This is a genomic window from Phormidium tenue FACHB-1052, from assembly GCF_014696675.1.
Lineage (GTDB): Bacteria > Cyanobacteriota > Cyanobacteriia > Phormidesmidales > Phormidesmidaceae > Nodosilinea > Nodosilinea tenuis_A.
The window spans coordinates 57,305-113,704 of sequence record NZ_JACJQN010000013.1 but is presented as its reverse complement, the minus strand read 5'-3'; the positions used below and the strand labels follow the sequence as shown (position 1 = coordinate 113,704).

At 56.4% G+C, this 56,400-nt stretch carries 58 protein-coding genes and 1 tRNA gene (2 of these 59 only partly in view); 26 read left to right on the top strand and 33 right to left on the bottom strand.

Translation table 11 applies throughout. The features are described 5' to 3' along the window. Positions 1–148, bottom strand: the 5' portion of a protein-coding gene (locus tag H6G07_RS17770) for a sensor histidine kinase (protein WP_073609297.1). 1,844 nt of this gene lie to the left of the window's left edge; only the first 148 of its 1,992 coding nucleotides appear in the window; its start codon is at positions 146–148; the stop codon falls past the left edge of the window. Positions 149–340: 192 nt separating this feature from the next. Here H6G07_RS17770 and H6G07_RS17765 point away from each other — a divergent pair, with 192 nt between their 5' ends. The 3 genes from H6G07_RS17765 (at position 341) to kaiC (ending at position 3,383) form a co-directional block, all read left to right on the top strand. Next, positions 341–1,222, top strand: a complete 882-nt coding sequence (locus H6G07_RS17765) for a circadian clock protein KaiA (RefSeq protein WP_073609296.1) — start codon at positions 341–343, stop codon at positions 1,220–1,222. A 71-nt stretch (positions 1,223–1,293) separates the two neighbouring features. Further along, positions 1,294–1,608, top strand: coding sequence for a circadian clock protein KaiB (gene kaiB / locus H6G07_RS17760; protein WP_073609295.1), 315 nt, complete (start codon positions 1,294–1,296; stop codon positions 1,606–1,608). Positions 1,609–1,826: 218 nt separating this feature from the next. After that, positions 1,827–3,383, top strand: a complete 1,557-nt coding sequence (gene kaiC / locus H6G07_RS17755) for a circadian clock protein KaiC (RefSeq protein WP_073609294.1) — start codon at positions 1,827–1,829, stop codon at positions 3,381–3,383. On the opposite strand, the gene guaD is transcribed toward kaiC, so the two are convergent. From guaD to H6G07_RS17735, 4 genes are all read right to left on the bottom strand, one after another. Beyond that, positions 3,353–4,717: a guanine deaminase gene (gene guaD / locus H6G07_RS17750; RefSeq protein WP_073609293.1), complete on the bottom strand. Its 1,365-nt coding sequence runs from the start codon at positions 4,715–4,717 to the stop codon at positions 3,353–3,355. The two genes, kaiC and guaD, sit on opposite strands and share 31 nt — an antisense overlap. Before the next feature lie 96 nt (positions 4,718–4,813). Further along, positions 4,814–5,656: a tetratricopeptide repeat protein gene (locus H6G07_RS17745; RefSeq protein ID WP_084173263.1), complete on the bottom strand. Its 843-nt coding sequence runs from the start codon at positions 5,654–5,656 to the stop codon at positions 4,814–4,816. Between the two features lie 166 nt (positions 5,657–5,822). After that, a complete protein-coding gene (gene glgA / locus H6G07_RS17740; protein ID WP_073609292.1) occupies positions 5,823–7,298 on the bottom strand; it encodes a glycogen synthase GlgA in 1,476 nt (491 codons plus the stop codon). 223 nt (positions 7,299–7,521) lie between these two features. Beyond that, complete coding sequence (locus H6G07_RS17735) at positions 7,522–7,992, bottom strand: HmpF-related protein (RefSeq protein ID WP_073609291.1); 471 nt, start codon at positions 7,990–7,992, stop codon at positions 7,522–7,524. Positions 7,993–8,293: 301 nt separating this feature from the next. On the opposite strand from H6G07_RS17735, the gene H6G07_RS17730 reads away from it, so the two are divergent. Then, positions 8,294–8,470 (top strand): hypothetical protein, encoded by a 177-nt coding sequence (locus tag H6G07_RS17730; protein ID WP_171973039.1) that lies wholly within the window; start codon positions 8,294–8,296, stop codon positions 8,468–8,470. Positions 8,471–8,670: 200 nt separating this feature from the next. After that, a complete protein-coding gene (locus tag H6G07_RS17725; RefSeq protein ID WP_073609290.1) occupies positions 8,671–9,057 on the top strand; it encodes a hypothetical protein in 387 nt (128 codons plus the stop codon). Between the two features lie 35 nt (positions 9,058–9,092). Here H6G07_RS17725 and sipA read toward each other — a convergent pair whose 3' ends face one another. Together sipA and H6G07_RS17715 are read right to left on the bottom strand one after the other, a co-directional pair. After that, positions 9,093–9,323, bottom strand: a complete 231-nt coding sequence (gene sipA, locus H6G07_RS17720) for a regulatory protein SipA (protein WP_073609289.1) — start codon at positions 9,321–9,323, stop codon at positions 9,093–9,095. Positions 9,324–9,438: 115 nt separating this feature from the next. Continuing rightward, positions 9,439–13,194 (bottom strand): WD40 domain-containing protein, encoded by a 3,756-nt coding sequence (locus tag H6G07_RS17715; RefSeq protein ID WP_073609288.1) that lies wholly within the window; start codon positions 13,192–13,194, stop codon positions 9,439–9,441. A 268-nt stretch (positions 13,195–13,462) separates the two neighbouring features. Here H6G07_RS17715 and H6G07_RS17710 point away from each other — a divergent pair, with 268 nt between their 5' ends. The 10 genes from H6G07_RS17710 (at position 13,463) to H6G07_RS17665 (ending at position 23,008) form a co-directional block, all read left to right on the top strand. Then, positions 13,463–14,623 (top strand): BMP family ABC transporter substrate-binding protein, encoded by a 1,161-nt coding sequence (locus tag H6G07_RS17710; protein ID WP_073609287.1) that lies wholly within the window; start codon positions 13,463–13,465, stop codon positions 14,621–14,623. Between the two features lie 110 nt (positions 14,624–14,733). After that, positions 14,734–15,831: an ABC transporter permease gene (locus tag H6G07_RS17705; protein WP_139297084.1), complete on the top strand. Its 1,098-nt coding sequence runs from the start codon at positions 14,734–14,736 to the stop codon at positions 15,829–15,831. 147 nt (positions 15,832–15,978) lie between these two features. After that, positions 15,979–16,908, top strand: a complete 930-nt coding sequence (locus tag H6G07_RS17700; protein WP_073609285.1) for an ABC transporter permease — start codon at positions 15,979–15,981, stop codon at positions 16,906–16,908. 156 nt (positions 16,909–17,064) lie between these two features. After that, positions 17,065–17,823, top strand: coding sequence for a biuret amidohydrolase (biuH, locus tag H6G07_RS17695; RefSeq protein ID WP_199312202.1), 759 nt, complete (start codon positions 17,065–17,067; stop codon positions 17,821–17,823). 39 nt (positions 17,824–17,862) lie between these two features. After that, the gene (locus H6G07_RS17690) at positions 17,863–19,407 is read left to right on the top strand and encodes an ABC transporter ATP-binding protein (RefSeq protein WP_073609284.1); all 1,545 of its coding nucleotides are present in this window, start codon (positions 17,863–17,865) and stop codon (positions 19,405–19,407) included. Positions 19,408–19,448: 41 nt separating this feature from the next. Next, complete coding sequence (locus H6G07_RS17685) at positions 19,449–19,796, top strand: cupin domain-containing protein (RefSeq protein ID WP_073609361.1); 348 nt, start codon at positions 19,449–19,451, stop codon at positions 19,794–19,796. A gap of 69 nt (positions 19,797–19,865) precedes the next feature. Further along, a complete protein-coding gene (locus H6G07_RS17680; RefSeq protein WP_073609283.1) occupies positions 19,866–20,552 on the top strand; it encodes a cysteine hydrolase family protein in 687 nt (228 codons plus the stop codon). A 453-nt stretch (positions 20,553–21,005) separates the two neighbouring features. After that, the gene (locus tag H6G07_RS17675) at positions 21,006–21,974 is read left to right on the top strand and encodes a sodium-dependent bicarbonate transport family permease (RefSeq protein ID WP_073609282.1); all 969 of its coding nucleotides are present in this window, start codon (positions 21,006–21,008) and stop codon (positions 21,972–21,974) included. Between the two features lie 3 nt (positions 21,975–21,977). Then, entirely contained in the window at positions 21,978–22,289 is a 312-nt protein-coding gene (locus H6G07_RS17670) for a P-II family nitrogen regulator (protein WP_073609281.1), read from the top strand. Between the two features lie 11 nt (positions 22,290–22,300). Next, positions 22,301–23,008 (top strand): carbonic anhydrase, encoded by a 708-nt coding sequence (locus tag H6G07_RS17665; protein WP_073609280.1) that lies wholly within the window; start codon positions 22,301–22,303, stop codon positions 23,006–23,008. 5 nt (positions 23,009–23,013) lie between these two features. Here H6G07_RS17665 and H6G07_RS17660 read toward each other — a convergent pair whose 3' ends face one another. From H6G07_RS17660 to H6G07_RS17610, 11 genes are all read right to left on the bottom strand, one after another. Further along, positions 23,014–24,525 (bottom strand): GMC oxidoreductase, encoded by a 1,512-nt coding sequence (locus H6G07_RS17660; protein ID WP_073609279.1) that lies wholly within the window; start codon positions 24,523–24,525, stop codon positions 23,014–23,016. Between the two features lie 82 nt (positions 24,526–24,607). Next, on the bottom strand, positions 24,608–24,943 hold the full coding sequence (locus tag H6G07_RS17655) for a XisI protein (protein WP_073609278.1): 336 nt from the start codon (positions 24,941–24,943) through the stop codon (positions 24,608–24,610). Continuing rightward, on the bottom strand, positions 24,931–25,347 hold the full coding sequence (locus H6G07_RS17650; protein ID WP_073609277.1) for a XisH family protein: 417 nt from the start codon (positions 25,345–25,347) through the stop codon (positions 24,931–24,933). Before H6G07_RS17650 ends, H6G07_RS17655 begins: the two co-directional genes overlap by 13 nt. A gap of 108 nt (positions 25,348–25,455) precedes the next feature. Continuing rightward, positions 25,456–26,058: a cytochrome c oxidase subunit 3 gene (locus H6G07_RS17645; RefSeq protein WP_073609276.1), complete on the bottom strand. Its 603-nt coding sequence runs from the start codon at positions 26,056–26,058 to the stop codon at positions 25,456–25,458. Beyond that, positions 26,045–27,730, bottom strand: coding sequence for a cytochrome c oxidase subunit I (ctaD, locus tag H6G07_RS17640; protein WP_073609275.1), 1,686 nt, complete (start codon positions 27,728–27,730; stop codon positions 26,045–26,047). Before ctaD ends, H6G07_RS17645 begins: the two co-directional genes overlap by 14 nt. Beyond that, positions 27,723–28,685, bottom strand: coding sequence for a cytochrome c oxidase subunit II (locus H6G07_RS17635; protein ID WP_073609274.1), 963 nt, complete (start codon positions 28,683–28,685; stop codon positions 27,723–27,725). Before H6G07_RS17635 ends, ctaD begins: the two co-directional genes overlap by 8 nt. 15 nt (positions 28,686–28,700) lie before the next feature. Then, complete coding sequence (locus H6G07_RS17630; protein ID WP_073609273.1) at positions 28,701–29,291, bottom strand: DUF2231 domain-containing protein; 591 nt, start codon at positions 29,289–29,291, stop codon at positions 28,701–28,703. Then, the gene (locus tag H6G07_RS17625) at positions 29,288–29,785 is read right to left on the bottom strand and encodes a DUF2231 domain-containing protein (protein ID WP_073609272.1); all 498 of its coding nucleotides are present in this window, start codon (positions 29,783–29,785) and stop codon (positions 29,288–29,290) included. Before H6G07_RS17625 ends, H6G07_RS17630 begins: the two co-directional genes overlap by 4 nt. 212 nt (positions 29,786–29,997) lie before the next feature. Further along, positions 29,998–30,264, bottom strand: coding sequence for a hypothetical protein (locus H6G07_RS17620; protein ID WP_139297083.1), 267 nt, complete (start codon positions 30,262–30,264; stop codon positions 29,998–30,000). 120 nt (positions 30,265–30,384) lie between these two features. Beyond that, complete coding sequence (locus H6G07_RS17615) at positions 30,385–31,770, bottom strand: proton extrusion protein PcxA (RefSeq protein WP_073609271.1); 1,386 nt, start codon at positions 31,768–31,770, stop codon at positions 30,385–30,387. Positions 31,771–32,038: 268 nt separating this feature from the next. Beyond that, a complete protein-coding gene (locus H6G07_RS17610) occupies positions 32,039–33,100 on the bottom strand; it encodes a glycoside hydrolase family protein (protein WP_199312198.1) in 1,062 nt (353 codons plus the stop codon). A 132-nt stretch (positions 33,101–33,232) separates the two neighbouring features. Here H6G07_RS17610 and H6G07_RS17605 point away from each other — a divergent pair, with 132 nt between their 5' ends. Then, complete coding sequence (locus tag H6G07_RS17605) at positions 33,233–33,589, top strand: hypothetical protein (RefSeq protein ID WP_073609269.1); 357 nt, start codon at positions 33,233–33,235, stop codon at positions 33,587–33,589. Between the two features lie 97 nt (positions 33,590–33,686). Here the strand turns inward: H6G07_RS17605 and H6G07_RS17600 are convergent, their stop codons facing one another. Continuing rightward, complete coding sequence (locus tag H6G07_RS17600) at positions 33,687–34,589, bottom strand: ADP-ribosylglycohydrolase family protein (protein WP_073609360.1); 903 nt, start codon at positions 34,587–34,589, stop codon at positions 33,687–33,689. Between the two features lie 28 nt (positions 34,590–34,617). After that, positions 34,618–35,217, bottom strand: a complete 600-nt coding sequence (gene cbiT, locus H6G07_RS17595) for a precorrin-6Y C5,15-methyltransferase subunit CbiT (protein WP_073609268.1) — start codon at positions 35,215–35,217, stop codon at positions 34,618–34,620. 119 nt (positions 35,218–35,336) lie between these two features. Between cbiT and H6G07_RS17590 the strand changes: the two genes are divergently transcribed. Beyond that, on the top strand, positions 35,337–35,759 hold the full coding sequence (locus H6G07_RS17590; protein WP_073609267.1) for an acyl-CoA thioesterase: 423 nt from the start codon (positions 35,337–35,339) through the stop codon (positions 35,757–35,759). A gap of 17 nt (positions 35,760–35,776) precedes the next feature. Here H6G07_RS17590 and H6G07_RS17585 read toward each other — a convergent pair whose 3' ends face one another. Next, positions 35,777–36,868 carry an ATP-binding protein gene (locus tag H6G07_RS17585; protein WP_073609266.1) on the bottom strand — a complete coding sequence of 364 codons (1,092 nt, stop codon included), beginning with the start codon at positions 36,866–36,868 and terminating at the stop codon, positions 35,777–35,779. Between the two features lie 94 nt (positions 36,869–36,962). On the opposite strand from H6G07_RS17585, the gene H6G07_RS17580 reads away from it, so the two are divergent. After that, the gene (locus H6G07_RS17580; RefSeq protein WP_084173259.1) at positions 36,963–39,806 is read left to right on the top strand and encodes a cation-translocating P-type ATPase; all 2,844 of its coding nucleotides are present in this window, start codon (positions 36,963–36,965) and stop codon (positions 39,804–39,806) included. 23 nt (positions 39,807–39,829) lie between these two features. Beyond that, positions 39,830–40,453, top strand: coding sequence for an exopolysaccharide biosynthesis protein (locus tag H6G07_RS17575; RefSeq protein ID WP_073609264.1), 624 nt, complete (start codon positions 39,830–39,832; stop codon positions 40,451–40,453). Between the two features lie 77 nt (positions 40,454–40,530). Here the strand turns inward: H6G07_RS17575 and H6G07_RS17570 are convergent, their stop codons facing one another. The 8 genes from H6G07_RS17570 to rpmI form a co-directional block, all read right to left on the bottom strand. Further along, positions 40,531–41,475 (bottom strand): DUF1517 domain-containing protein, encoded by a 945-nt coding sequence (locus H6G07_RS17570; RefSeq protein ID WP_073609263.1) that lies wholly within the window; start codon positions 41,473–41,475, stop codon positions 40,531–40,533. Positions 41,476–41,578: 103 nt separating this feature from the next. Then, complete coding sequence (gene thiS, locus H6G07_RS17565; protein ID WP_073609359.1) at positions 41,579–41,803, bottom strand: sulfur carrier protein ThiS; 225 nt, start codon at positions 41,801–41,803, stop codon at positions 41,579–41,581. A 125-nt stretch (positions 41,804–41,928) separates the two neighbouring features. After that, positions 41,929–43,014 carry a thiamine phosphate synthase gene (locus H6G07_RS17560; protein WP_073609262.1) on the bottom strand — a complete coding sequence of 362 codons (1,086 nt, stop codon included), beginning with the start codon at positions 43,012–43,014 and terminating at the stop codon, positions 41,929–41,931. Between the two features lie 59 nt (positions 43,015–43,073). Continuing rightward, positions 43,074–43,235 (bottom strand): hypothetical protein, encoded by a 162-nt coding sequence (locus H6G07_RS17555; RefSeq protein ID WP_171973038.1) that lies wholly within the window; start codon positions 43,233–43,235, stop codon positions 43,074–43,076. 161 nt (positions 43,236–43,396) lie between these two features. Next, positions 43,397–43,936 carry a tetratricopeptide repeat protein gene (locus H6G07_RS17550; RefSeq protein ID WP_073609261.1) on the bottom strand — a complete coding sequence of 180 codons (540 nt, stop codon included), beginning with the start codon at positions 43,934–43,936 and terminating at the stop codon, positions 43,397–43,399. 43 nt (positions 43,937–43,979) lie between these two features. Beyond that, positions 43,980–44,747, bottom strand: coding sequence for a transporter substrate-binding domain-containing protein (locus H6G07_RS17545; RefSeq protein WP_073609260.1), 768 nt, complete (start codon positions 44,745–44,747; stop codon positions 43,980–43,982). Positions 44,748–44,796: 49 nt separating this feature from the next. Then, positions 44,797–45,147 (bottom strand): 50S ribosomal protein L20, encoded by a 351-nt coding sequence (rplT, locus tag H6G07_RS17540; protein WP_073609259.1) that lies wholly within the window; start codon positions 45,145–45,147, stop codon positions 44,797–44,799. A 61-nt stretch (positions 45,148–45,208) separates the two neighbouring features. Further along, positions 45,209–45,406 (bottom strand): 50S ribosomal protein L35, encoded by a 198-nt coding sequence (gene rpmI, locus H6G07_RS17535; RefSeq protein ID WP_073609358.1) that lies wholly within the window; start codon positions 45,404–45,406, stop codon positions 45,209–45,211. Between the two features lie 210 nt (positions 45,407–45,616). Between rpmI and H6G07_RS17530 the strand changes: the two genes are divergently transcribed. Continuing rightward, positions 45,617–45,688: transfer RNA gene (locus H6G07_RS17530), tRNA-Asn, on the top strand. A gap of 298 nt (positions 45,689–45,986) precedes the next feature. Continuing rightward, positions 45,987–46,700: a two component system response regulator RpaA gene (gene rpaA / locus H6G07_RS17525; RefSeq protein ID WP_073609258.1), complete on the top strand. Its 714-nt coding sequence runs from the start codon at positions 45,987–45,989 to the stop codon at positions 46,698–46,700. 153 nt (positions 46,701–46,853) lie between these two features. On the opposite strand, the gene H6G07_RS17520 is transcribed toward rpaA, so the two are convergent. From H6G07_RS17520 to H6G07_RS17505, 4 genes are all read right to left on the bottom strand, one after another. Further along, the gene (locus H6G07_RS17520) at positions 46,854–47,639 is read right to left on the bottom strand and encodes an META domain-containing protein (RefSeq protein WP_139297082.1); all 786 of its coding nucleotides are present in this window, start codon (positions 47,637–47,639) and stop codon (positions 46,854–46,856) included. 706 nt (positions 47,640–48,345) lie between these two features. Continuing rightward, complete coding sequence (locus tag H6G07_RS17515) at positions 48,346–48,864, bottom strand: hypothetical protein (protein ID WP_073609256.1); 519 nt, start codon at positions 48,862–48,864, stop codon at positions 48,346–48,348. 180 nt (positions 48,865–49,044) lie between these two features. After that, positions 49,045–49,470, bottom strand: a complete 426-nt coding sequence (locus H6G07_RS17510; RefSeq protein WP_073609255.1) for a hypothetical protein — start codon at positions 49,468–49,470, stop codon at positions 49,045–49,047. A gap of 95 nt (positions 49,471–49,565) precedes the next feature. Then, a complete protein-coding gene (locus H6G07_RS17505) occupies positions 49,566–50,315 on the bottom strand; it encodes a general stress protein (protein WP_190740746.1) in 750 nt (249 codons plus the stop codon). Positions 50,316–50,685: 370 nt separating this feature from the next. On the opposite strand from H6G07_RS17505, the gene H6G07_RS17500 reads away from it, so the two are divergent. The 5 genes from H6G07_RS17500 to H6G07_RS17480 form a co-directional block, all read left to right on the top strand. Continuing rightward, positions 50,686–50,823, top strand: coding sequence for a hypothetical protein (locus H6G07_RS17500; RefSeq protein ID WP_171973037.1), 138 nt, complete (start codon positions 50,686–50,688; stop codon positions 50,821–50,823). Positions 50,824–51,251: 428 nt separating this feature from the next. After that, the gene (locus tag H6G07_RS17495; protein WP_073609254.1) at positions 51,252–52,895 is read left to right on the top strand and encodes an alpha-amylase family glycosyl hydrolase; all 1,644 of its coding nucleotides are present in this window, start codon (positions 51,252–51,254) and stop codon (positions 52,893–52,895) included. 648 nt (positions 52,896–53,543) lie between these two features. Then, the gene (locus H6G07_RS17490; protein WP_073609253.1) at positions 53,544–54,104 is read left to right on the top strand and encodes a DUF2231 domain-containing protein; all 561 of its coding nucleotides are present in this window, start codon (positions 53,544–53,546) and stop codon (positions 54,102–54,104) included. A 315-nt stretch (positions 54,105–54,419) separates the two neighbouring features. Beyond that, a complete protein-coding gene (locus H6G07_RS17485) occupies positions 54,420–55,370 on the top strand; it encodes an SDR family oxidoreductase (RefSeq protein ID WP_073609252.1) in 951 nt (316 codons plus the stop codon). A 206-nt stretch (positions 55,371–55,576) separates the two neighbouring features. Continuing rightward, positions 55,577–56,400, top strand: the 5' portion of a protein-coding gene (locus H6G07_RS17480) for an aldo/keto reductase family protein (RefSeq protein WP_073609251.1). The gene runs 136 nt beyond the window's last position; only the first 824 of its 960 coding nucleotides appear in the window; its start codon is at positions 55,577–55,579; the stop codon falls past the right edge of the window.

The following is a 56,400-nucleotide window of genomic DNA, read 5'->3' as shown; positions in this document are numbered from 1 at the left end:
GGGGCTGCTGCTCGTCGTTGACCACCACAATGTGGCTGGGGAGATCACCCCCTAACTGCCCCAGGGCATAGGCAATTTTGCCCAGGGGAGTCGTCCAACCGTAGGCCGGAACAGGGCTCAAAACATGGTCGAGGGGCGGCAGCGCCATGGGCTTATTCCCCAAGGGGTTTGCTTCCAGGTTTAAGGGGCAGACCGTATTCTGGCAACCACCCTTTACAATTGACAATATCCTGATATCTCCTAGGCCGGTGTCATCCGTTCTGGCCCAGATAGCCTCTGGCTGTTGTGCCCTGAACGTTGTCCAAGGCCTCATTCATATTCCGCTTACCCCTGTCGCCCCTTGGTTGCTCCTCTTCAAATTTGTATCCTGACCCACGGTGATCAGGTCAAGCAAAATCCCGAGTTAGATCTGGATCCTAGCCGCTACGCAGTGCATCAAACGGCTGTGCTTGGCGATGCCCTTGACTGGCTCCAGAGTCGCCCCGATCTACCCGATTGCTTGGTAGTCGATGACGAGGTTTGGCGACAGGCTCTGCGTCCCGCCTTGATGCAGCTCGGACTGATGCTGCCGGTGGTGGTGCTAATCGACCTGCCAAACTCTACCACTGACCCATCGCTTGAGACTAACGCGGTACCCATTATTGGGCCTGAACCCTACCCCGGAGCCCTAGTGCACCGCGCTGTCGATGCCTTGCCCCAGCTTGACCAAGTCATTCAAAACGCTATCGAGGGATTTTTACGGCTGCCAAATCCTAAGGCTTCATCCCCAACTGCCGCCGCCAATGCTGACAGTCTCTCTAACAGTCTCAGCGCCCAGCAACGTCGCCTGACAGAAAAACTTAAAGCTCGATTAGGCTACCTAGGCGTCTATTACAAACGCAGCTCCAGCTCTTTTTTGCGCCACATGAGCCCCGATGACCGTGCGGCGTTTTTGGGTCAGCTCAAGACCGACTATCGCACGATTGTCTTGGGCTATTTTGCCAAGGATGCAAAAATCAACCTCAATCAGCTAATCGACGACTTTGTCGATCAGGCGTTCATGGCCGATATTTCTGTGGCTCAGATTGTTGAAATTCATATGGAGCTAATGGATCACTTCTCAAAACAGCTCAAACTAGAGGGGCGCAGTGAGGAGATCTTGCTGGACTATCGCCTCACCCTGATCGACGTCATTGCCCACCTGTGCGAAATGTACCGGCGATCGATCCCCCGTGAACCCTAGGGCGATCGCCGTCCTTGCCCCAAAATCTCTCGATACAATCATGCTTGTTCCTGCTTAGCCCAGAGGGTTCTATGAGCTCCATCAAAAAGACCTACATCCTTAAGCTTTACGTCGCGGGCAATACCCCCAACTCCATTCGCGCCCTCAAAACCCTCAACAATATCCTGGAAGAAGAATTTCAGGGCGTCTATGCCCTCAAGGTGATCGACGTGCTGAAAAATCCTCAGCTAGCCGAGGAAGACAAAATCTTGGCCACCCCTACCCTGGCCAAGATTCTGCCGCCGCCCGTGCGCAAAATTATTGGCGACCTGTCGGATCGCGAGCGCGTGCTGATTGGCCTCGACCTGCTCTACGATGAGCTGCGCGAAGACGACATCTATGGCTAGCACCACACCTCGACCGATGGCTCTAGCCTTTGTCAGCAGTTGGGAGACATCACTATCTGTGCTCCGCCCCCGGCGACCCGTGAGGTAATTCTAAATTTTTGGTGCCCAACTCGCTTAAATCCGGTAGGGCAACTGGTTCGGGGTATGCTTAATCCTCAGTAAGATGTCCTGCTAATTTATTAAGGGCAGTTTTTTGCCCATGACGTTATCGATCTCCCATGACAGATTCTGACCAAACTGATTTGCAGCCCTCCGCCCACCCGGCTGGGGTACGAAAAATTCGTACTCTGATTGAAGGTTTCGATGACATCAGTCACGGGGGCATGCCGGCGGGGCGCTCGACCCTGGTAAGTGGCACCTCGGGTACCGGCAAGACCCTGTTTGCGGTGCAGTTTATCTACAACGGCATCACCGAGTTTGACGAGCCGGGGGTATTTGTCACCTTCGAAGAATCGCCCGAAGACATCATTCAAAACGCCTACAGCTTTGGCTGGGACTTGCAGCGCCTCGTGGACGACGGCAAGCTGTTTATTCTTGACGCCTCCCCCGACCCCGAAGGCCAGGACGTGGTGGGCAACTTTGACCTGTCGGCGCTGATTGAGCGCATTCAGTACGCCATCCGTAAATACAAGGCGCGGCGGGTCTCGATCGACTCGGTGACGGCGGTGTTTCAGCAGTATGATGCGGCCTCGGTGGTGCGGCGGGAAATCTTCCGCCTGGTGGCCCGTCTGAAGCTGATGGGCGTGACTACGGTGATGACCACCGAGCGTCTGGATGAGTATGGCCCGGTGGCCCGCTTTGGCGTTGAGGAGTTTGTCTCAGACAATGTGGTGATTGTGCGCAACGCCCTGGAGGGGGAGCGCCGCCGCCGCACCATGGAGATTCTCAAGCTGCGGGGCACTACCCACATGAAGGGGGAGTACCCGTTTACCATCACCAACGGCGGCATCAATATCTTCCCGCTGGGGGCGATGCAGCTGACCCAGCGATCGTCTAACACGCGGGTGTCGTCGGGGGTGCCGACGCTAGACGAAATGTGCGGCGGCGGCTTCTTCAAAGATTCGATTATTCTCGCCACCGGAGCCACGGGTACGGGCAAGACCCTGCTGGTCAGCAAGTTTTTGGTGGACGGCTGCAAGAGCGGCGAACGAGCGATTTTGTTTGCCTACGAAGAGTCGCGCGCCCAGCTCTCCCGCAACGCCTACTCCTGGGGGGTCGATTTTGAGGCGATGGAGGAGCAGGGGCTCTTGAAGATCATCTGCGCCTACCCCGAGTCGGCGGGCTTAGAAGACCATCTGCAAATTATCAAAACCGAGATTTCGCAGTTTAAGCCGTCTCGGGTGGCGATCGACTCGCTCTCGGCCCTCGATCGCGGCGTCAGCAACAACTCCTTCCGGCAGTTTGTAATTGGCGTAACCGGCTTTGCCAAGCAGGAGGAGATCACGGGCTTTTTCACCAACACCACCGAGCAGTTTATGGGGCTGCACTCGATTACCGAGTCGCACATTTCGACCATTACCGACACGATTTTGATGCTGCAATATGTGGAGGTGCGGGGCGAGCTGTCGCGGGCGATCAACGTGTTTAAGATGCGTGGCTCGTGGCACGACAAGGGCATTCGCGAGTACACGATCAACAGCCAGGGGCCAGATATTAAAGACTCCTTCCGCAACCTGGAGCGGATCATCAGTGGTTCGCCCACCCGGATTGCGGTGGATGAAAAGAGCGAGCTATCGCGGATTATTCAAGGAGTGCAGGGGGATTCTGAGCTGTAGGCTAGCTCTCCCATGATGTAAGTGGCGGTGACGGCGCGATCGCCCCCCATAATTACCAGCGAAAACAGCACATCCGCCAGTTCCTCCAGGGTGGTAGGAATTCCTGTTGGATTGCGCAGCGCCAGCAGCGGCGTCGCCTGGGGGTCGAGCACTACAAAGTCGGCCTCCTTGCCGGGGTCAAAGCTGCCCAGCTTGTCTTCCAGGCACAGCGCTCTAGCTCCGCCTAGAGTGGCGAGAAACAGTGCCTTAAAGGCCGAAAGCTTTTGCCCCCGAAGCTGGGCCACCTTGTAGGCCTCGTTGGTGGTTTGCAGCATCGAAAAGCTGGTGCCTGCCCCCACATCGGTGCCTAAGCCCACTTTGACCGGATATGCAGGGTTCTTGGCCTGCTCAATGCGAAACAGGCCGCTGCCAAGAAACAGGTTAGAGGTGGGGCAGAAGGAAATTGCCGCCTTGGCCTCAGAGAGCCGCTGAAATTCGGCATCGGTGAGCTGCACGCCGTGGGCAAACAGCGATCGCGCCCTTACCAGCCCCGTTTGGTCATACACATCCAAGTAGCCCGAATACTGGGGAAACATCTCCTGGATCCAGGCCACCTCACTAATATTTTCTGACAGGTGGGTGTGCAGGTAAACATCGGGAAACTCATCCAGCAGCTGGGCCGCCAGCTTTAGCTGGGCTTCGCTAGAGGTGCCCGCAAACCGTGGGGTGACGGCGTAGAGCAGTCGCCCCCGCCCATGCCATTTCTCAATCAGCGCCTTCGACTCATCGTAGGAGGACTGAGCCGTATCGCAAAGATAGTCAGGGGCGTTGCGATCCATCATCACCTTGCCGCTGATCATGCGCAGGTTTCGGTCTTCGGCAACTTCAAAAAATGCATCCACCGAGGCCGGAAACACCGCCGCAAACACCAGAGCCGTGGTGGTGCCATTTTTTAACAGCTCCTCTAGAAACAGCTCGGCCACCGTGCGAGCATAGGCCGCATCCGCAAACTTGCCCTCGATCGGGAAGGTGTAGCGATTTAGCCACTCCAACAGCTGCTCGCCGTAGGCGGCCATCATGCCCGTTTGGGGGTAATGGATGTGGGTGTCGATAAAGCCGGGGGTAATTAGCTTGCCGGTGTAGTTGCTGATGGGGATGTCGCCTAGAGTCGGGGATATCTCCTCGTAGGGGCCTAGGGCTGCAATGTGACCATCCTGCACCACTAGCAGCCCATCGGGGATATACCGCATAGCCTGAGCTTCAGGGACGTAAAAGGGATCGGCTATGCAGTCTAACAGCGCTCCACGAATGGCCACCGTGCCGCCAGTGGCTGGTGTTGCCGGTGTTTGTCCCATCGCCTTGTCTGTCCTGTAGTTATTCGCAGGTCACTATATCACCCCGTTCTAGGGCGCTAAGCGTACAGGATTACGCCACTGCTGACTATTCTGGGCCTACTGGGCTCCATCCACGAGCTGTTTAAAGCGAGGGTGGTGGCGCATGGTGTCGAAATGGGCGTCAATTTGCACCATTACCCGATACATGTAGGGGCTGAGGACAAAGGTGCGGTAGAGGTTTTTGAGGGTTTGCTCTAGGTCACCGGCCATGGCATAGGCGCGGGCCTTGCCATACCAGGCGTTGGGGTTGTGGGTCTGGTGACTGAGGGAAATATCAAAACTCTGAATGGCCTCGCTATAGCGCCCCATTTGAATCAGCACCGTACCCTGCTGGTTCCAAATGTAGTGGGCATCGGGCTTTTGGCCTAGGGCCTGGTGCAGCGCTTGAAGGGCCTCTTCGTAGCGGTGCAGGCCGCAGAGAGCAACTCCCTGGTTATAGCGAGCCCGGTGGTCTTGGGGGCTGAGTTTGAGGCTGTGCCCAAAGCTGACGACGGCATCGCAGTAGCGACGCAGCTGGTTTTGGGCAGTACCGAGGTTATACCAGGCTTTGTTGTCGCTGGGGCTAAGCTTGACCGCTCGCTCTAAGTGGGTAACGGCTTCTTCAAAGTGGCTGAGTCTAGCCAGGGCGTGCCCCTTGCCGTGCCAGGCCAAGCCGTAGTCGGGATTGTGGGCGATCGCCTGGTTAAAGCTTTCGATTGAGGCCTCAAACTGCTTCAGGGCAGCCAGGCAAAAGCCGTGCAGCGTCCACACCTCGTAGTCGGTGTCGTCAAGGGTGAGCACGGCCTGAAACCGCGACAGAGCCTCGCTGTGACGACCAATGGCATAGAGGGCGTCCCCCTGACCTCGGAGGAGCTTGGCGCGAGTGAGCTTAGGTAGGGTGGCGTCAGATCCGGCAGACATTCATTTAACAGACACCGTTTAGGGTGCTGGATGGTAGGCCTATCCCCAAGCTTGCCCATTTCATGGGGGCGATCGCTAAGGTCAGCAGGGTAGCCCCACATCAGCTTTACATCCATCAAGCAACCGTCAAACCAGCGCTGCTCGCAGGGATGCTTTGTATCTTACGCTACTTGTGGCGCACATACTCGTACAGGTCGACGTAGGCCTGAGCCGGATGATTCCAGGAAAAGTCGTAGGCCATCCCCTGCCGAGCAATTTGCTTGAAGATCTCAGGCTCCTGGTTCCAAATGTCAAAGGCGCGGTTCATCGCCGACTCAAGGGCCACCGTGTCATTTTGGAAGAAGACAAAGCCGTTGCGCTCCTCCGGCCCATGCAGGGTGTCATAGTCCCAGTCAAAGACGGTATTCACCAGGCCGCCCACGCCGCGCACAATGGGCACAGTGCCGTACCGCAGACCGATCATCTGAGTGAGGCCGCAGGGCTCAAAGTTGCTGGGCACCACAATCATGTCGGCCCCAGCGTAGATCAGGTGGGCCAGCTCTTCGTTAAAGCTCAGCTCCAGGTGCACGTCGGGGTTGTCGTTGAGGAAGAGTTTTTCGTGCCAGAACCAGTCGTTGATGCTCTTCTCGGTAGCCGAGCCCAGCAGCACAAACTGCGCCCCCCGCTCTAGGGCGTAGTACATGGCGTGGTGGACGAGATGGACGCCCTTTTGATCGTCCAAACGGCCAATGAAGGCTACCAGGGGTTTGTCGCTCTGGCTCAGGAGTAGGCGATCGCGCAGTTCCTTCTTATTTAGCGCCTTGTCTTCGAAGGTGGCCAGCCCGTAGTGGTGGGGAATGTAGCGATCGCTCTCCGGATTCCAGACCTCTGGGTCAATGCCGTTGAGAATGCCTGAGAACTTGTGCTGATTGGTGTGTAGCGTGTGCCCCAGACCAAAGCCTTGGTCAGTGTGCTGGGCCTCCCAGGCGTGGTAGGGCGACACCGTGTTGACGTGGTTGGCGTAGGTGATACCCCCCTTCATAAAGTTGATCGCAAAGGGGTTAAAGTCGTCGCGCAGTCGGTAAGGCTGAAAGTAGTACTCGGGCCGATTGAGGCCCGTCGCCGCCAAAATCTCGTTGCCGCCAAAACCCTGGTGCTTGAAGTTGTGGATGGTGTACAGCGTGCGCTGAAACTCCATGCCGTTGTACTTATAAATCTCAAACAGCATCACCGGAATCAGCCCGGTCTGCCAGTCGTGGCAGTGAATCACATCGGGGCGCTTGTTGCTGCGCAGCAAAAACTCCATCGCCGCCTTGCTAAAGAAGGCAAAGCGCATGGGGTCGTCATCACAGCCGTAGTAGCAGCCCCGGTTAAAGAACATCTCCCACGACTTGGGCTCGATAAAGAAACAGAGCCTACCGTGCACCCAGCCGCACAGCACATCGCAGCGAATGTCAGTACCAAACCAGGGCACCACCAGATCGCTGTAGGCCTCGTGCAGCCCCCAGATGTGGTCGTACCGCATGCAGTCGTACTTAGGCAGAATGATCTCGACGCAGTGGCCTCGGTTTTCTAGCTCACGGCTAAGGCCGTAAACCACGTCGCCCAGCCCCCCGGCTTTAATAACTGGGGCACATTCCGAAGCAATCTGCACGATATACATAGGGCCTTCCCGTCATAAAACTTCATTTTTAATGCCCCTATTCAATCAGGATGTTGGGGCATAGGCAAGCGTCTGAGGGTAGGGAGTAGGGGGTTAGGCGAGTAAGGAGTAGGGGGTAGGGAGTGGGGAGTAGGGAGTGGGGAACTTGCACTTGGGCGATAAACAATTCATTCGCCCATCTACCCATCCACTCCCCACCCATCCACCCCTCACCCCTCACCCCTCACTCCTCACCCCCCTCCCCCTGCATCTGCTGCAACGCCTGCCAGCGAGTTTCTAATTCCTCGCGTTCCTGCTTCAGGCTGCGCTCTAGCTCCTGAATTTCGTCGCGGCGGGCAGCGGTTTCGAGGGCGCGGCGATCGACCTCTTGGCTCTTGAGGGTTAGCGACTGCCGCCACCGTTCGGCCCGCTCAATTTCTTGCTCTAGGGCTTCGGGGGTGACCCCATAGGCCAGATAGTGCTCGACTAAGCCGAGCACCCAGGGGGTAGCATCTTGCACCGCTACAATCTGATTCAGGTTGTCGAGGTCTACCAGCACCAGATTGCCTTCTTGAAAGGCGAGGAGGCGGGTGGTTTCGACGATGCGTTCTGAGGGCAGCAGCGCCCAGGTCGATTCAGAGGTCTGTTCGGCCAGCAGCAGCAGTTCTGCACCACCCAAAAATGCTTTTTTTTGAACCTTCGCCAGGTATTGCATTAGCTGTTGACTCTATACCCCTATGGCACGAGTATACCCGGTGAACTCTTGATTTCAGAGCAGTGCTGTGGCGGAGCCCGTTCAGCGATCGCCAGGCTCCGACCGTGAGAATACGGACATGTACTCTCCCAGGTGCACAACTCTTGATGAAGAAACTAGGTTATCCCGCCGATGCCGCCCCTCTGGTCACTCAGTAAAATCGAGGTACTATACAAAGCGTTATAGTTTTCGGGGGTAACACTCAGGTTGTGTTATGCATTCCCCGGAATAGCCACGGTTCGACCAATCAGAGTGCGTTACCATGTCAAACCTTGAGCAGACCATCGAACAAATGTTTGCCGCCCGTCGCCTAACCCGAAACGACCAACAGCAATTGATGGCCATGTTTTCTCAGCGTGACCTAAGCCCCAAGGATGCCGCCTTGATCAATCGGGTTTATGAAGCGCTTAGCCAGGGGAGACTGCGGGTCGTCGATTGACTTTTCAGCCAGGCCTTAGCAATTTTGCCTTAGCCCCTCAGGAAGCCAGCCATCAGGCCTTGGGCGGCCTCAGTTTATAAAAGGGGGCTTTTTTGTGGGCGATGGAATTATCAGACAGTGCCGCTGCTGTCTGATAGATCGAGATTGGGCCAGAGCCAGATTCGGGGTAAGATCTCCACGACGTTAACTACTGTAAAGTCATGTCAGACACGCCGGATGCTTCCCCTGAGAAGCCCAAGAAAAAAATTATTACCGTGGGAGTGAAACAAGACGGCGGCGGCGGCGGGGGCGAGGAGCGCCCTAGGAGTCAGGGTAAGCGCTCGGGTGGCGGCGGTGGTCGAGGCCGCGATCGCGACGATCGCGATCGCAAGCCCTCAGTCCCTCCCGCTCTCATGCGCGGTCCTAAACCCAAGCCCAAGGTTGAGGCGGTCGAGGAGCCTGAAGCAGCGCCGGAAGAGACGGTAGCAGATGACGTTGCAGCAGACACCGTCGCCGCTGCTGAAGGTGACGCTACGGAAGGCGATGCTGCTGAAACTACGGCAGATAGCCCCGCTGCTGAGGCCGATACTGAAGTCTCGCCAGCTTAGTTGGTAACAAGGGATGACTTGCAGGCCCCGGTAGTTTAGTCTGCCGGGGTTTCTGCTAGCTCTAAAAACTGGCTATCGACGAGAAAAGACCCTTTATCAAATTTGATGCCCCAATAGCCGCCGGGGCGACGGTTGAGAATTACCCCTTCGGCCCCCAACGGAATCGTATCGGCGGGACGCAGCATGGGCATGGGGTCGGCGGTTTTGAAATAGGGGGGCAGGGCGGCGAGGCGGACGCGATCGCCGACGGCAAATTCAGATGTCATGGCCACCTCTGGGTCAACATAAGGTTAACTGCTCCAAACCTAGGGCTGGGGTGCTCTGGCATGGGCCAAGAGCCAGCGGTTAGGGGCAGTTGTGATACCTGGAGTGTAGTCTACTCTACGGGGAATACAGAGGCGCGATCGAGGGCGTGGGGCTGAGGGCCGGGGTTTCGCTGGCCCCCAGGGCGACTAGGGCCGCTTTTTGAGCGTCGGTGAGGCCGGTTACCCCAGCGATCGCCATGCCTTCGTAGGGACGGGGCACGCGCAGCGTTTGGGCGTGACAGTAGATAAAGCCGTCGGGGGTCGGCAGTTTTTGCCAGACCTGAATGGTTTCGTCTTGGCTACAGCTAATGAGGCGATCGCCGTCGGCGCTAAAGGTCACGTATCGCACCCACTTGTTGTGGCCGCAAAGGGTTTGGTGACACTGGGGCTGTTGGGGATGGCGAGTGCGCAGGTTCCACAGCCTGATGGTGGCATCGCCGCCGCAGCTAGCCAGCCATTGGCCATCGGGGCTAAAGGCCACGGCCAGCACCAGGCTGGGGTGGGTGCCGATGACGGTGCGGTGGCCCAGCTTCAAATCCCACAGCATGACATAGCCGTTAGACCCGCCGCTGGAGAGGAATCGACCATCGGGGCTGAAGGCTAGTCCCCGCACCCAGCTGCCTTCGCAGGGTAGGGTTTGCAGACAAGTCTGGGACTCAAGATCCCACAGGCGCACGGTTTGATCTTGGCTGCCGCTGGCCAGGCGGCGACCGTCGGGGCTGATGGCCAGTGTCCAAACGCCGCTAGTGTGGCCAGTGAGAATGCCACAGTTCATCTGGCGATCGATATCCCAGAGGCGAATGGTGCTGTCGAGGCTGCCGCTAGCCAGGCGATCGCCCCCGATCGCACCCCGAGGACAAAAAGCCAGAGCCCAGACCTCGTGGCTATGGTCGGCCCAGGTGGCGCGACAGTTCCCAGTTTCGCTATCCCACAGGCGCACGGTGCGATCTTCGCCACCACTGGCAATCCAGCGGCCATCGGGGCTAACCGCTACAGCAAAGACCCAGCCATCGTGCCCGGTAAACCCTCGGGGAGGAGCCTGGGTGGTCAGCGGCCACAGGCGTACCTGGCGATCTTGGCCACCGCTGACCAAGTAGTCACCCTGCGGGTGCAGCGCTACTGACCACACACCGCTGTTGTGACCGCGCAGCACTCGCAGGGGTTGGTGTTTCTGGCTATCCCATAGGCGCACAGACTGATCTTCGCTGGCGCTGGCTAAGACATAGCCGTTCTCTTCGGTGGATGTTCCCCCCACGGGGCTAAAGGCGACGTTTGAGATCCAGCTGCTGTGGCCCTTGACCGCCCAATCAATCTGCCCAGTTTGCCAGTTCCACAGGCGCAGAATCTGGTCATCGCCGCCGCTGGCCAGGGTGCGTCCGTTGGGGCTAAAGGCCACAGAGCGCACCGCCTGTTGCCCTTGAATTGCAAGTTCCGTTGGATCGGGCTGAGGCGATCGCACCCTGGTTTGGGTGACGACATCCCAAATGCCAATGCTGCCGTTGTGGTGGCCACTGGCTAGGGTCTGGCCGTCAGGGCTAAAGGCGATCGACCACACAGGTGACCCGGCTGCCATGACAATACTGTCGCCGCTGGCCAAGTCCCACAGGCGCAAGGTACCGTCGTAGCTGCCACTGGCCAAGGAATGACTGGCCGAGCGATTTTGAAACGAACCATTACGCGAATTGCTCAGACTCAGACCGCCGCGCAGGTAGCCCTGGGGCGAAAACGCCACCGATCGCACTTCGTCGGTATGGCCCACCAAACTGTGAACTAGGGTCTGGGTTCGCACATCCCACACGCGGATCTGGTGGTCTTCGCAGCCGCTGGCCAGAAAGCGCCCGTCGGGGCTGAAGGCGAGGGAAAAAACTCGGCTGGAGGAGTCTTTGAGCTGACCGTAGCGATCGCCGGTTTTGAGATCCCACAGGTCGATGGTGCCGTTGGCGCTGCTGGCCAGGGTTTGGTTGTTGGGGCTAAAGGCCACCGCCCAGCACCAGCCGTCTTGGGCGTGCAGGGTGAGCATTGGCTGGGCATCGCTGACCCGCCACAGGTGAATTTCGTAGCTGACATCACTGGCGGCGAGCAGCTGGCCATCGGGGCTAAAGGCGATCGCCAGCACCTGGCTAAAGGTGTCTCTAAACACCGATCGCGACAGGTTGGCCTGGGCAAAGTTGGCGTTGTGCAGGGTGCTGTCTTGTAGGTTGGCCTGCCAGATCGTCTGAGCAGAAAAATCCCAGCCTGTTAGGGAAACGTCAGCCTGCTGGAGCAGATTGAGCAGGTTGCCACAGGCGTAGCTCGGCAAACTCTGCCCGCGCCAGGTGTCGAGGTGGTGGCGCAGGCGCTGGGCCAAACTGTCAGGGCGCAGTCGCAGCCGTTCCAGTACGGGTTGCAGAATTAGCCGGGTTTGGCTGTCGCGAATGTAGTCTTTAGCCTGGGCCAAAACCAGGGCGTGGGTGTGCAGCGGGCCGGGGTCAATGGTCGGCGGAGCCAAAATGGCCTGGCTGATCTGCTCCACCAGCCAGTCGGTCATGTATTCCATCACCACGGGCTGGAGGGTGAAGCGCGTGCTGCGAGCATTGGCCCGTGGGGTATCGCGCTCGATTAGCGATCGCCGCTCTAAGCTGGTGAGGGCTTCGATTAGCTCGCCTAGGGCCAGGGGAGCTACCAGGTAAGCGCGCACCTGCGCTAGGGTAACGGGCTCGCGATGAATGGCGAGCCAAGCCATCACCTGCTGCTCGACGGTTGTAAGGCGATCGAGCTGGCGGGTCAGCAGATCGCGAATGTCGCCAAATACCGAGTCCCCCTGGGCCAAAATCTGCACAAATGGCCCTAGCTGCCCATCAAAAAAGTCTTGCACCACGGCAGCCACCATCTTGAGGGCCAAAGGGTTGCCTGCGTAGTGGTTGACCAGATGCTGCCAGTCGGTGGGGGTACCTATAAACTGGCCTCGAGTCTGGAAAATTGACTGGCCGACTGGGGGCGGCAGCCCCCCTAGACGCAGGGAGCGAACTGGTAGGGTCGCCCCTTCCTGCTGGGCAATCTCCTTGAGTTTTTCGCGGCTGGTGAGCACGATGGTGCTGGAGTGGTCAACATTGCCCAGGCTGTAGAAGAGCTGGGCGTAGTTTTCGTAGCCCGGCTGATAGGTGCCGGTGCGATCGCGCGGCTGCAAAATCGTTTCGCCGTTGTCGAGCACGATCAGAGCGCGGTGCTGGCGCAGCTGATCGAGCAGCGATCGCAACAGACTATCAAACTCAGCGGCGGTGTTGGCTCCCGGCAATAGCACCCCCAGCAAGTCTTTGAGCAGGTCGTTGACCGATGGAGCATGGCGCAGCGATCGCCAGATCACCACCTCAAAGCGGTCTTGCACCTGCTGGGCCAGCTTTACCGCCAGGGTGGTTTTGCCGATGCCCCCCATGCCAAACAGCCCCACCAGCCGACAGCGATCGCCGAGCACCCAGTCTTGTAGCTGGGCCAGCTCGTCGGTGCGTCCGTAGAATACCGTGGCGGTAGCGGCATCGCCCCAGTCGTGGCGACGCCGAAAAGGCGCTGCACTGGGGCTGCTGGCTGCGAGGTCAGGGGTCTTGAGCTGGCGAGCCAGCACCGCCCGCAGATTGCGCTTGGTGACTTTTTCTCCGAGGTGTTCAGAGAGGCACTGCCACAGGTCAGACCCCATTTGCTTGATGTAGCCCACCTCATAGTCCAGGGCCAGGGCCATGTCTTGGTAGGTGCGATCGCCCCAGGCCTGCTGAAATAACGTCGCCTGAAGCTGGCTGAGCGCCACCCCACGCTCGGCGAGAACCCGCTCAACCAGTCCTAACGCATCGTCATCGGTCATGGTGGTGTATCCAAGGCTACTCGCTGTACTAAAACCGAAGCGGCATGGGGCCTAGGGGGAGTTCTATGGGGCTGATCCTAGCCAAGCGCTACCCCCAACTTTGTACCTTGGGTAACAGTTTGCCGAGCCGACCGCGCTCTATCCGATTAGAAACGTACTTTTGGCGAACTTTCCTCGCACCTCCCAGCCCAGCCTGTGTTGGTAATCTCTCCTTACATTCAGCGCCTCAGCTTGGACTATCTTTCACCCTCACTAAGGAGAATCCCCCATGCGGAAACCCACGTTTCAGGTGACCCGTCGCCAGGCAATTCGGGGATTGCTGGCCACCGGTGCCTTTGGCCTGACGGTAAAACTCAGCGGTTGCAGCACCTCCCCCACAGCAGCGGGGGGCAGCGACACCCTCACCGCGGGGTTTATCTACGTCGGCCCCAAAGATGACTATGGCTATAACCAGGCCCACGCCGAGGGCCGCGCCAGCCTCGACGCCCTCGACGGCGTTAAAACCTCTGAGGAGGCCAGCGTGCCCGAAACCAACGCGGTGCAGGAAACCATCCGCAGCATGATCGACCTGGACGGAGCCACGGCAATTTTTGCCACCTCCTTTGGCTACTTCGACCCCCACGTGCTGGCCCTGGCCAAAGACTTTCCCGAGGTGCAGTTTTTCCACTGCGGCGGCCTGTACCAAGAGGGGGTACACCCCGAGAATGTCGGCAGCTATTTTGGCTACATCGACGAAGCTCAGTACGTGGCGGGCGTTGTCGCCGCCCACGCCTCGAACAGCAAGCGGCTGGGGTTCATCGGCGCTAAGCCCATTCCCCAAGTGCTGCGCAATATCAACAGCTTTACTTTGGGGGCGCGCAGCATTGACCCCAGCGTGACAACTCAGGTGATTTTTACCGGCGACTGGGCCGACCCGGTGCGCGAGGCCGAAGCGGCCAACAGCATGGCCGACCAGGGTATCGACGTACTCACCTGCCATGTAGATAGCCCCAAGGTGGTGATGGAAACCGCCGAGCGGCGCGGCATTTTTGCCACGGGCTACCATGCCAACCAGTCCGAACTGGCCCCCCAGGGCTACCTCACCGGGGCCGAGTGGGACTGGTCGAACGTGTACAAAAACTACATCAGCCTGTTGCAGCAGGGTAAAACCCTGATGAATGGCGGCATTCCCCACCTGGTGCGGGGCGGTTTTAAAGACGGTTTTCTAAAGCTGTCGCCCTTTGGCCCGGCGGTGAGCGCCTCAGCCCAGCAGGCCGCAGAGGCCGCCCAGGCCCAGCTAGTTTCTGGAGAACTGGTGATTTACAAAGGCGAAATCAAAGACAACCAGGGCAAAACCATCATTGCTGGTGGCAAGGAGCTGGGGCAGACGGCGATCGAGCTAGAGCAGATGAACTGGCTGGCGGAAGGGGTGATGGGGAGTGTCGGGTAAGTGAAAGGAAGAGTTTTGAATTCTCAATTTTGAATTCAATGCAAAGTTCAAAATTCAAAATTTAACCCTCACCTACCCCTAACTACTTGGCAAAAGTAAGGAGCATGACTATGAGCGATCGCTGGCGGAGTCTTCTCGAAAAAATTTGCATTCCCACTGGGGCGCTGCTGGCGGCGCTGGTGATATTTGGCCTGTTTTGCGGCCTGGCGGGGGCGAACCCGTTGGGGGTCTACTACTCGATTTACCGCGCTGCTTTTGGCAGCTGGAGTTCGTTTCAAAACACGCTGATTCAGGCGTCGCCGCTGATGCTGAGCGCGTTGTGTACGGCGCTACCAGCTCGGCTGGGCCTGGTGATTATCGGCAACGAAGGGGCGCTGGTGCTGGGTGGGCTGGCCGCTGTGGCCGGTGGCCTCACTTTGGGAGGTTGGGGGTTGCCCACCCCTGGAGTGCAGTTGGGCATGGCCCTGGCCGGGATGGCGGCGGGCGGCATCTGGATTGCCATTGTGGGGGCGCTGCGGCATTACCGAGCGGTGAATGAGACTATTAGCAGCCTGCTGATGAACTACATCGCGATCGCGCTGCTCAACCACATGGTCAACGGCCCGATGAAAGACCCCAGCTCCCTCAACAAGCCCTCTAGCTATCCCCTGCCTGAAATGCACATGCTGGGCAATTTGCCTGGCAGCCGGGTGCACTACGGTCTGGTGCTGGGGCTAATTGCCTGCGGTTTGGCCTACTTCTTGATTCAGCGCACCACCTTTGGCTTTGCGGCGCGCACCGCTGGGGGCAATGTGCGGGCGGCGCGGGTGGCGGGGCTACCCGTGGGCAAGCTCACCTTGGCAATCTGCTTTTTGGGCGGAGCCTGTGCCGGTCTAGCGGGGATGGTTGAGGTGGCTGCCGTCCACGGTCGCGCCAACGAATCGCTGAACGCGAACTACGGCTACGGCGGCGTGCTGGTGGCCTTTATTGCCCGCCACAACCCGATCGCAGCCAGCCTGGTGGCCCTGCTCCTAGGCGGTATTCTCGCCAGCGGCGGCATTTTGCAGCGCAGCCATGGCCTGCCTGACGCCACGGTGATGGTGTTCCAGGGCATTGTGTTTCTGTCGGTGCTCTACAGCGATTCGCTCTACGGGCGGCTGCCAATTTTTAAAGAGCGCCCCCCCAAGGTGCGGCCTTTGCCCCCTGTGGCCACGGCCACCCCGGTTTAGCCGGATTTACACGAGTCCGAATGGGTCTTTCACCCTGAACTGACACCCTGCCTCGGAAGCAGGAACGGGGGGACGAGAGGCCGCTATATTCGCACCTGAATTTCGTTTCTTGACCGTCTGCAATCACACCCACGGAGAGTTAGAACCATGGCCAGTGAAGTGTTGGGCTGGTGGGGGGTACCCCTTGCCATTATTGCCGGAACCCTGCGGGGGAGCGCACCCTTTCTGTTGGTCAGTCTGGGAGAATGTCTGACCGAAAAAAGCGGCAAGATCAACCTTGGCCTAGAAGGCACCCTGCTGATGGGGGCGATGAGCGCCTACGCCGTGTCGTATCTAACCGGGTCACCCTGGCTGGGGGTGATTGTGGCCGGTGTGGCCGGTATGTTCTTGGGGCTAATTCACGGCTGGCTGGCCCAGCAGCCTCGGGTGAATGACGTGGCGGTGGGCATTGCCATGATCATCTTTGGCAGCGGCCTGGCGTTCTTTTTGGGTAAGCCCTTCATTCAGCCTTCAGCGCCCCAACTACCGACGTTGTCCCTGGCGGGGTGGACTCAAATTCCTCAGCTAGAGTCGGCCCTGAGCATTAGCCCGCTGTTTATTTTGGGGGTGGCGATCGCCCCGCTGATGCAGTGGTTCTTTCGCTCTAGTCGCTGGGGTCTGCTGATCCGCGCTGTGGGCGACAGCCCCGATGCCGCCAAGGCAATGGGGATTTCAATCTTTAAGGTGCGCATGGCCAGCATTGTGGCGGGCAGCTTTTTGGCTGGTATTGGCGGCGCATCGCTATCGCTGTTTTACCCCGGCAGCTGGTCAGAGCGAATCTCTAGCGGTCAGGGCTTGATGGCCGTGGCCCTGGTGATTTTTGCCCGCTGGAACCCGGTGCAGTGTCTCTACGCCTCGCTGCTGTTTGGCGGTGCCCAGGCGATCGGCCCTGCCCTCCAGTCGGTAGGCATTGACGCTTATTACTACTTATTCAACGCCTCACCCTACATTTTGACCCTGCTGATTATGGTGATTACCTGCTCGCCCAAGCGCACATTAACCGGCGCACCGGGAGCATTGGGACAAGCTCAGGAGTAACAGTTTGCCACCGTCTTTTAAAGCATTTTGTAGGAATGCTTTGCACTGTGGGTTGAGTGAAACGCAGTGCAACCCAACAGCGGCAGATTCGTTGGGTGCCGCTTCGCTATAACCCAATCTACAGTGCGCCATTAGCTATTCAACTGGAGAGAGCCCATGGGAATTTTTGTTGAAGCCGAGCCGTATCCATACCCCTACGACGGGGATCTGCGGCCCGAAAATACGGCGCTGATTGTGATTGATATGCAGACCGATTTTTGCGGCATCGGCGGCTATGTCGACAAGATGGGCTACGACCTGTCGCTTACCCGCGCCCCCATTCAACCGATCGCCAGGCTGCTAGAGGTGCTGCGCGATCGCAACTTCACCATCATCCACACCCGCGAGGGCCATCGCCCCGATCTGTCAGACCTGCCGGAGAACAAACAGTGGCGATCGCGCCAAATCGGCGCTGGCATTGGTGACCCCGGCCCCTGCGGGCGCATTTTAGTGCGCGGCGAACCCGGCTGGGAACTCATCCCTGAACTGCAACCCCTGCCCGGCGAAGTGGTGATCGACAAGCCCGGCAAAGGCTGCTTCTACGCCACCGATTTAGATTTAATTTTGACCCGCAAAGGCATTCGCAACCTGATTTTGGCGGGTATCACCACCGACGTATGTGTCCACACCACCATGCGCGACGCCAACGATCGCGGCTACGAGTGCCTGCTGCTGTCTGACTGCACGGGCGCTACGGACTACGGCAACCACCTGGCCGCGCTGAAGATGGTCAAAATGCAGGGCGGCGTGTTTGGTGCTGTAGCCCATTCCGAAGCCCTAATCGAGGCTTTGGCCCAATCCGAGATGAATTTTGGGGAAATGGTGGGCAGCGCCCGCCCCACGGTTGTTCCGCAAGCACACCCTACTTTCTCCTAATCTCCCCATCACTCCCTACCCCCCACTCCCTACTCCCCTATGAAAACCGCCGTTGCTGCACCGCAGATCAAAACCGCTCCGCCCGAGCTGGAGGTAATCAACCTCACCAAACGCTTTGGCACCTTCACCGCCCTCGATCAGGTCTCGATCAAAGTCACCCCCGGCAGCTTTCACGCCCTGCTGGGCGAAAACGGAGCGGGTAAAAGCACCTTGGTGAAGTGCATCATGGGCTTTTACACCCCCACCTCTGGAGAAGTACTGGTCGATAAACTATGCCGCGACATTGACAGCCCCAAAGATGCCCACCACTTTGGCCTGGGTATGGTCTACCAGCATTTCACCTCGGTGCCCGCCATGACCGTAGCCGAGAACCTGGTGCTCTCGCGCTACGACAGCCCCCAGTGGATCAACTGGAAGGCCGAGTACGATCGCCTCGACGCCTTCATGGCTACCTCCCCCTTTCAGATCGACCTGCGTACTCCCATTTCCCAACTGGCGGCAGGCCAAAAGCAAAAGCTCGAAATTCTCAAGCAGCTCTACCTGAATAGCCGGGTGCTGATTCTCGATGAGCCCACCTCGGTGCTCACCCCCGACGAAGCCGACGAAGTGCTGGGTCTGCTGCGGGAAGAAGTCACCGCTGGCCACCTCAGCGTGCTGATGATTTCCCACAAGTTTCGCGAGGTGATGGCCTTTACTGACGAGGTGACGGTGCTGCGCAAGGGGAAGCTAGCGGGCCACGGCTACGTGCGCGACTTGACCATCGATGACATGGCCCACATGATGCTGGGTGAAAAGACCGAAGCCACCCCGGTCGAAAAGGTCACAATGACCGATTCTCGACCCGTTCTAGAGCTCAAAGATCTGCGCGCCGATCGCGACAATGGCCTGCCCGCCGTGCGCAGCGCCAGCCTGATCGTCAACAGCGGCGAAATTGTCGGCATCGCGGGCGTCTCGGGCAACGGCCAGCGCGAGCTGGTAGAAGTGTTGGCGGGTCAGCGCCCCCGCCACAGCGGCGACATTCTCGTCAACGGCGAGCCCTACCAGTCAACCCGCAAAGAAATGGCTCGCCACCAGGTCTACACCCTGCCCGAAGAACCGCTGCGCAACGCCTGTGTACCCCACATGAGCGTGGCCGAAAACATGGCTCTGCGCACTTTCGACTGCCCGCCCCAGGCCCGGCGCGGCTGGCTGCTCAGCCTCAGCAACATTCGGCGCATGGCCGAGGGCTTAGTTCAGGTATTTTCGGTCAAAACCCCGTCGGTGGATACCCCCGTGGGTCACCTCTCCGGCGGCAACGTGCAGCGCACCGTGCTGGCCCGTGAGCTGTCGTCAACCAACATCAACTTGCTGATTGCCGCTAACCCCTGCTTTGGCCTCGACTTTTCGGCAGTTGACTACATTCACAGCCAGATCCTCGCCGCCCGCAATCGCGGTGTGGCGGTGCTGCTGGTTAGCGAAGACCTAGATGAGCTGCTGAAGCTGAGCGATCGCATCGTTGTGATCAGCGACGGTGAACTGGTCTACGAAAGCCCCACCGCCACCGCCGACATCAAAACCCTGGGCCATAAGATGGCTGGGCATTAGTGGGGAGTAAATGGGTGGATGAGTGGATGAGTACGAGATTTATGATGCAACCGATTGTCTTGCGCGACCTGAAGGCTATGGCGGCTGACTCAGAATTGGCCTGGGAGCCATTTCGGTCTGGGATTGATATTTTCCGGCTCTATCCGGCTGAACCCAACGAGGCCGCCGCCGCTCTGCTGCGCTACCAGCCTGGGGCCAGCGTTCCCTACCACCGCCACACCGGCTTTGAGCATATTTTGGTACTCTCCGGCTCGCAAACCGACGATAACGGCACCTACACAGCGGGCACCCTGGTAGTCAACCCACCTGGCACCCGCCACACCGTCAAAAGTCTCGACGGCTGCATCGTGCTCGCCATCTGGGCTAAACCCGTCCAAATCGAAGAATAGAGCAAACACCGCCTGCCCCTGATCGAACCCTAGGGCAGACGCCGCCTGTCCCTAACCCCATTACCCCCCATGCCCCTACCTGCCCTACCCTACCCTTACCCCCTCCCCGCCACCGGACTGGCGCTCGTTATCATCGACATGCAGCGCGACTTCATCGAGCCCGGCGGCTTCGGCGATGCCCTAGGCAACGATGTCAGCCTGCTGCGATCGATCATTCCCAACGTCAAGGCGTTGCAGGAGGCGTTTCGCCGCTATGATCTGCCGATTTTTCAAACCGTAGAGGGGCACCGGCCCGATTTGTCAGACTGCCCGCCGTCAAAGCGCGATCGCGGCCATGGCTCGCTTAAAATCGGCGATCGCGGCCCCATGGGACGCATTCTGGTGCTGGGTGAACCGGGCAACGCCATCATCCCCGAACTCGCGCCCTTGCCCCATGAGGTGATTATTCCTAAACCCGGCAAGGGAGCCTTTTACGCCACCGAGCTAGAAGCTCACCTCAAAGCCCTGGGCATTACCCACCTGTTTATTACTGGCGTGACCACCGAGGTCTGCGTGCAGACCACCATGCGCGAGGCCAACGATCGCGGCTACGAATGCCTCCTAGTCGAAGACGCCACCGAGAGTTACTTTCCCAAATTCAAGCAATCTACCCTCGAAATGGTGCGCGCCCAAGATGGCATCATCGGCTGGACGGGGCACACCGAGACGCTGCTCAACGCCCTAGCGGCCCAGTATGCCGCGCAGATTGTGGCCTAGTCTAGGCTGAACGGTTGATCGCCCCGGTGCTCTCGCCTCACACGCCTTCAACACCCTTTCGCCGCCAGGATTTGCACAAATCCTAAAGCTGTTTTGCTATCGGCAAAACGAAAAACTAGATAGTAATCTAGTCAGTCATTGCTACTCTAGAAGGACTGTCTTCGGCCTACTCTAGCTACAGCGGTATGGTTATAAAACCAGTCGAACTTTTGGTGTTCAAATTCACCCGTGAGCTATTTGTGAAGAGTTACAACGCGAAGAAAATCTGGTAGAGGGAAATTTTTTGCAGTCAGGAAATTTGCCTCATTCTGATGACTGATCGAGCAAAGATTTTAGCAAAACCATTGACAGAAGGTGATTCAACACGATAAACCATGGGCATTGGGTAATAATAGCTTGCAAAATGCAAAGTTTTTTAAACTTCTGGCTTGATCAGTATCAGGAGGGATGGACATGAATGCCAACTTGATCGTGTCCAATATTTTGAATCCTCCAGTGCTATTTTTCTTTTTAGGAATGATAGCTGTTTTAGTTAAATCTGATTTAGAAATTCCGCCGCCAATTCCAAAGTTGTTTTCTCTATATTTGCTGTTGGCGATCGGGTTCAAAGGGGGCGTTGAGCTGACCAAGAGTGGCATTAACCAGCAGGTGGTGTTGACGATTTTGGCGGCGATCATGATGGCCTGCGCCGTGCCGCTATACACGTTTTTTATTTTGCGGCTGAAGCTCGACACCTATGACTCAGCGGCGATCGCAGCCACCTACGGCTCGATCAGCGCCGTTACGTTCATCACGGCCAGCGCCTTCCTCACCGAGTTGGGTATGCCCTTTGATGGGTTTATGGTGGCCGCCTTAGCCCTGATGGAATCCCCGGCTATCATTGTCGGGCTAATTCTAGTGAACTTCTTCGCTAGGGACGAAAATCGAGAATTTGTCTGGTCTGAGGTGCTGCGAGATGCCTTTCTCAACAGCTCAGTCTTTCTATTGGTCGGCAGCTTAATCATCGGTGTGCTCACTGGCGAGCATGGTTGGGAAGTCTTGTCGCCCTTTACCCAGCAGATGTTTTACGGCGTGCTGACCTTCTTTTTGCTCGACATGGGCCTAGTTGCGGCCCGACGCATTAAAGACTTGCAAAAAACCGGTTTGTTCTTAATTTCCTTTGCCATACTGATCCCAATACTGAATGCAGGCGTTGGATTGCTAATCGCCAGGGCGATCGATATGTCCCAAGGTAATGCCCTCTTATTTGCTGTGCTCTGTGCCAGCGCATCCTATATTGCGGTGCCGGCGGCCATGCGGCTAACGGTGCCCGAAGCCAACCCAAGCCTGTACGTTTCTACGGCTTTAGCGGTCACGTTTCCGTTCAACATTACCGTCGGAATTCCGCTTTATCTGTACGGCATTAACCTGTTGTGGAACTAAGCCATGCACCTTGTGAAAAAAATTGAGATTATTGCCAACTCCTTTGAGCTGGCCAAGATTTTAGAGAGCCTAAAAAAATCGGGCGTTCACGGTCACGCGGTGATTCGCAACGTAGAGGGCGAGGGGCTGCGAGGCGGCAGCGAAGACCTCGATATGACCATGCTCGACAACGTCTATATCGTCGCGTTTTGTATGCCGGAACAAATCAAAACTGTGGCCGAGAATGTGCGGCCATTGTTGAATAAATTTGGCGGTACCTGTTATATCTCCGATGTGATGGAAATTCGCTCTGTAAAATGTGTGGCGTCGCTGTAAGGAATTGAGTTATGAACCATAGCGATAGAGGTATCGATCGCCGCCGGGTGCTAACTTTTGGCGGTGGATTACTCGGGTTAGCGGCCCTAGGGCCAGCGCTCTGGCCGATCAAATCGGCAGCGGCGGCGACTTTAGCACCGTCATCTCTCAGCCCTGAGGAGGCGCTGCAGCGATTACTAGACGGCAACCTGCGCTTTACTGGCCACCACCTCGAACACCCCGACCAGTCGGAGGAGCGGGTGCTGGAGCTAACCCAGTCTCAGCACCCCTTCGCCACGGTGCTCAGTTGTGCCGACTCGCGGGTGGCGGCTGAAATCATCTTTGATCAGGGCCTAGGCGATATTTTTGACGTACGAGTGGCGGGCAATATCGCCACGCTTGAGGTGGTGGGCAGCATTGAATATGCTGTGGAGCTGCTGGAAACTCCGCTGCTGATGGTGCTGGGCCATGAGCGCTGCGGCGCAGTGACAGCAGCCGTAAAAAATGAACCGCTACCGGGAGATATTGGCACCTTTGTTCAGGCGATTTTGCCTGCGGTAGAGCAGGTGAAGGGGCTGCCGGGGGATGCGGTAGACAACGCTGTGACAGCCAACGTGCGCTACCAGGTGGAGCAGGTGTTGAGGTCGTCGCTGGTGCGCGATCGCCAGCAGTCCGGCCAGCTTCAGGTGGTGGGTGCCCGCTACGACCTCGATACCGGCACTGTCACCCTAGTTACCTAAGGCGTCTACCGCAGCCTCTCCAGCAGATGCTCGCCCACCCGCAGGGCATTGGCCATCACCGTCAGCGCTACCCCCACGCTGGCGCTGGAGGGCATAAAGCTGCTGTCAACCACGTAGAGGTTATCGAACTCGTGGGCGCGACAGTTAGCGTCAAGCACTGAGGTATCGGGGTCGGTGCCCATGCGGCAGGTGCCACACTGATAGGCCATCACCGACTGGGGCACCTCGCCACGGGGGTGCAGTCCCGATCGCGAGAACAGGCTGCTGTCTTTCTCGACCGCCTTAAGCACGTCGAGCCAGCGGTACACGAGGCGATCGTGAGCCTCGGCATTGTTGGCGGTAAACGCCACCGAGAGCTTGCCGTCCTTCACCGTCACCCGGTTTTTGGGGTCAGGCAGCACTTCGGTCATGGCCCACCAGGCGATCGATCGCGTCGCCAACTGCTTGAGCCCAAAGTTGGGCATAAACTTGGTAATCAGCGAGAGCACCGGGGGCGACTCGGCAAAAATCGCGTCTTGCAGCACCCCGCCCATGTTTTGTATGTGGCCCATGGGGTAGTCAACCTGACTGTCGCCCCAGTAGTAGTCGTTGACGCCTACCGATCGCGGAAATTTTCCAGAATTGGACTGGGCCGTAACCTGCACAATCGAACTTAGCTGAGTCTTCATCAGGTTGCGGCCCACCTGATCAGAGCTGTTTGCCAACCCGTGGGGGTGCTTCTCGTTGGCCGATTGCAGCAGCAGCGCCGCCGAATTTACGGCCCCACAGGCCAGCACAACGATGTCGGCCATAAAGATATAGAACTGTCCGTTGATCTCGGCCTGCACCGCCTTGACCGCTGTCCCCGCTGGGTTAGTGAGAATGCCGGTAACTTTAGCCGAGGTCTTGAGGGTAACGTTGCCAAAATCTAACGCCGGATTGACCCCAAATACCTCGGCATCCCCAGTCGGGTCGTCCTCCCGCAGCGACAGCGATATCGGCAGCGGGTAGGGGTGGCAGCCCTGGTTAGCAATGCCCTCTACCACGGGTTGGATAGTGGGGTCGTGGGCGATCGCCGAGTAGGTAAACTCTCCACTGCGCGGCGGTTCCGTCGGATCTACCCCGCCCTGACCATGCACCTGGTACATCGCCTCCGCCTCGGTGTAGTAAGGCTCAAAGTCGCTGTACTTCAAGCACCACTCGGGTGAAGGGCCATCCTGGTGATTCACCATTTCAAAGTCTTTTTCCCGCATGCGCTGGAGGGCGGCCCCGTAGATTTTGGTATTGCCACCGATCGCATACTTCATCTGCGGTGTGAAGGGTTCACCATCGCCGTCGTACCACTGTTCGGGGGCGTGGTAGCGCTGCTTTTGAAAAATATCCACATCGCTAATATTTTGCTCTTCGAGGGGCATCGCGCCGCCTCGCTCCAGCAGCAGAATGCGCTTACCCGATGGGGCCAGCTTGCGGGCCAGGGTGCCGCCCCCCGCCCCGGTACCGACAATGATTACGTCGTAGTGCTGGTCGTCGATAATCATGACAATTCCTCACGAAGGGGGGCTAGGAAAATCACTGGCCTAAACCAAATGGGGTTAAAGAAGGTTGATAGGGAAGCAACCGTTAAGCTACCGCAAACCCTGTATGGGGTCTGACCGAAGGTTCTTGAAATCCGAGGACAATATCTGTCTCAGATATTCCTGCCGCCACCAGTTCGGTGGCGATGCCGTCTTCGGTTCCATCACGCTGTATCCAAACTTTGCCATTGCGAATTTCGATGTGAATCAGGCATCCATGGTGATGACGTTGGCCGTTCCAACCCTCAGAGAGAATGACATATTGGTCAGTGTCCGCGTCAAAAGCGGCCAAGTTGCGAACATCGACATTGGCGTAGGCAAGTTGGGTGTAGGGATTTAAAACCGCGCGAATAACCTGGCGGTAGCCGTCTAAGGTATCCATCGGATGACAACCTCCTGCTCAGGGTTAAACGACACGAGTTTGATAACATTTCGCTCTAAGAGCATTTTGCCGATTTCTGCTTCAAACAAGTCGAGATACACTGCTTCTCGAATGGCAAGGTATAGGATTCTATCTGGTTCAGTAAGGCTCAAGGCATTTTGGTAAAGCACGAACTGGCCTAGGGCATTTTCTAAATCACGAATTTCTGAAGGGCCAACAAAGCTCTTGATTTCAACAGCGATTTTGTCTGAGCCTTTCTCCGCTGCCAGCAGTTTTTCAGCACCTAAGTCAATAAACAGATCTTTTTTACCTATACGTAAACTCAGAGGATCTTGAGTGATTGTCCAGCCGTCCTTAATTAAGGCAGTTTTGACAGCATTATGGTAGATATCCTTCGCGGGCATAGGGGTTTTAGTTAACGCAGAGCTTGCTTGAGCAGATCCCAGGGTTCTGGAGGCAAAGCTTAGGCAATCTGAGACAGCATAGAAAAACCCTGGGATCTAGAAGAAACTCTACTGCCAAACGTAGATCAAGATGAATAGGATGATCCAGATGACATCGACAAAGTGCCAGAACAGCGAAGTTGCCGCTACGCCAAACTCGCCGCCCGCATAGTTATTCGGCAGAAACGATCGCCCCAGCATAATCCCCTGCAAGAGTACACCGGTCATCACGTGCAGGCCGTGGAAGCCAGTCAGCAGATAAAACGTGCCGCCAAACACACCGTCAGTAAAGCCAAAGGGCAGCCCCATCCACTCCACCGCCTGGCCGTAGAGAAAGAAGCTGCCCATGGCCATGGTCAGCAGCCAAAAAGCGCGAAAGCCCCAGAGATTTTCTTTGTGCAAAAACCGCTCGGCGAAGTAAATCACAAAGCTGCTCGACACCAGCACGATGGTATTGATCAGCGGTTCGCGCACCTCTAGCCCCTCTACACCTGCCGGGAGCCAGTCGGTGAGGTTGGTTTTATAGACCGTGTAGCCCACAAAAAAACTCAGGAAAATCACGCTTTCTGACAGCAGGAAGATGATGAAGCCAAACATGCGATGGTCTTCTTCGTGCTCAGCGGCGTGGGGGCTGTGGGTATTGAGGGTGGGGTCGAGGTTAGCTGTGCTCACTGATCAACTCTCCAGCAGGGTTGTTGGCAACTAAGGGTTCGTCGGAGCCGTAGCCGTAGGGGCCAGACACCACAATCGGAATTTCTTCAAAGTTTTCGACCGGCGGCGGCGAGGAAATTAGCCACTCCAGACCGATCGCATTCCAGGGGTTGGCTGGGGCGCGCTTACCCAGCACCCAGGAACTCACGATATTGAGGATAAACGGCAGGGTCGAGACCCCCAGCAAAAAGCCGCCTAGGCTGGCAATCACGTTCCAGTAGGCAAACTCGGGGTCGTAGGAAGCTACCCGCCGGGGCATGCCCATGAGCCCTGCGGGATGCATGGGCAAGAAGCTGAGGTTGACGCCGATGAAGGTGAGGGCAAAGTGCAGTTTGCCCAGCCCTTCGTAGTACATGTGGCCCGTCATTTTAGGGAACCAGTGGTAGACGGCGGCGTAGATGCCCATCACCGTCGCGCCATAGATCACGTAGTGGAAGTGCCCCACCACAAAGTAGGTGTTGTTGACGTGAATATCGAAGGGCACGGCCCCCAACATGACGCCGGTAATGCCCGCGAATAAGAAACAGACCAGGCCGCCCAGGGCAAACAGCATGGGCGTGTCGAGCCGCAGCTTGCCGCCCCACACCGTCGCCACCCAGGCAAACACCTTCACCCCGGTAGGCACCGAAATCAACATGGTGGAGAACATAAACAGCATCCGCATCCAGCTAGGGGTGCCGCTGGCGAACATGTGGTGTACCCACACCATGGCGCTGAGCACGGTGATGATCACCGAAGACACCACCACAAACTTGTAGCCAAACAGGGGCTTGCGGGCGTAGACCGGAAAAACTTCGGAAAAGGTGCCAAAGATCGGCAGAATGATCACATAAACTGCCGGGTGGGAGTAAAACCAGAAAAAGTGCTGATACAGCACCGGGTCGCCGCCCTTGGCTGGGTCAAAAAAGCTGGTGCCCGTCGTCAGATCCAGCAGCAGCATCACAGCTCCGGCGGTGAGGGAGGGCAACCCAAACAGCTGAATCATCTGGGCGCTGAGCACTGTCCAGCAGAAGGCAGGCATTCTAAACCAGCCCATGCCAGGAGCCCGCATGCGAAAGATGGTGGTGACAAAGTTGACTGCTCCCATGATCGACGACACCCCCGAGAGGGCTACCGCCAGCAGCCACAGCACCTGGCCGTTGATGAGATTGCCGGTGGGGTTTTGCAGGCTGACCGGAGGATAAGCCCACCAGCCCGACTGCGATGGCCCACCAGGCACAAAGAAGCTGACCATCAGCAGGGTGCCAAACACCGGCACCAGCCAGAAGGCGGCGGCGTTGAGCCGGGGAAAGGCCATGTCCCGCGCCCCAATCATCAGGGGCACCAGGTAGTTAGACAGCCCGTTGAGCATTGGGAAGGTCCACATGAACAGCATGATGGTGCCGTGCATGGTGAACAGGGCGTTGTAGACGGTGCGATCGACCAGGTCGGCCTCGGGAGTGATCAGCTCGCCCCGCATGACCATGGCCAGCAGCCCGCCGATCAGGAAGAACACAAAGGCGGTGACCATGTACTGAATGCCGATCACCTTGTGGTCGGTGCTGAAGCTGAAAAACCGTCGCCAGTTGTTGGGAGCACCGGGAAACGGCTGCTCGCTCTTGGCGGCGATCGCATCAAGCGACGCATTACTCATAGCTATCTTCCTCAGAGCTGGCAAAGTTTACACGGGGGGGCGGAGCCGGTTCGACGGTTTTCCAGCCGGCGCTGATGGGGCGATCGCCCAACTTGGTGAACTCGCGAAAGGCGCGATTGTCAGCTTCGGTGAGGGGCTGCTGAGCGGCGGTGGCCAGCCACTGCTGGTAAGCCTCGGCTGACTCAACCACTACGGTGCTCTGGTTGGCGGCAAAGTAGGTGCCGCTGTAGTCAGAGTCGCGCAGCCGGTAGCGCCCCTCGCGAATGGGCATAAAACCAAAGTCAATGGTGCTGCCGGGAATCACATCCTGCTTGACGCGAAAGGCGGGCACGTAGAAGCCGTGCAGCACGTCTTCGGAGATCAGCTTTAGCCTGGCCCGCTCGTTCACTGGCAAGTGCAGCTCGGTGCTAATGATGTTTTGATCGGGGTAGTGAAACTCCCAGGCCCACTGGCGCACGTGGACTTCGATCGGGGTTTGCTCAGGCACGGCGGGCAGGGTCGCGGCCTCGGCGGGGGGCATCAGGCCCAAGCTGGGCACGTGGTTCATGTGCTCCATCGGGCCAAGAATGGCCATTTGGTCGTAGATCTGGTAGCTGTAGGTGGCAATCCAGATCACTAGCCCCAAGGGAATCGCCGTCCAGAGAATTTCGACCAGCAGGTTGCCTTCGACCGGAGGGCCGTCGCTGATGTCGTACTTATCGGCCCGCTGAAACAGCACCGAGTACAGCAGCGCGGCAGTTACCCCAATAAAGATAAAACTGCCGATGGTGGTCAAAAAGCCAAATAGGTCATCGACCAGCACGGCCTCAGCCGAGGCCTGGGGCGGCATCCAGAGGTAGGCCTGGCGACCGACCCAAAGGCTGACGGCGGCATCGGCGACCAGCAGGGCGACTAGCTGCGCAACCGTGCGAAAGGAAAGACTGCGGGGTTCTCTCGGCGTTGTCGGTGTCGTCATAGCGCGGTGGTTCCTTTAGAGCTGATTAGGGTTGCCCCCCGATCGCAGCAGTTGAGCGGCGGTGACATGGACGCCAAAATCACCCCCCAGGTGAGCGCCCAGGGTGCCCTGGGCAAACATCAGCCCAAAGACAACTAGCCCCACTAGCAGGTAGCTCCACTGCACTTGGCGAGCCCGATCCTGCCGCCACAGATAGCGCTGAAACCCTCGCCACACGGTCATCGCTACGATCAGCGTCAGGATGAGCACGCCCCCCAGACCGTGCCAGATCATGGTGTCTTTGATCCCCAGTCCCCAGGCGCTGACGCCTTCCACCGCCATGTCGGCCAGCAAAATTTCGTAAAAGCCAGCGGCAACGGTAAAGAAGGTGATGATGGCGGCGGCCACCATGTTGTACCAACCCACGTCAAATAGGTTGGAGCGGGTGGCCGGAATCGCCAAAAACTTAAATACTCGCTTTTCTAACGGAAACAGCGCCCCCACAATATCAAAGCCGATCGCCACAATAAACAGACCCAGTGTCAAATGCACCAGGTTGGGGTGAATGGGGATGGAGTAGGGCAGGTTATTGGCTCCCGCCTGAGCAATGATTACGCCAAAACTCACAGTAGACCTCCCCGGCTGGCTTCGACTAAGGGGGCGCTGTGCAGGCCATACACCCAAACCAGCTTGTCGCCCAAATAGACCTGAAAGAGCACGATCGCCGTCAGCAGGGCGTTTAAGCCTAAATAAGGCATGGGCAGTTGCTCGGGGGTGCGAATGCGAATGATGTAGCGCCAGCCGGTCAGGGCAGCAATGATGCCGGAGAGCGACCAGCCGATCAGGGTGTGCAGGTTTAGGTCGTTGACGGCGGCGGCGTAGGGTTCTGCAAGACCGGCTTCGATTTGGCCAAAAATAATGGCGATAAAGATAGACACGGTGGCGAAGACCATATTCCACCAGCCCACTTCAAAGAGGCGGGTGTTTTTGGTGAAATAGCCGACCAGATCGCAGAGGACGGCAAACAGCACCATGGCAATCACGAAGTGCACCACGATGGGGTGAATGGTGTCGGGGTAGGGCAGGTTGTGGTCGTTGAGCGGGGGCAGGTACTCAAACACGGGGCTTTCCTTGGGGGGTTAGGGGGCCTGAGCTACGAGGGGAAGGACACGGTTAGAGTTTAGCGTTTGGGTAAGGTTTGGGGTGTCGGTGGGGGCAGAGTTGGCTGCTTTTTATAGGGTAGGCAGCGGAGCTAGCAATAGCTAGGGCAAACGTAGCTGTGGGCAGATTGTCCCACTGGTGAGCAGACATCAGCAGTAATTTTTATGAAATGTTAATTTCTGTTGAGAGAATTGTGCTCTGCTGATGGGCAGAGCGTCGGGGGAAAGGGGTGGGGCGATCGCCTCTCCCGTAGGGGCAAATGCCATTTGCCCAGTGCAACGTCTGGCGTTCTAGATCGAGGATTTACTGCGGGGCGATCGCGGCGCACAATTTCGGTCAAAAGCCAGATCTGCCGCTGGGGCCATTTCGCAGGCCCCAGACCCCCGTCGAGAATGGCGTTCCGCCGCCCTTCACCCCACGGAAAGGATTGGCCGATCATCGGTTTAAACTTCTGTTCTGCAAACGGGCCTGTGGGCAACTGCGATTGACCTCTTATCGCATCCTCATCTCCCTCACCTTCCCCATCTCCCCCACTCCTTTATCCCTACTCCCTACTCCGTCACTCATTCATATTCTTATACGTCGCTACCGCCGAGGGTGAAATCCGATTCAGGTAGCGGAAAATCCAGTATTTGAAGATGGTGTCGAGGATAACTGGGAAGGTGGCGATGAAGAGAAAGATGAAGTCGCGGTTGGCGGGGAGGCCGAGGTGTCGGGAGAGGCCTTCTAGGAGAATTTCCCAGCCGTGGGGCGAGTGGAAGCCGACGAAGGTGTCGGTGAACAGGATGATGATGAAGGCTTTGGCGCTGTCGCTGAGGCCGTAGACGATCTCATCCATGAAGGCCTTGATATTAGCGACATCCTGCTTGCGGTAGATCAGCAGTAGGGCAAAGGCGATCGCGGCCAAGATGTCAGAAAACACGTTTTTGACGGCGCTGGCGCTGCGATCGCGGTACTCTTCTTCGACTTCGGCGGCTTTGTCGCGGACGCGCTCTTCGATATTCAGCTCCGATAGAGCTGGAACTTTGCCAATTAGCACCTCAAAGCGCAGCCGCTCTTCAAACTGCTGTAGCTCGTGGAGGGCTTCTTCCTCCATTTCAGGGTTGAGAAAGACTTCGACTTCTTCGCCCCCGGCCCGCACCCGATCGACAATCGGCCCGACGATGAAGGCTTTGGTAAACTGCTGGGTCAGCAGCGGCACAATCACCAGCAGCAGCACAAACCGAATGGCAGCGGTGGTCTTGGCTTTGGAGTTGCGAAACTCCTTGATCACTTCTTGCTCGGCGTTGGGGTCGAGGTCTTGGCGAATGCGATCGACGGTGCGAAGAATAGATCGGGGCAGTACGTTGACCCGGTCGGAGAGGCCCGCAGCTCGGGTGCCGTCGGCAGGTGGGGAGCTGGCGGCGATCGCCCCGTTTGGGCCAGTCAACAGCTGATCTTCTCGCACTTGGTCGGCCCGCGATCGCAGCACCTGGGCTGAGGGGGCTGGCTCTAGGCTGCCATTGGCCCCGTTGGCGAGGGTGATCACGCGCTCGGGGTTGGTGTCGAGGTTGGCGTAGCGGGCTAGCACCTCGTCAATCAGCTGGAGCTTGCGAAAAACCATGGCCTGCTGGTCAATCACGCTGACGGCCAGGTCGTCGGCCCCGGCCATAGGCAGCTGCACCTCTGTCATCCTGGGGTCGGTGACCCGCACGACCGAGCGGCTGGCCCGAAACACAGCCATGCGCACCTTGATCAGATTCAGGTACTTTTTTAGCTCGCTCTGGAAGTAGGCGATCGCGCTGTCGCCGTAGTTGCCGTAGCGAGGTGAAATCGGGTTGCCACTAAAGTACTCACGCTCGATCGCCTTAATCATCTGGGCGGCTTCGTAGGCCTGGTTAAGGGCACGCTCGGGGGTGCGAGAAACCCACCGCTGGGCGCTGCGAAAAAAGCCTGAATTCTGCATTGGGTTGGGTGCTGGCGCTGAGATGTCCAGATCCTACTACAGTCGGTTGAGACCAGGGGATGCGTGGCGATAGATGGGGCGGCATATATATTCATTGATATATATCAGTGACGAACACTACGAACCGTTTCTGAACGCAGCAATTGGCGAGGCGTTTTAGGACTGGCCTAGAAAATTGCTGCGGCTGGCTGAGCAAGGTTGAAAGCAGGGGTGGAAAACCCTACGGGCAGCGTTCTTCCTATTAGCCAGCCCAAGGCGTTAGCCCAGTTCAAATCGCCAAATCAGAAAAGTCACGATCCATTGAGGCCAGATTAGTTTGAATACCGCTCCGGCGGATGCCGCCCGTTTGAATGTCAAAGCCAATGATTTCGCCGCTCAGTTCAGGCACAACCCGACAGGCATAGAGGCCCTGGGTCTCTGGGGCGAGCACCCGGATAGTTTGGCTGCGCAGGGGCAGTGGACTGCGATTTTCCCTTGGAGAGGCTGAGCCAACGCCCTCTCGGGACTGTCTTTGGTCATCGTGCTCCTCCGGCCAAAGTTGGGGAGCCGTGATGCCCTGGAATCCACCTACCCCGCCGGTAACCGGTGAAAAATCGTACTTTGCCCAGCATGAAAACACCAGCTCATAGCTACCTTCAGCCCGTTGATAGAGCTGTGGTACTTCCATTTCAGAGTAATGGCCGGGGTCTAATAGGGGTGAGAAATATTGCCACTCCCTGTCACCGCGCACGGCCTGGGCAAAGTTGTCGTCAGCCACTTGCAAAAGAGCAACGACGCCACGCCTGCCTATTGGGCCATTCAACGCCTTGGCTGACACCAGCATAAAGATTTGGCGGCTGGCTCGGTGCCGAAACAAAAAGGGATCTCGCCAAGCGTGAATGGTCAGATCGTCGGCAATGCCTTGGGTTTGATAAAAAAACTTTGGCTTTATCTGGGTGTCAAAAAAATGCCATCGATTAGAAAACAAATCGCTGGTGTAAGCCACGCCGATGCTCTGGGTCATGCCGTCGTCTTGACGACGATCCCGAGAAGTATAAAACATGAGATAGCTATTTTTAGCTTTGATAATGTCGCCGCTCCAGAGACAGGTATTTGCCCAATGCCTTGGAGGAGGTTTTAGCACGTCAAAATTGCTCTCGTCGCCCCAGTCGATCGCAACAAAATCTGGCGTAGTGGCGTGGCCCACGCAAGAGGCGTAGTGTTGTTGTTCTGACGAAACTAGAGCGCGATCGGCATTTAAATAAAAAACATGAAAGAGCTTGGCTGCCGGGTCAAAGTGATACCAAAAGTCCCACACATAACGACTGGGATGCTGCATTGAAAAAGTCAATTTCTCCACCTGTAAAAACGTTGCGTAAACCCCTACTTGAAATACCGTATAATCCTCTCCTGGCTTTGCTTCTAGCGATTCTGAAAAGTCTTTATCATAGGGAATATAGCGGTAGTAGACGTAATACGCAGTATGAAGATTCAATCATCGGTATTGGTACATCTAGGGTTTGGCAAATATGTGCGATCGGATCAGGTGACCTCGCTGCAACCAGTCGAGGAGGAGCGCGGCCCTGGACGGCGGACGTTTGTGTATTTAGAGGGGCACACTGACCCGGTGGTGGCCTCGCGGGCAGAAGACACCATCGTGCGCGACCTGGTGCAGGAGCCGCGTGAGGTGATTCAGTCGCGGCAGCAGCAGGAAATCTTGACCGACCTGCTGGAGGACTTGTCGAAGGTCAACTCGACGGTGCGCCGCATTAGCCGCGACGAAGGCGGGCTTGATCTCGATCAGCTAGAGCGCCGCATCCACCGCGTGTTGGAAGCGTAGGTTTAGCGTTTTTACATGCTTGTAAGATAGGCCAAATTATCCCCCCTCTGTCTTTCTAAGAGGGGGGATACAGAGCATAGGTTGGTATGAAGGGGCGTTATGGCGTGGCAGTATGCAACCGATCGGCAAGCTCAGTAATGCGATCACGCATGGCAAGCCGTTCAAGCCAAGACATTGGTATGCCTGATTCTCCATAATAAGCTCCAGCTACTTGACCACAAATAGCGGCGGTTGTGTCGGCATCATCACCAAGGTTGGCTGCCGCAAGAATGGCTTGTTCGTAGCTTTCCGTTGTCAAAAAACACCACAGTGCCGCTTCTAAGCTGTCTACAACATACCCTGTGCCCCGAATATCACTGACTCGCTTACTTTGATATTTTCCATCGGCGATAGCTTGAATGGCGGGAGATGCAATTGTCTCTAGATCATTGTCAAAGAGAATTGCGGTTTTGCTAGCGCCTGAGAGCGATCGAAACAGCATGTTTCCAAACAGACGACTGGCATTGATGCATTCTTCTGCCCCATGGGTTGTGCGGGCACTCTGGCCTGAAAACTGAATGGCGCGATCGCGATCGGGAAAATAAAACATGGGGATGGGAGCGAGCCTCATCAGGCAGCCATTTCCAGCAGAGCGGGGATGGGTAGAACCACTGAACGGATTGCCGAAAACTTTGTATTCAGACAGCGCTTGACTGACGGTGTTGCCAATATCAAAACAGTTGCCAGTGCTGCTTAGATAACCGTCATCGCGCCAGTTGCAGTAGCGATTCATTTGGTCAGCGGCATCAAAGGCACCGACTTCGACTAGGCTAGTCGCCAGACACAGCGCCATCGAGGTGTCGTCTGTCCATTGGCCGGGCTTGAGGTTGAAGGGGCCACCGCCAACCAGATCTGTTACGGGTGCAAACGACCCACGACGCTGAAACTCGACCGTGGTGCCGACAGCGTCACCGACGGCCAGCCCTAGTAGACAGCCTCGAAATCGCTCTAAAGAATTCAACGCTGGGGGAACCTTCCGGGCCTTACCATCATTCATATTTTTCGCCGCTGAGAATGAAGATCGGGTCTACCGCCGTAAACACCTGGTAGTTGCCTTTGGTCTCTAGGCGGTTAACAGCGGGCTGAGCCGCCTCGATGTTGCGCACCCGCAGGTGGGCAAAGGTTTCAGATACCACGTAGAGGGTTTCGAGGTTGCCCGCCGTCACCACCACTCGCCCCAGCGACGGCAGGTAGTCCCAGGCGGCCAGCAAAATCTCTTTGAGGTTGCGCCCACCTTCGACAAAAATGCAGTCGGGGTGGTGGGGTAACTCGCTCAGGCAGCCGGGGGCGCTGCCCTGAATCACCTGCACGTTGGTGAGGCTAAAGCGATCGCAGTTGCGCCGAATCAAATCGGCCACATCCTCGTCGCGCTCGACGGCCACCACCTTGCCACCCGGGATCATCAGTGCGGCCTCGATCGCCAGGGTGCCGGTGCCTGCGCCAATATCCCACAGCACATCTTTGGGCTTGAGCCGCAGGTAGCCCAGCAGCAGCAGCCGCACCTCTCGACTGCTAAGGGGTATGCCGGGCAGCTGCTCAAACAGGTGGTCGGGAATGCCGGGGGTGGCGTAGGGCCAGAGTTTCGCCATAGAAAAGCAAGGTTACAAATAGCGCTGGCTCTATTATGACGGGGGTATATGGAGTGCGATCGCCCCCGCCTTCCCCCGCCATTGCTGAGACTCGCTAGCTATTGTTGATCGGTTATCCCATGAAAGCCTTCTACCACCACGAGTTTGTTGTGCCGCTTGAGGCGATCGATCGCAACGGCCATGTCAACAACGTCGCCTACGTGCAGTGGATGCAGGATGTCGCCGTGGCCCACGCCACCAGCGTCGGCTGCACCGCCGAAACCCAGGCTTTGGGGGCTACTTGGGTAGCGCGATCGCACCAAATCACCTACCTGCGCCCGGCCTTTGGGGGCGATCGCCTGCGCCTCACCACCTGGATCACTACCCTGCGCAAGGCACGCAGCACACGCCAGTACAAATTTTTGCGTCTTAGCGATGACACCGTGCTGGCAACGGGCGCGACCGACTGGGTGTTTGTCGATGCAGTTAGTCATCGCCCCCGCACCATTCCCGCCTCGGTATCAGGCTGTTTTGAACTGGTGCCCGCCGCAGAAAATCTTTAAGTTAATTAAATGGCTAGCTACCGCAACCGTTGTTTGAGCCAAAAATCGAGCAGCGGCAGCGCAATCCGGTAGCCAAACTGGGGGCCATAGATCAAGCCCTTTTGCTCCAGGCTGGTGAGCGCCCCCTGCAAACCGCCGCCCCGCGAGAGCTGGTGTTTCTTAATGTAGGCGTTGGACTGGGGGCTGTCGGTAGGGTCGAGGGCCAGGCTTTCGAGCACACGAGCCTGGGTGGGGGGCAGCAATAGCAGCAGGGCTTCAAAGACAACCGCCATATCCTGCGCTAGGCCCAGCATGGTGCTGTGTACCTGATGCGCCTGAATCAGCTCTGGGGTGGGTGAGGCGATCGCATTGCAGTTTAGCCACAGGCGCTGGGCCAGGGTAATGGCATCTTTCATGTGGCCCTGGGCGTAGCTGAGAAATAGCTCTAGGGCCTGGCTGTCGGGGTCAAACTTGAGGCCTGCCGTGGCCATAGTGCTAATCACCCAGGGTTGCAGGTCGCGATCGCTGAGGGGCGTTAGGGATATCACCGGTAGCTGGCTGGCCATCATCCAGGGTTCGGCCACCGTGGCCACCAGGGCATAGCTCACTCGGCTCTGGCGCTCAATCTCCTGGCGCAAATGGCTCTCCCACTTGCCCTGGCGATCCCACGAGCGAATATGCGGAAAGTTGTGAAACACAATGACCACCTGGCAGTTTAGCCACTCTGCCAGGTGCTGCGGCAGCGCCAGCAACCCTTCAAACAAAGGCCACTCTTTACTAGAGGTTTTCGGCCAGACCAGCTGCGCTTGGGCAGCCAGACCCTGATCGAGCGTCAGCGGCTGCTCTAGGCTCCACTGCTGAATTTTGGCGATTTCTTGCGGTGCCCCAAAAGTGTCGATCAAGCCATCAGCTAAAAAGCGGAGAAACTGGCCCGCATTGCGACAGCGCAGAAAGTCAATTTCTAGACAGCGAGCACCAACTTGCTGGGCAGCATTCCAAATCAGCGTCCGCCTCCCAATGCCCGGCACACCAGCAATGACAAAGTCACTATCCTGGCGGAGCAGGGTGCAGACCTGCTGCATCTCGTTTTCACGGAAAATTAGCGACTGAGGCACAACGGAGCTAAGCATTAAATTTTGCGTCTGCACTATTTTTTAGTGCTATAAAGGTTGTCTATGCACTATTAAATAGTGGCATCCACGCTCTGGAGGTTAAATAGCACCTGTGGTTCACAGTACACGTTCTAGCTCTGGCGTGGGCGATCTGCCGCGCCCCGCGTCTAACCAATGGCACACCCTCAGCCCCGAGCGGGCGATCGCGCTGTTAGAGAGCAGCCCCGAAGGGCTAAGCCCCAGTGAAGCCGAGCAGCGGCAGCAGATCTATGGCCCCAATGAACTTCAAGAAGGAGCCACCCGCAGTCCCTGGGAAATTTTGTGGGATCAGTTCAAAAATATCATGCTGCTGATGCTGATCGCCGTGGCCCTGGTGTCGCTGGTGCTCGATCTGCGCGAGGGTGGCTTTCCCAAAGACGCGATCGCGATCTTTGCCATTGTGCTGCTAAACGGCATTTTGGGCTACCTGCAAGAGAGTAAGGCCGAAAAAGCCCTGGCCGCCCTCAAAAACATGACCTCCCCTCGGGTGCGCACTATTCGCCAGGGTCAAGAGCAGGAAATTGACGCTAAAGCCCTGGTGCCGGGTGATGTGGTGCTGCTAGAGGCGGGGGTGCAGGTGCCCGCCGATGGCCGTCTGCTCAGTGCCGCCAATTTGCAGGTGCGCGAAGCCGCCCTGACGGGCGAAGCCGAGGCGGTGATCAAGCAGCCAGAGCTGCTGCTAGAGGAAGAGTCTGCCCTGGGCGATCGCCTCAATCTGGTCTACCAAGGCACCGAAGTGCTGCAAGGACGCGGCACCGTGCTGGTCACCCAAACGGGGATGACCACCGAGCTGGGCCGCATTGCTACCCTGATCCAGTCGGTTGAGTCTGAGCCTACGCCCCTCCAGCAGCGCATGGCGCAGCTAGGCAATGTGCTGGTGACCGGCTCCCTAGTGCTCGTCGCCCTAGTGGTCGTGGCGGGCTTGTTGCGCACGGGTGACCTCAGCCTGTTCGACGAGCTCTTAGAAGTCTCCCTCAGCATGGCGGTCGCTGTAGTTCCTGAAGGACTCCCCGCTGTGATCACCGTCACCCTGGCCCTGGGCACCCAGCGCATGGTGAAACGCCACGCCCTAATTCGCAAACTACCAGCGGTAGAAACTCTGGGCTCGGTCACCACCATCTGCTCTGACAAAACCGGCACCCTGACCCAAAACAAAATGGTGGTGCAGCAGGTCAAGACTGTGGCCCACCAGTACGAGGCCACCGGCGAAGGTTACGCTCCGGTAGGCAACCTTTTGGAAAATGGGGCGGCGATCGCCCCCCAGGCCGACCCAGCCCTCCAGGCCTTGTTAATGGCCTGCGCCCTGTGCAACGACGCTACCCTCAATCAGTCGGGCAGCATTTGGACTTTGCTGGGTGACCCCACCGAAGGAGCCCTGCTGGCCGTAGCGGGCAAAGGGGGCTTTGATCAAGCAAAGCTGGGTCAAGAGTGCGATCGCATTGGCGAAGTGCCCTTTACCTCAGAGCGCAAGCGCATGAGCGTCGTCGTGCAGGCCCATGGCGATGCCGCCTGGCCCCTGGCTCCCCAGGTGATGTTCACCAAAGGCTCCGCCGAGCTGGTACTAGAACGCTGTAGCACCAGCCAGGGCGAGGGGCAGCCGGTGCTGCTTACCGAGGCTCAGCGGCGGGCCATTCTGGCCCACAACGACGCCATGGCCTCCAGTGGCCTGCGGGTGCTGGGCTTTGCCATGAAGCCCACAAACGTCGCCAATCCTAACGGCAACCTGGAGCCCGAAGAGCAAAACCTGGTCTGGCTGGGCCTGGTAGGCATGCTTGATGCCCCTCGCCCCGAAGTGCGTGCTGCCGTAATTGACTGTCGGCGAGCGGGCATTCGCCCAGTGATGATTACGGGGGATCATCCGCTGACCGCTAAGGCGATCGCCGAAACCCTTGGCATTGCCCAACCCGGCGACACTATTCTGACTGGGCGCGAGCTGAGCCACCTTTCCTCAGAGGAACTAGAGCAAACCGTTCCCCACGTCAGCGTCTACGCTCGCGTGGCCCCAGAGCACAAGCTGCGCATCGTGCAGGCGCTACAAAAACAGGGCGAATTTGTCGCCATGACGGGCGACGGCGTCAACGATGCCCCCGCCCTTAAGCAGGCCGACATTGGCATTGCCATGGGCATCACCGGCACCGACGTCAGCAAAGAAGCCAGCGACATGGTGCTGCTCGACGACAACTTTGCCACCATTGTGGCGGCCACCGAAGAGGGCCGAGTCGTCTACGACAACATTCGCCGCTTCATCAAATACATTCTGGGCAGCAACATTGGCGAGGTGCTCACCATTGCCGCCGCCCCGATCATGGGTCTGGGTGGCGTGCCCCTTTCGCCCCTGCAAATTTTGTGGATGAACCTGGTGACCGACGGCGTGCCCGCCCTGGCTTTGGCCATGGAACCTGCCGAACCCGACGTGATGGAGCGTCCGCCCCACAATCCGCGCGAGAGTATTTTTGCCCGTGGGCTGGGTTCCTACATGGTGCGGGTGGGCATCGTGCTAGCAGTGCTGACGATTGGCCTGATGGGCTGGGCCTATCGCTATACCAACGCCCCTGGCTACCCCGGTGATCCCGACACCTGGAAAACCATGGTTTTCACAACCCTCTGCCTGGCCCAAATGGGCCATGCCTTGGCGGCTCGCTCAGACACCCGCTTAACAGCTCAGCTCAATCCTTTGTCGAATCCTTACATATGGGGTGCGGTTTTACTCACTACTGGCCTGCAAGTGTTGTTACTGTACGTTCCAGTCCTGGCGCAATTTTTCGGCCTTCATCCCCTGTCAGCCTCAGAACTGACCATTTGCTTCGGCTTTAGCGCTCTCATGTTTGCCTGGCTAGAAATCGAAAAACTGGTCATTCAACTGTCGCTACGGCGCAAGCAGCCGGGTCTGCCCAACGGGTCTAAACATGTGCTTTAATCCCACCCAATTTCCTCACCCCTATGGATTCTGATTCTCCTCAACCCCGCTTTTCCCAGGAAATCAAGGCCTTGCTAGAGCGCATAGCCGAGCAGCCGCTGACCCTCTCCCACGTGCTCAACGAAACCGCCGAGCGGGGCTTTAGCCTGGTGATTGGGCTACTGGTGCTGCCGTTTTTGTTCCCGATGCCGCCGGGGTTTACCACCATTTTGGGGTCAGCCTGTCTGCTGCTGTCGCTGCAGATGGCGGTGGGGCGACGATCGCCCTGGCTGCCCCGACGAGTGGCCCGATTTCAGTTTCCCTCAGTGCTGGCTAAAACCGTGCTGAGCAACCTCAAACGGGTAACGCGAGTCACCGAGCGGTTTGTGCGACCCCGCCTGCCGGGGCTGGCCAACAACCCTTCGATTTGGCACATCAACGGGTTGTGCATTAGCTGGCTAACGCTGCTGTTGATGAGTCCGATCCCCTTTACCAATCCCATCCCCACGGTGGGCATTTTGATCTTTGTGGTGGCCACCCTCGAAGCCGATGGGGTGATGATGATTTTAGGCTACGTGGCCACAGGATTGATTACGGCTACGTTTGGCCTTGCGGGGTATTTGCTGTGGCGATCGCCTGAACTGCTTCAAAACTGGTTTCAGCGATAGGGTCATAGCCCTTCTACAAAAAAGCCCTTTGGTTACCAAAGGGCTTTTTTTTCGGCATCTTTGAGTCAAACAGCGGTCTAAATCAGCTTTAGCTCAGGGTATTGGGCAATCAGCTCGTCGCCGCTGAGGGTTTCTCCCGACTGTTGAGGCGTCCAGAGGACTTCCACCGCTAGCAGGTTTTCGCTGGAGATCGCACCAATCTGGCTAAGGGCCTGGCGTAGGTCAGCAGAGGAGTAAATATTGGGCAGATCGAGCTTACCCTGAGTGGCTACAACCACCGTAGCGAGAATATATTCGCCAGGAGCTTGATCGGTATCGCCTGTCAACAGAGCCTGGGGCTCTGCCTGGGTGAGCTGGTTGTTGACGTTAGACAGGGTTTCGGCGCTGAACTGACTGCGGGCTGAAAGGGTATAGCGGTTAAACTCTTGCTCGGCGTTGAGCAGGCGAGTTTGCTTGTCTTCACTAGTAGCGTAGGCCCAGTAGTCGGGGTGGCGCAGCAGGGCCAGGGTAGTTTCTTGCAGTAGCTTGGCCAACCCCTGAGACGTGCCGGTGTCAGCGGTGGTCGCTAGGCGGTTGAGGTCATCCTGCAATTCGCGGGCTTGGGCGAGGAGGCCGACCTGGAGTTTTGCTATGGCTACCGGCGGGTTGCTGCCGCCCATAGGAGTGCCGTAGTCATCCTCAGAGGTCGCACCCCGCAGGCCGCGCACCACTACGTTGGCGATCGCAATGAAGATCAGCAGCGTAAACAACCCGCCAAATCCGCCGCCAATGCCAATGAAGGGAAACAAGAAGGGCATGCCAAAGCCGCCGCTGGGGTAGTAACCGCCACCGCCACTAGGCGCATAACTGCGTGGGCTGGGGCTCATACGCGGAGCCGGAGCCCGAAAGCTGCCGCCCCCCATGCGTCCACCCGCTGCGGCCCAGGCACCATCGGCGGTGCCAAACACCAAAACTACCGCCAAGACCACGGCCATCAGCGGCTTCAAAAATGGCTTAAGGCGTTGAAAAAGTTGTTTAACCATCGCGTAAAACCGGAGTGCTTTATGTCTTTAATGTAACGCGAAGTGCTGCGGCTGCCCGGCAAAAACAGGGGCAACCAACGGCGGAAACCCGTACCTACAGCCCCTAACCGCCCCCGACAATGGTGACGATCTCTAGCCTGTCGTTGGGGTGCAGGTGGGTAGTGTCCCATAGCTGACGGTGGAGAATTTCACCGTTGTACTCCACTGCCACCAAACGAGGATTCATACCCAATGATTCTAAAAAACTGGGCAGCAGCGTACCAGGTGCGCAGGGCTGAGATTCGCCGTTGACAAGGAGATGGAATTTGTCTGGGGTGGAGTCGAGCATGGGGAAAGTTTGGTATCGGGTGTAGGGTTCAGGGCGTAGGGTTTGAGGACTTATAACAACCTTAGACCCTATACCTTGCGCCTCAAACCCCATTATCTAGAACGGTCAATCAGTTGGGTAGCGCGTTAGCCGACGGGGGCGGCGACGGCGTGAAAGCTGTGGCGGTGATTAGTTTGAGCTGCAAAGTACTGGGCAATCAGGGTGGGGTTTTCGGCTTCGATAATGGCTCGTACGATCGCGACTCGCTCAGCACCGGCCTGCAACACGTCGCTCAAGTTTTCGGTATTAATGCCGCCGATCGCATACCAGGGCACGGTGGCGTGCTCGGCAGCGTAGCGCACGTAGTCGAGGCCAGCGGCGGCTTTGTCAGGCTTTGTGGGAGTGCTGTACACCGGGCCAACGCCGATGTAGTCAGCGCCTTCGGCGATCGCCCGCTGCATTTCGTCAGGGTTAGTGGTGGAGCGGCCAATGATGCGCTGACTGCTCAGCAGTTGGCGGGCGGTGGCGATGGGCAGATCGGTTTGGCCCAGGTGGACGCCGTCAGCTTCCACAGCCAGGGCGAGATCGACGCGATCGTTAATTAGAAATAGCGCTCCATAGCGGTGGCACAGATCCTTCAGCCTTTGAGCTAGATCTAGGCGCAGGTGGTCGTCTGTATCTTTGTCCCGATATTGCACTAGGGAAATACCCCCCTGCAATGCCGCTTCAACGATGGGCAGGAGGCGATCGTTTGGCGATGTCACCAGATAAGTCAAGCCCTGGCGCAGCCGCTGTAGCCGATGAGCACCAAGAATTTCGCTCTCTAAAGCGTAAACCTGATAGCGCATCGCCTTAGCTCCTGCCGCTAGGTCATCGCGGTAGAGCTTGCCGTATTCTTCTAAGGCTCGCAGGGCCTCTTGCACCCGACAAAAATTGGCCTGAAGCACCGCTGTTATACTGGTGCGCTCGGCCTCCTGGGGGTGGGTGAGGGTGGTGCCAGGGTCACCAGGGGTGTCGCGGCACAGGCGCAGCTCAGGCGTATGCCACTGGGCCAGGGTTTGCCGCAGGTGCTTAAGCTGCTCGGTTTGAGCTGAGTTATTCAGTCCAAAGCGGCACCACTCTTCGATCACGCGTAGCCCTTCACGGGCGCGATCGAGGTTGGCATCGAGGATGCGGTAAACGGCAGCATCGGCACGGGTGGGCAGCGCTGGCAGCCCGGTTAACTCCGACATGGCAACACTGTGGGGCAAAGAACCTCCACATCCTACCAGGCAAGGGACAGGCAGGGGCGCTACTGCTTAGGTTGCAGAATATCGTGAATGCCTTCTACTGCCGGGTCAGAACGCCAGACATCAAAAGCCTTCCAGGCCACGAAGCCAAAGGCCAGAAGCGCCAAAATAGTCACTAGCGCTGAGAAAAGCCGAGTAATTGGGGTACCAGTATCGAGGCGCATAAACCACTCCCTGAAAAACAATGAAGAGCAGAAAGAGGTAGGTGTCGGTGCAACATCCTGCTTTAGCAGGATCCCTATACCTATTTATATACCCTACAAATTGCCTTTTCATAACGCCTGCCTAGAACAGGGCTTAGCCAAAGAAAGTTTGGCCCCCCCAGCTAAGCCTTGTCGGCGGGAGAAACGCGCTTTTTGAGCGAGTCGAAGCGGCGACGGGCGGTAGAATTTTTAGGCTCAAGGGCCAATGCGGCTTCGTACATCTCTAGAGCCTGGGTAGTGAGCTGTTTGCGCTCGTAGCTGTGGCCTAGGTTATTGAGAGCGGTGACGTACTCGGGCGAAATCTTCAGCGCTTCTTTGTAGTTGCGAATGGCCAGGTCGTACTGGTCCTGGGCAAAGTAGGAGTAGCCCAGGGCATTGTAAACCACGGCGGCGTTTTCGGCTTCGTCGTTACCCAGTTGCTTAATGGCCTGCTGGAGGTAGAGGGCGGCCTGGGTGTAGAGCTTTTTGTCGAGCAAGAGACTGCCCAGCTCGTAGTACTCCTGGGCGGTACCCTTTTCTTTGGTCAACCGTGACTGGAGTCTCCCCAGAGTGCTTTCGATGCGGCGGGTCTTGATTACCTGGCGCACCACAAAAAAGGCGGCAACGCTCAGCAACGCCAGCAGAATACCCAGATAAATAAGGAGCAGGTTGCTGTTTTCCATGCGGTCTTGATCTGCACTTGAGAACTAACCTATCTTGCCATGGCTAGGGCAACCCCCAGAAGGTAGTCCGTTCTTCTAGCCAGCCGCTGTGATGCCAATCGATAACGGTCTGGTTGACCAGGCTACGCAACTCCGTGTACTGGGTGCCCTTAGGTAGGGCGATCGCCAGTGGTTCAGCCGACAGTAGACTGGGCACCAAATAATAACCACTGTGGGCCTGCTGCCATCCGCTCAGCACTGTCACATCGCCAGCAAAGCCGTCAATTTGGCCGGTGCTGAGGCGATCAAAGGCATCTTGATAGCTGCTGAGAGGGGTAAGGATAGCTAGCGGCAGCAGATAGCGCACTACCGCCACAGTACTGGCTCCCTGAAGCACCCCTAGCCGTTGGCGCTGGAGATCGCCTAGGCTCTGCACCTGAGGGTCGCGCACCAGTACGGCGGCTCCATCGAGGTAGTAGGGGGGGCTAAAGCTCACCAGACGCTGGCGACCAGGGGTTAGGGTGAGACCGGCGATCGCCACATCGGCCCGATCTTCTAGAACTGCCGGGATGCGATCGCCGTTGGCCACCACCACAAACTCAACCGCCGCCGGATCTGCGAAAATTGCCGCCGCCAGGCCGTGGGCCAGGTCAACCTCTAACCCGACCAGATCGCCCTCGCGATCGCGAAAGCTTAGGGGTTGCCAGCCCTCGCGCACCGCCACCACCAGGTGCCCACGCTCGCGAATGGTGTCGAGATCCGCAGCAAAAACTGGGAGCACAGCTAGCTGCGCCCCCAGTGCTAAACCAAACCCAAGCCAGTTCCATGCCATGGTGCGGCCGTGTCTAAACTACGACTGCCCCTACTGTCTGGGCAAATTCCTAAGATTGGTTGGCGACTTCGACCACTTTTGCAAACCCATTGGGGTCGAGCACGGCCATTTGAGCCAGCATCTTGCGGTTGATGTCGATATTGGCTTTCTTGAGCTGGCCAATGAGCTGGCTGTAGCTCAGACCGTGCATGCGAGAAGCCGCGTTGATGCGGGTGATCCACAGACGACGAAAATCGCGCTTCCGGTTGCGGCGATCGCGGTAGGCGTACCGCAGCGCCTTCATCACCTGCTGGTTGGCTGTGCGAAACAGCTTAGAGTGCGACCCTCTAAACCCTTTAGCTAGCTTGAGAATTTTGTTGCGGCGCTTGCGTGCTACGTTGCCGCGCTTGACACGTGCCATGACTGTTTAACCCTTGGAACTATTAAAGTTTAATGACCACTAGCAGACTGACAGCTCCTACCTAGAGGTAAGGCAGCATTAGCTCCACGTTGGGAGCGTCTTCTTCCGACACTAAGGCAATCTTAGACAACCGAGAGCGACGTTCAGCATTTTTGTGCTGCAACATGTGATTCTTGAACGCCTTGCGACGCATGATTTTGCCGCTGCCACTGCGACGAAAGCGCTTAGCGGCAGCTTTGCGAGACTTAAGCTTGGGCATGGTTACCACAATTTCGACACAGTCTTTGACTATATCATGAGTGGCCCGCAATGGCAGCATGAAAATCTGGCGTGAGGTTGAAGCCCAAGGCCAATATAGGGAATGACCGGCAGCCGTTCTGATCTAAAGTTGCACCAAAAATTTTTCACTGGAGGGTTGTCAAGGTTGCACACTTATCGTTAATATAAGCTTCGCGAGCTTCGCAGTTAATCCTCAGTAGCTCAGTGGTAGAGCGGTCGGCTGTTAACCGATTGGTCGTAGGTTCGAATCCTACCTGGGGAGTTTTTACGTCAATAGTCAACCTAGGCAGTAACTTTTCTGCGTCGGTACCCTTCTGGGTTACCCGCTGGAAGGAGCCAGGGTCGCCTTTAAGTTTAAAGTAATAAATCTAAAGGAAACCTTAAGCTCAGGGGGCTGTAGCCTAGTTTACTCAGGAAAATTTAAGGGTTCTGCTTATAATTTATCGAGGAATTGTATTATTCCGACACGGCTCTTTACGTTGTAATGCTAGGCTACTCAAAGCTTTGTGGCCTGCCTCTAGCTGGGTCAGTGTTTTTCGGGTTGTCACGTTTAGTTGGTAATGCCTCGTATTCTTGTCATTGATGATGATGCTGCGATCGCGGAGCTTGTTTCCGTCAATTTGGAAATGGCAGGCTACGACGTCAACCAGGCTGGAGATGGTATCAAGGGCCAGGCATTGGCCGTGCAGCTGCTGCCAGACCTGATCATGCTCGACCTGATGCTGCCCAAGGTGGACGGGCTAACCGTGTGCCAGCGCCTGCGCCGCGATCGCCGCACTGCCGATATTCCAGTGCTCATGCTCACGGCCCTGTCGCAGACCCAAGATAAGGTCGATGGCTTTAATGCCGGGGCCGACGACTACCTCACCAAACCCTTTGAGCTAGATGAAATGCTGGCCAGGGTGCGCGCCCTGCTGCGCCGCACCGATCGCATTCCCCAGGCGGCCAAACACAGCGAAATTCTCAACCACGGCCCGCTCACGCTGATTCCTGAGCGCTATGAGGCGATTTGGTTTGACGGCACGGTTAAGCTGACCCACCTGGAGTTTGAGCTGCTGCACTGCCTGCTTCAGCGCCATGGCCAGACGGTGTCTCCTAGTCAGATTTTGCAAGAGGTATGGGGCTACGAACCCAACGACGATATCGAAACCATTCGTGTGCACGTGCGGCACCTGCGTACTAAGCTAGAGCCTGATCCCCGGCATCCTAAGTTTATTAAGACCGTCTATGGGGCTGGCTACTGCTTGGAACTGCCTGCTGTTGTCGTAGAGTAGAGCCAGTCGAATGGATTGGGGGCTCCCAGTTCTTAGCTCAGCGCTCTCGATACCCAGACCCTCCAAGGGGGCGGCCTATACATAAGTAGATGCTACAAAATAGGGGGCTCGAGTAACCCCCTGTTTTTTAAAGCCGAGTTTGGATACTGACTACTATTCGGCGGAAAATTGGATAGTGCCGCTGTCAAAGGCTAGGTCTACGAATAGATTGCCGTCTTGGAAAAAGTAGGTGCCAGAGTTCCCTAGAGCTTGCACAAATTCGTTGCCGATTGACCCCTCAGGGCAGGCAGCCCTGGTGGTTGCAATGGGCGAGACTTGAAGGGTGCGATCGCTGGTGGTTGTGAAATTGGCCCGGCCTCGGTTGCAGTCGGCCCGCACCAGCAGCGTGCCATCGGCTAAAAATTCAGCGGTGTAGTGCTCAGGCTGATCGGCGAGCAGCAGCGTGCCATCGCTGAACTGAATTTGCTGCAGCTTCCATAGGGTGCCGACCAGGGCGGGGGTAGGGGTGCCTGAAAACTGCATAGTGCCGCTGTCAAACTTTAGATCAACAAATAGATCATCGTTTTGAAAAAAGAAAAAGCTGGCGTTATTCATCGCCTGCAAGAACTGAGGGCTGATGCTTCCTTCGGGACAGGCAGCTAGGGTAGTTGGCCCAAGAGAAACCGTGATTCGTCCGTCAGCGAATTCTGTAAATTGGCCGATCGCTCGGTTGCAGTCGGCTTTGACAAACACCTGCCCATCTTCATCAAACTCTGCCGTGTAGTTTTGCGGTGGATTTGCCGTTAGCAGGGTGCCATCGTTCATTTGGATTTGCTGGAGTTCCCAAATGCTGCCCGTGAGGGGTGGCACACCAGGGCCAGAGGATGGCGCTACACAAGCCGTGGCTCCCCAGGTAACCGTGGCTGCCGCTAGCACCGCAGCGAGGCGAGATGAAACCATAAAATCACCAACATTTGTAATGAGTTGTTTGTAGCAATGCAGCTCTATAGCCGTGGCCAACAACGCAATTTCGTATGGCTAACATGGTCAGCCTTGCCAAAATTTGTGGCCCAGATAATCGGTTAGCTCTAGTTTCAAATAGCCCAGCTTAGCTCGAAATATCGGGTTGATAACCAGGCTCAAATGGGCCATAAGCCCCCTAATAATTGCAACATTGCCCAAAAAACGTCAACGCTTAAATTCCAAAGTCCATAATTTTTAACATTATTTTCCCTCGGTTTAGAGCAGATTCAAAAACGTAGCATCCTATAGGTTTCATATTTTTATAGCTACCCAATTCTTTTTGATGTCGCTTTGTATAAAAGTCTGTCAAGGCTGTCTTGACAGTGCTGTCTTGGAAATTAAGTAAATCCGTCGATAAGAGTGTTTACTTATACATTGATATGGCGGTTGATTGCGTTGAGTGTAATAGTCCCCTAAAAAAAGTAGCCCACCTGCTTAAGCAGGTGGGCTTCCATCCATGAGTAGCGTTAACAGCTGATTGATGAGGTCGTGTTAGCAACTCAGCTCTGTGACTGTCTAGAGGGGTGGTTAAGGGTTTAGCCCGTTAGAACCCTGTTAGAACAACACGCTAGTTGCGCTCTTTTTCCTAGGCAAGTCACAGCGATATCGCTAGGGAAGAATTGCCAGGACAGAGTGATGGTTTTTAGCGCTTGCCTAGCCACTTGGCGGCGATCGCGCCCACAGCCGCACCCACCATCGGATTGCTCAAAAACTTGAGAATAGTAGGCTGGTCAGCCAGGACTTCCTGAAAGACATCGGGGTGGTTGTGGTAGGCGAAGGCGGCCAGTTTAGTGACGTCGTCCTCGTTCATGCGGCCAGCATGGTGGGTCGATAGCCCTAGCTGTTTCTCTAGATCGCGATCGCTGAGACCACGCTCTTTGAGATGCTTGAATAGGTCGCGGGCAACGTCGTCTCGCTGCTGGGGCTTGATCTGAGCGATCGCCTTACGCAGTTCAGGCTCCATTTCGCTGGTGGGGATGCGATCGGGGTGGAACCCACGCCCAAACAGTTCGCGGCGCTCACTGCGAGATGAACGATTGGCGAAGTCGTCAAAGTTGGCGTACTCTTGCTCGGGCTGGGTGGCTTTGGCATCGATGCTTTCGACATCGCCACCAGCCAAGTCGTTCATGATTTGACGTTTATAATCTTTGCTGCTGGTCATAGCATAATTCTCCAAAATTTTGTTTTCTTGCTTTCAAGTTGACTGCTTTTACAGCTTTTCAAAGCAGTGAAAAGCCGCTACTTTCAAAACTCTTCTACCCCAAGCAACTCAGAAATGTTGCAGTGGATAGCGCTTTCAAGACTGATAGCTCAATCTAGCTGCGCCCTCACAACGTGTCGCCTATTGGTATTCAACCTGCCGAGTCGTATCGTCGTACTTGGCTGTCAAAATTAGCTCTTTGTCAGGTGCATAGACCAAGACACTCACATCGCGGTTGGGGAACTTTTTGTGAAACCCTTGCACTAGCGATTGGGCCAATGTTTTCACCTCTCGAGGCTGTACGTCAGGCGAGATCACGACACCAAGCTTATTGTTGTCGCGCACGAAAGCATCGCTGACTAATCCTTTTGCAGTCTGCATGACCCATCGACCGTAGCTTTCGCCACTAGCGGTATCACCCCGTTCGAGCTGACTATAGGCAGTGCCAGGCGACAGTCTAGGGGCCGTGCTGGTTTGAGTGGCACTACCACAGGCACTGGTGGTTAGCAAGATGACTCCCAAACATAGGGCAATGACCCCAAGACGAATAGACTTTAAGAAATTCACGTTTTTTTCCTCAATAACTACAGCGATTTAGCAACGTCAGCTTTGGTTGCGGCTACCCCGTTCAACCCTTGGCGCTGCTGCTAGGTTTCAGCGTTTTAAGGCTCCAACGGGTTAGAAGCGTGGGGCAATTTAGTCGCCTGGGGCACCTCTTTCCCTCGGTGAGAATTGTCGTAGGGGTAGGCTTCATTCATAGGATGATCGACCCGGTTGTCAGGCCGGTTGTAGGGATTGTCTCGCCCATTAGAACCGACAGCAGTGCCACTAAATGTGGCGTTGGGAGAACCACTGCTGGCGTAGGTTGTATCGGCTGGAGCCTGGTAGACACCCCAATCTTCAATACCCGCAGCCCTAAGGGTGCGTTCTGCCCGAGCAATCTCCGGTTCAGTATCTTTGAGCATGACGAGGTATTCGCCTCGGGCGACGCGATCGCGATAATGCCTAGCCCTGTGCTCAGGAATGCCTAAACCAATTAACGCACCTGCCAACCCGCCAGCCGCCGCTCCCGCCGCTCCGCCGATCAGGGTAGATACTACGGCAGCAGCCTCTCCCGCCAGCAAAGCAGGGCCAACGCCAGGGATAACCAACGTACCCAGACCCACAAGTAGACCGGTAACACCCCCCAGTACGCCGCCTGTTACCGCACCGACGGCACCCCCTTTGTCGGCCTGGTTGCTAGCCTCAGCCGTCACATCAACCCCTGCGATCGCACTTTGCCGCTCGGGGTCTTTGGCGATGATCGATACATGGCCCATAGCAAAGCCTGAGTCGCTGAGAGCCTGTAGAGCCGATGCTGTTTTAGGACGACTGGAAAAAATACCGACCGCTCGTCTATGTTGTGAAGCCATGTTGTGCTTCCTCCTTGTTGTGCGAAGCCAGCAGCTATTGCAAAGCTGGCAATCGCTGCATTGTTCACTATCTTAAAAGCTGCAATCAGTTGGCCTCATCGCTCATTGGAGAGATCAAAAAATGTAGAAAGGAGGAGATTCTAACGGTGAGATGTCGTCTAGAGGCGTTGCTTCGAGGGTTGAGTTAAATTAGCGATCGCAATCCGCTCGCACCTTTTCAAATGCTGATCTCAGGTGCTCAGATGAATTGATCAATGCTTTCTAGAGAATTGATGTAAATCACTCATTGAGTAGAGGGTAGTGCTTAGGGTTGCCGATAAGCTGTATCTGGAATGAATGATTCAACAATTTAGTTACTGAGGTTAATCCTATGACTGATAAGCAGCACAAGTCTTACGCTGAGAAGAACGAAGAGCGCATCACAGAATTTGTTGAAAACATCAACGAAAAAGGAGAAAAAAAGCGGGAAGAAAAGAAGAAGGAAGCCGAGTCTGAAGTCGCTGAGTAATTGGCAGTGATGTAATCGGCGATAATAGTTACAAGCAGGCGCTGCTGGATAAACCAAATTCAGCAGCGCCGCCTGCGTTGATGTTTATTCTTGATGCTATGGCAAGAGCGATCGGTGAGAATGGCTCTATGGCGGTTTTCACTTGGGTGAAGTATTTAGCGATTGATCTATCTCTTGTCAAGGGGGACTCTGATCAAAGGAGATACTATACAGAGTGAAACTTAAACCACTAGGTGCTGGGGGATCTGAAACTCAGCAGTTGTATACCTCACTCCATCTAGAACCGCTCTAGTTCAACAATGTATCGCTACTAGCCGAATACCATCTTCCTATTCCCATCTTAGGAAAGCGAGACACAGAAAATTTCTGTCTAAGGATAGGTAAAAACCAGAGGCTTTAGCATCACATTAAGAAAAAAAGGTTTGGTTATGGCCCCTGTTGAGTTTAAGCTGTTTGCTCCCTACAATAAGGACGCGGTTTTGATTGGCTCCTTCTCCAACGGGAAGGATATCCCTATGGAGAAAGGAGAAGACGGCTATTTTCGTGCCCAAGTTGACTTAAATGATGGTCGCCACGACTACAAGTTCCGGGTTCAGTCCAAAAGCTTTTTTCTAGAACCTGATCAGTGGATTGAGGTCATTGATCCGAGAGCTAGTCATGTAGATGAGAGCAATCAAGCCGCTGTCTTGTGCATTAAAGATGGCGAACCTACAGTTGACGATTACGTTTGGCACCATGACGATAAAGCGCTGCCACAAAACGAAGATCTGATCATCTACGAAATTTTGGCTAGCGATTTTTCTGGCGGAGAGGATGATGCCAATCTGCGTGGACAGCTTAAACATATTACCGAAAAGCTTGACTACCTCTGCGAACTAGGAATCAATGCCATTGAGCTGATGCCGATTCAAGAATTCCCTGGTGAGCAAGGTTGGGGTTATAACACACACCATTATTTCGCCGTAGAGTCGGCCTACGGCACCAGCGAAGACCTCAAACATCTAGTAGATGAGTGCCATGCTCGTGGCATTCGAGTCATTTTAGATATTATTCTTAACCATTCGGGTTCCGAAGCTCCGTTGACAAAAATTGACTACAACTATTGGTATCGAAGCGAGCCTAAAGATCCTGAGCAAAATTGGGGCCCAGAATTCGATTACGATCACTATGACGAAAACCTGAATCTATGCCCTGCTCAGGAATTCGTCAAAGATGTCCTGCACTTTTGGATTACGGAATATCACATCGACGGCTTTCGATTTGATGCCGTTAGCCAAATGGGTCACTTTGACTTTTTGGGGCAGCTCACCGATGAGACAAGTAAGCAGGCTCAGCCTAAACCGTTTTATAACATCGGAGAACTCATTCCCGAATCTCCCGATGCCACCAATTTAGAAGGCCCCCTTGATGCCTGCTGGCGCGATGGATTTCTGCACCAACTGCTGCCCATGCTATGGGGAGATGAAACTGATATAGAAACCGTTAAAGATTTAGTTGATGCCAAGCGATCGGGCTATCAAGGGGCTGTCAACGCTATTAACTATCTCAGCAACCACGACCACGATCGCTTAATGGTGCAGCTAGCCAATCATGAAATCTTTGACGAAATCGCCTTTAAACGAGCGAAACTGGGGGCTGTTTTGGTGATGACCGCTATGGGTGTGCCCTTAATCTGGATGGGAGAAGAGTTTGGAGCCTACCAGCCTAAAACCCTAGAACCAGCCAAGATTGACTGGTCACTGCTGAAGAACGATCGCAACCACGACCTGATGCAGCACTATCGAAGTCTGATTAACCTGCGTAAAGACAACTATGCTCTGCGCACTGAAAATGTGGAATTTTTCTACGATGATCCAGAATCTAAAGTGCTGGCCTACATTCGCTGGAACGATGAAGGCTCGCGTGTTGTTGTCGTCGTCAATTTCTCAAATCAATATTTAGCCGACTACGAAGTTAAAAACTTCCCCCAAGGTATCAACTGGCACGAATGGATCAGTAATTACGACGTCGAAGTCCATGACGGCGTTTGGGTCACAGACTTACCAGAATACGAAGCAAAGGTGTTAGTTTAAGAGTCCGTTTGCCAAGAGAGCTGTTGTAGCCTGAGTGCCTGGTTGAAGCTCTTTGACCCTTTGAAAAAATAGGGATAGCCTCAAAGACTAACTATTTAGAACTGTCTACAGCGTTTTAAAGGACAAAGCGATCCAGCAAGACCTCAGTTTCTTCCTCCATCTTTATTCCCTAAGGTAGAACCCCTAGACTAACCCCTGAAGTATCGCATTGCTGCTGTTGCTTATTCATCCTTAAGGAATAGGCAGATACTCCCCAGGGAAGACGAAATAGTCTGTGCTAATGATTAGACTCCTGTTAGAGCGGGTTTTCCTTACAGCCATTCCGCATTTTCAATATCTCGTGTTGAAGACCTCAAGTCAGAAGGAACAATAGCAATACTATTCAATTCTGGCTAAGGAATAGTTCTTGCCTTCAAAAATTCGGAGGCCGATCTCTATACGTGTTCGAAATAGGTAAGAGCGACGCTGGGATGGGGCTAGGCCTTTCTCCGAAGCGGGGACGTATAGATCCTAAATCCGGTCAACCCGCAGATTTTTCCTGAAGGAAGCGAAGTGGCCAACATCCTGCTGGCTTTGAGCAGTGTTGAACATCACAGGTTCAGTAAATCGCTGAATTTTGACAGTATAGTTTTGTATCTAAGAGGCAGTATGGAAACACAAGAAACTCAACAAGATCGACAGGGTAGTGACGTTCCTTATCCAAATATTCCACCACTGATTGATAGTCGCGCCACTGAATATCACGGCACCGGCATTACCAGCACTGTAGCTATTCTGGGCCATCCCATTCATCCCATTATTGTAATTTTCCCCATCGCATTTCTCAGCGGCGTAGCGGGTACTGATCTGGGCTATTGGCTAACCAAGGGTGAGTTTTGGGCACAGGCGTCGATTTGGCTGTTGGGGGTGGGCTTGCTGTCTGGGGTCGCCGCCGCCATAACTGGTATGTTTGACTTCGTTCGCATTCCTAGGGCGCGCAAACGCCAGGCGGGCTGGTTGCACATGGGGCTCAATGTGGCGGTGTTGGTATTGAGTATCGGCAACTTTGCGCTGCGGTTGGGCAACCCAGAGACAAATATTTTGCCAACCGGTTTAGTGTTGTCCTTGGTGGTGTCAGTGCTACTACTGGCCAGTGGCTGGTTTGGCGGTGAGCTGATGTTTCGTCACAAGGTGGGGATTGTAGGGCCGGGCGAAACCCACGTGCCCTAGCAAGTTTAGCCGTTGCTCAACGTAAGTATAATTTGCCCCCCTAGCCTCCAATCCTAGGGGGAGACAGAGCCTCAAAGTTCCCAGCCTTGGGGATTTGGGAGTGCTGTGCAGAGTCTAAAGGTTTTGCCGGTTCATTCCTCGATTCAGCAATGCCGAAGTTTATATCATTTCGATCGCAAGCTTAGTTTGACTGCCCCCAAACCTATTGGGGCAAACCCCATTTGTATTTTATAACATTGCCTTTTTGAGGATTGGGAGTGGTTGACTTCAAGATTTGATCCGAAGCCCTGACTTAAGGATATGTAGAGAGTTTTCATGGAGCTTAAACCACTTAACCAGCAGGTTGTCGTTGTCGTGGGGGCCTCTAGCGGTATTGGTCGCGACGCTGCTTTAAAGTTGACTCAGCGGGGCGCTAAAGTTGTTGTTGCGGCACGCAACGAGAGCGGACTGGCGTCGCTGGTAGATGAAATTCGGCAGCAGGGCGGAGAGGCGATCGCCGTCACCGCCGATGTCGCCCAATTTGAGCAGGTCAGCGCGATCGCCGATGCTGCGATCGCCAGCTTTGGCCGCATCGACACCTGGGTACACTGTGCTGCCGCTGGCATCCTCGCCCCCTTCGAAACGATGACCATCGAAGAGTTTCGAAGGGTGATCGACGTTACCCTGATGGGCCAGGTTTACGGGGCCAAAGTGGCCCTGCCCCACCTTAAACAGGCGGGCCGAGGCTCGCTGATCGCTATTTCGTCGATGGAGGGGCGACGGGCACTGCCGTTGCAGAGTCCTTATTCCACGGCCAAACACGGACTAGAGGGCTTTCTCGAATCGCTGCGGGTAGAGCTAGAGCACGAAGGGGCCGCCATCAATGTCACCAGCATCAAGCCAGCGGTGATTAATACTCCCTTCTACAACCACATGCGTACTAAAGTCGGCGTTAAGCCCACAGGTATTCCGCCCTACTACGATCCGGGCCTGGTCACCGACGCCATTCTCTACGCTGCTGAGAACCCAATCCGTGACTATATCGTGGGGGATGTCGGTCGCCTGCTCGATTGGGGCCAGCGGTTGTCGCCGGGGCTGATGGACGTTGCTCTCAACTACGTGGGCTTTCGCGGTCAGCGCACCGACGATCTCAAAGCGCCTCAGGCTCCAGACGGTCTGTTTGAGCCTATGCCGGGCTATGAGCAGGTGAAGGGAGACTTCACCCACCTCACCGTGCCTAGCCTGTCGGATTGGCTACTCAAACTCGTATTTGGGAGCCGAGTCTAACTGACGACACAACGCCCTTCGAGACAACACTGAGGGACGGGTAGGCTGAATTTGACCTGTCCCCAGACTAAATTTTGCGGAGGTTCTACTGATTGCCCAGCTTCGTCGGCTCAAAAATGTTGACGGGTAAAGCCGACAACTAGCCCAGTCAGCTCAAGCCAAGGTTCTAGATTTTGTCTCAACGCGATCAATGAAGGAGATTTAGGATGAAATATCGGCAGTTGGGGGATAGCGACCTCACCGTCTCGGAGCTGGCTCTGGGATCATGGTTAACCTACGGCGGCGGAGTCGAGCGGCAGCAGGCGGAGGCCTGCGTACACAAGGCCTTTGAGGTTGGCATCAACTTTATTGACACGGCCAACGTCTACGGGCGTGGCGCTGCGGAGTCGTTTTTAGGAGAGGTATTGCGGGGGCGCGATCGCAGCTCCTACGTGCTGGCCACCAAGGTCTTTTTTCCCATGTCGCCCAGCGATCAGGGGCTATCGGCAGCCCAAATTTATAAACAGATCGACGCTTCTTTGCAGCGCCTGGGCACCGACTACGTCGATCTCTACCAGTGTCATCGCTACGACCCCAACACGCCCCTTGAAGAAACCATGGCCGCCCTCACTGAGGTGGTGCAGCAGGGCAAAGCCCGCTACATCGGCTTTAGCGAATGGAATCCGGCCCAGATTCAGGCGGCGCTGGATCTGCCCGACGTAGAAAAATTTGTCTCTAGCCAGCCCCAATACTCGATGCTGTGGCGACAGCCCGAGGCTGAGGTTTTTCCCCTCTGTGCCGACCACGGTATCGGGCAGATTGTCTGGTCGCCCCTGGCCCAGGGGGTGCTCACCGGCAAATACAAGCCGGGGGCTACGCCGCCTGCCGACTCCCGCGCCGCCAACGACAAAATGAATGGGTTTATGAGCGAGCTGAGGCGCGATCGCGTGCTCAGTGCTGTGCAAAACCTCCAGCCCATCGCCCAGCGGCTCAACCTCTCCATGGCCCAGCTAGCCCTCGCCTGGATTCTGCGCGACGGGAGGGTGACATC

Coding starts and splice junctions, on each gene's coding strand:
- cbiT (WP_073609268.1), bottom strand. CDS start 35,217: ATGGCGAAACTCTGGCCCTACGCCACCCCCGGCATTCCCGACCACCTG.
- H6G07_RS17520 (WP_139297082.1), bottom strand. CDS start 47,639: ATGGTTTCATCTCGCCTCGCTGCGGTGCTAGCGGCAGCCACGGTTACC.
- H6G07_RS17590 (WP_073609267.1), top strand. CDS start 35,337: ATGAAAGCCTTCTACCACCACGAGTTTGTTGTGCCGCTTGAGGCGATC.
- H6G07_RS17485 (WP_073609252.1), top strand. CDS start 54,420: ATGGAGCTTAAACCACTTAACCAGCAGGTTGTCGTTGTCGTGGGGGCC.
- rpmI (WP_073609358.1), bottom strand. CDS start 45,406: ATGCCCAAGCTTAAGTCTCGCAAAGCTGCCGCTAAGCGCTTTCGTCGC.
- H6G07_RS17715 (WP_073609288.1), bottom strand. CDS start 13,194: ATGACCGATGACGATGCGTTAGGACTGGTTGAGCGGGTTCTCGCCGAG.
- H6G07_RS17500 (WP_171973037.1), top strand. CDS start 50,686: ATGACTGATAAGCAGCACAAGTCTTACGCTGAGAAGAACGAAGAGCGC.
- H6G07_RS17655 (WP_073609278.1), bottom strand. CDS start 24,943: ATGGATACCTTAGACGGCTACCGCCAGGTTATTCGCGCGGTTTTAAAT.
- H6G07_RS17710 (WP_073609287.1), top strand. CDS start 13,463: ATGCGGAAACCCACGTTTCAGGTGACCCGTCGCCAGGCAATTCGGGGA.
- H6G07_RS17555 (WP_171973038.1), bottom strand. CDS start 43,235: ATGCGCCTCGATACTGGTACCCCAATTACTCGGCTTTTCTCAGCGCTA.
- H6G07_RS17560 (WP_073609262.1), bottom strand. CDS start 43,014: ATGTCGGAGTTAACCGGGCTGCCAGCGCTGCCCACCCGTGCCGATGCT.
- H6G07_RS17495 (WP_073609254.1), top strand. CDS start 51,252: ATGGCCCCTGTTGAGTTTAAGCTGTTTGCTCCCTACAATAAGGACGCG.
- guaD (WP_073609293.1), bottom strand. CDS start 4,717: ATGGGACAAACACCGGCAACACCAGCCACTGGCGGCACGGTGGCCATT.
- kaiB (WP_073609295.1), top strand. CDS start 1,294: ATGAGCTCCATCAAAAAGACCTACATCCTTAAGCTTTACGTCGCGGGC.
- H6G07_RS17605 (WP_073609269.1), top strand. CDS start 33,233: ATGAAGATTCAATCATCGGTATTGGTACATCTAGGGTTTGGCAAATAT.
- H6G07_RS17675 (WP_073609282.1), top strand. CDS start 21,006: ATGAATGCCAACTTGATCGTGTCCAATATTTTGAATCCTCCAGTGCTA.
- H6G07_RS17635 (WP_073609274.1), bottom strand. CDS start 28,685: ATGACGACACCGACAACGCCGAGAGAACCCCGCAGTCTTTCCTTTCGC.
- H6G07_RS17745 (WP_084173263.1), bottom strand. CDS start 5,656: ATGTCTGCCGGATCTGACGCCACCCTACCTAAGCTCACTCGCGCCAAG.
- H6G07_RS17515 (WP_073609256.1), bottom strand. CDS start 48,864: ATGACCAGCAGCAAAGATTATAAACGTCAAATCATGAACGACTTGGCT.
- H6G07_RS17680 (WP_073609283.1), top strand. CDS start 19,866: ATGCCCCTACCTGCCCTACCCTACCCTTACCCCCTCCCCGCCACCGGA.
- H6G07_RS17730 (WP_171973039.1), top strand. CDS start 8,294: ATGTCAAACCTTGAGCAGACCATCGAACAAATGTTTGCCGCCCGTCGC.
- H6G07_RS17660 (WP_073609279.1), bottom strand. CDS start 24,525: ATGATTATCGACGACCAGCACTACGACGTAATCATTGTCGGTACCGGG.
- H6G07_RS17545 (WP_073609260.1), bottom strand. CDS start 44,747: ATGGCATGGAACTGGCTTGGGTTTGGTTTAGCACTGGGGGCGCAGCTA.
- H6G07_RS17650 (WP_073609277.1), bottom strand. CDS start 25,347: ATGCCCGCGAAGGATATCTACCATAATGCTGTCAAAACTGCCTTAATT.
- rplT (WP_073609259.1), bottom strand. CDS start 45,147: ATGGCACGTGTCAAGCGCGGCAACGTAGCACGCAAGCGCCGCAACAAA.
- H6G07_RS17705 (WP_139297084.1), top strand. CDS start 14,734: ATGAGCGATCGCTGGCGGAGTCTTCTCGAAAAAATTTGCATTCCCACT.
- H6G07_RS17505 (WP_190740746.1), bottom strand. CDS start 50,315: ATGGCTTCACAACATAGACGAGCGGTCGGTATTTTTTCCAGTCGTCCT.
- biuH (WP_199312202.1), top strand. CDS start 17,065: ATGGGAATTTTTGTTGAAGCCGAGCCGTATCCATACCCCTACGACGGG.
- ctaD (WP_073609275.1), bottom strand. CDS start 27,730: ATGAGTAATGCGTCGCTTGATGCGATCGCCGCCAAGAGCGAGCAGCCG.
- H6G07_RS17585 (WP_073609266.1), bottom strand. CDS start 36,868: ATGCTTAGCTCCGTTGTGCCTCAGTCGCTAATTTTCCGTGAAAACGAG.
- rpaA (WP_073609258.1), top strand. CDS start 45,987: ATGCCTCGTATTCTTGTCATTGATGATGATGCTGCGATCGCGGAGCTT.
- kaiC (WP_073609294.1), top strand. CDS start 1,827: ATGACAGATTCTGACCAAACTGATTTGCAGCCCTCCGCCCACCCGGCT.
- H6G07_RS17735 (WP_073609291.1), bottom strand. CDS start 7,992: ATGCAATACCTGGCGAAGGTTCAAAAAAAAGCATTTTTGGGTGGTGCA.
- H6G07_RS17700 (WP_073609285.1), top strand. CDS start 15,979: ATGGCCAGTGAAGTGTTGGGCTGGTGGGGGGTACCCCTTGCCATTATT.
- H6G07_RS17615 (WP_073609271.1), bottom strand. CDS start 31,770: ATGCAGAATTCAGGCTTTTTTCGCAGCGCCCAGCGGTGGGTTTCTCGC.
- H6G07_RS17490 (WP_073609253.1), top strand. CDS start 53,544: ATGGAAACACAAGAAACTCAACAAGATCGACAGGGTAGTGACGTTCCT.
- H6G07_RS17550 (WP_073609261.1), bottom strand. CDS start 43,936: ATGGAAAACAGCAACCTGCTCCTTATTTATCTGGGTATTCTGCTGGCG.
- H6G07_RS17685 (WP_073609361.1), top strand. CDS start 19,449: ATGATGCAACCGATTGTCTTGCGCGACCTGAAGGCTATGGCGGCTGAC.
- H6G07_RS17670 (WP_073609281.1), top strand. CDS start 21,978: ATGCACCTTGTGAAAAAAATTGAGATTATTGCCAACTCCTTTGAGCTG.
- H6G07_RS17665 (WP_073609280.1), top strand. CDS start 22,301: ATGAACCATAGCGATAGAGGTATCGATCGCCGCCGGGTGCTAACTTTT.
- H6G07_RS17570 (WP_073609263.1), bottom strand. CDS start 41,475: ATGGTTAAACAACTTTTTCAACGCCTTAAGCCATTTTTGAAGCCGCTG.
- thiS (WP_073609359.1), bottom strand. CDS start 41,803: ATGCTCGACTCCACCCCAGACAAATTCCATCTCCTTGTCAACGGCGAA.
- H6G07_RS17620 (WP_139297083.1), bottom strand. CDS start 30,264: ATGATCGGCCAATCCTTTCCGTGGGGTGAAGGGCGGCGGAACGCCATT.
- H6G07_RS17725 (WP_073609290.1), top strand. CDS start 8,671: ATGTCAGACACGCCGGATGCTTCCCCTGAGAAGCCCAAGAAAAAAATT.
- H6G07_RS17575 (WP_073609264.1), top strand. CDS start 39,830: ATGGATTCTGATTCTCCTCAACCCCGCTTTTCCCAGGAAATCAAGGCC.
- sipA (WP_073609289.1), bottom strand. CDS start 9,323: ATGACATCTGAATTTGCCGTCGGCGATCGCGTCCGCCTCGCCGCCCTG.
- H6G07_RS17690 (WP_073609284.1), top strand. CDS start 17,863: ATGAAAACCGCCGTTGCTGCACCGCAGATCAAAACCGCTCCGCCCGAG.
- glgA (WP_073609292.1), bottom strand. CDS start 7,298: ATGTATATCGTGCAGATTGCTTCGGAATGTGCCCCAGTTATTAAAGCC.